Below are 47213 nucleotides of genomic sequence, written 5' to 3'. Positions count from 1 at the left end.
CGGGGCGGCCCGTGCCGGCATATGATAACAAGGTGACACTCGACTTTTCTCGCCCTGGTAAACCCACTGATAACCCATTTATTGACGGGGCTGCCCGCGCAGTCATTTAATGGGAGTTTTCGGGATGAGTGTTTAAACGCGCACTGGTTTTTGTCATTGGAAGACGCTCGAGAAAAAATTGAAGCTTGGCGACAGGAATATAACTCATACCGCCCGCACAGTTCGTTAGGAAACCTGACGCCTGACGAGGTGGGAAAGGGGAAGAAAATTAAAGAAAAAGAAAGCCTGATTTTCTAGTTTTGGCTGTCCAAGATTTAGGTCAAGGTCACAGGCGGCTTAATTCCAGTCAAAACTGGCGCATATAACGGGGTAAGGACAGATCGTGCTTGAGAGGCCGAGTTGGCGACAGGCTTTACTGATGCCTTCTTTCTTCAAAAGCTGGAGTGCTTCGAGTTTTTCGGCTAGATTCCAGGCTCGTTTTTGCTTGTTCATAATCCCGTAAAAGTAAAACTTCGCTTACGGAAATTATGTCCAGTAAATTAGGGGGTTGAGAGGCCTTCACAAATTATACGTATTACCCCTCAACTTATGGATATCCTAGGTGATCAATTAAAATGAATTTATAGCCCCCTTGGCATACTTAACTTAATACATTGAATATTTTATGGTTAATTGCGTCATTATATATTTTTATTAATTGACTAAAGTTATCATCTGGACTGTATAACTCATCATAAGTAGCCCGGGCGTTTATATACAAATCAAAACGTTGTTGAATTATATAATAATGTAGCTTTTCGATGAATTCCTCCTTATTGTCTTGCTTAAATGTATGACCATTATATCCATTTTTTACAATTTCATTAATATTATTAATATTGGTAGCAATTACCGGAGTACCAGAAGAGAAAGCCTCTAAAATAGTCATAGGGAGCCCTTCATACCAAATAGAGGGGAACAATAGAGCTGTGCATATCTTCATACGCTCTCTAATATACGAAGCGTCCCGTCTACCGCTATAAACAATATTTGGATGATTTTGGCACATATGCAACACACTTTGAAGTAAGGGGCCGTCTCCGATAATTTCTAATTGTAAGTTAGTTTTGCTAAAAGCATCTAAAAGGAAGTCTATTCCCTTTTCTTTACTTAACCTTCCAACAAATAAAAAAAACTTCTCTCTAGGAATATTAAAATCATATCCATAATCCATTACAAAATTAGGCTTCACAGTCAACTTATCAGTAGGAATATTGAATGATGAAGAAACAAATTTATCTTTGGCAAATGAGGTGAGAAAAATATACTGATCCACATAGTTTCGCCAAGTGCCAATAATCTTATGGATAGCGATAAGAGAGGATAATTGAAAGGTTTTTAAATATGAATCCTGAAAGCATTTGTATTTTATACTATGATAGGCGAAAAATTTAGTAGTACATAATTCACAAATATTATTATTTCGTAATAAAGTTGCAGAAGGGCAAATAAGTCTGTAATTATGAATAGTCATAATTACAGGTATTTTATGTTTTTTTGCAATATAAAGTATTGAAGGTGAAGCAGAATAGAATAAATTATGTACATGGATAACGTCAGGTCGGTTATTAGAAAATAGATTGTCTAATTTTTTAGCTGACTTAAAATTATAAATTGTTGAAATTGGAGAAAATATTTTTCCTTTAAAACCAATAAACGTATCATTTGAAAAGTAGCATAATTCAACTTGAATTCCATTATTTTTTAAAAGATTAAATTCATTTTGAACCACAGTATCTTCTCCCCCTATGTGAGAATATTTGTTGTGAATTATTAATACTTTCATGGAGTCTTTATGAAATAATTTTTGCAGGGTTTCCTGCAATAACTGAATTACTCGGAAAATCTTTTACAACAACACTACCAGCACCAATTTTTACATTATCTCCAATGGAAATAGGCCCAATAATACAAACGTTTGAACCAATATCAACAAAATTTCCAATTTTGGGAGAAGCACTAAATGAGCCGTCTTGATATTGTTTATTACCAATAGTAGTATTATGCCTAATTATACAATTATTGCCGATTATGGCTCCATCATTGATTACAAGCGAATGTCCATGATACAAGGTAGTAAATTTACCCAATTTTAAATTCCATGGAATTTCAATACATAATATCCATTCAACAAAAAACCTATAAAAAATTAGGTAAGGAAAGAATATTATAAATAATATTCTTGATTTTCGAATATAAGTAGCTAATCTAAAAAGTAATAATACAAAGCGGCCTTTAGAGTTATTCTTATTTGCCTGCCAGTCTTGGAAAATAATACTAAAGAAATGCATATGAAGAACTTAATAAGGAGCAGAAATTTGTTTCGGAGAAGCCGCGACTTCAATATCATCATATACCTCGCTAACTACCTTTCTCCAAATTAATTGGTTTGCGCGCTCAAAAGCCTTCTCTTTCAACTTAAGATATAAAGTCTTATTAGTAGCGATTTCTAATAATTTCTCCATAATCAAATTGATAATTTCCTCTTGCGATTTTTTTTCAACTGAAATAATAGTGTCCATTTCGTTTCCAATTATTAAAGGAGGACCTCCTAAATTTAAACAAACGACTGGAAGCCCAAAACTTAATGCTTCAAAAACTACAGTTCCACTACTATCATGTAAGCTAGGAAATAGAAAAATTTTGCTATTAAGGTAGTAGGTGCTAATACTAGTATGGTCAATCCAAGAGATCCATTCAATATTATATTCAGGGATTTGGAGTGAGTTGGCCAATTTTATGAGTTTATCTCTATAATTGCCGCTGCCAATTAAAATGAATTTAGCATCAGGTTCAGATTTAATTAATAAATAGAATGCTTTTAAAGCTAAATGAATACCTTTCCAATGTAGAAACCTACCCATGTACAAAATTTGAAACCTTTCTGTGGTGGTACTGCAAATATTGTCAGAATGAGTTTTAGTAACACCGATATCATGAGCAGTTCTAATTTTATAAGAAAATTTTTTCGAAATAAATTTAGTCGTCTCTGGTGTTTTTACATAAATTCTCCATGAATAGGCATACATTAAATTTAATAAAGGGCTATATTTCGCAGTTATATTTGAAAAATATCTTAATACTTCAAATACTATAGATTTAAAATCTAACTCTTTTATTATCGGCCAAGGGGCTAATTCTCCTCCACCAACAGGTCCAATTATAAATTTAGTATTTAATAACCACAAAAAACTACAATGCCTAAAGACCCCAAAAGTTATATGGTGTATTATGTCAAATTTATAGATTTTGTGTTTTTTATATGAGATGGGTAACACGAAAAGTTGCCATAAAATGTAGTAAAGGTGTACGCCTAAAAATTTCTTTAAATGTAATACAGGTTTAGGTAGGTCATAATAAATAAAGTTAACATTAGAGCCTAATTGAATACCATATTTCTCAATATTCTCTTTGTTATTCCTTCTGGTTAAAACCCAAACTAGATGACCACGTTCAGCTATTTGTACAATCCAATTCCAACCAATACCGGGCTCAGAACCTTTATTAGGTTCACAGGCGTATGCAGAAACTAAAATGTTTAATTTATGTTGCATTGTTCAAGAAGAGAGTTGTATTTGAGTAAAATTTTTGTGTATTCTAAATGATTTCCCATTTGCTTTATTCGCCATTCAATATATTTGTTTAAATATATCTCCCAATTTATAATACCAAATTCTTTAAAATATTTTATTATCCAATATTTATTTTTGACCAATAACGTAGAGGCACTAATTGTAGGATTTAGTAAAAAATTTGATTGGAATATAAAAGTAAATAGATCATATCCAAGAGGTAAGTACGATGCCATTTCCCAGTCAATTATTTTAAGAGACGAACTGTCTAATAAAATATTCCATGGACAAAAATCGCCATGACTAAATACATACTTTATATCTGCTTTATTACTATTATTTGTATTAATATTTAGTTTATTTATTTTTAATAATAGATTATATATGTTAATATCAAAATCGTTATTTAAAAGTTTTTCTCCGGAAATGTAAGAGCTCATATACCAACAATACTCATCAGATATTGAATAGTTAATTATTTTAGGGTAAATATTGTCAGGGGGAAGTTGTGATAGAGTATTAACTTCATTTCGCAATAATATATTTCCCCTTTTTGTTTTTGAATATTTGATAAAAAAGTATCTATTAATATCATGCGAATAAACTACCGCAGTAGACTTTTGGTCAGGTCCAGAAGTACCGGTATTTTGAATGAAATCTAAATCTGATTGAATGCCGGTTATTTTGTAAATCTCTTTTAATGGAATAGGCAAGTCATCTTCATAAGCTCTTGATATGCTTCTGAAAATCGAAAAATTGTTCCAAACTTTCCAGGTTATTCTTGCAAAGAAATTATAAGGGACGCACATATTAGCTAACTTGCTATTTTTGTGCGCTTCCTTTGAGAAAAAATATTGCTTTCGCCAAAAAGGGAAGTATAGGTATAATTGTTTATGAGACATTTTATTTTATTGATCTTCTAAGACGTTGATTATACCTTCTGATTAATTCATTAATTAAGTTAGTTCGCAATTGATCGGTAACGCCCTTTAAAGTACCAATATTATCTATTTGAACAGAGTTCTTAAGCTTTTTAGATAGTAGTCTATATGCAATTCTCTGTCGGTCTGTTTCTTCAAAAGAGACCTCAGATTTTCGTTTTTGAATTATATCGGTAGGGGCATCAACGAATATCCAAAGATCAGGTTGTGGAATTAATCTGCCAATAAAATTGGCTAACCATAAACTTCCATTATGCCTATATCTTTTAGGATCGACCAATATATCATGATAGTATCTATCAAATATTATTAATGAAGATTTTATTTTTAATGGATAAGCAGTAGTCCAATAATAAATATTATACTCTATGAGTAGATATATAACCTTTAAATTAGATAGAAAACTCGATCTTGGAGCCTGGCCTTGCGGGTTATTGATATTACTACTATTACTATTACTATTACTATTACTATGTCTTGGTTTTAAGTGAAAATAATCTGATCTTCTAAAGGCGATAGCATAATTTTTTTTAACAAAGTCGATAAGAGTTGATTTTCCTGATCCATCTGGACCAAGAAAGCCAATCATTAATCCTGTTGGATGTAATATTCTTTTAATTTCTCGAAATTTATTTAAAGTAAAGTCTAATATAGACCTATTAAATAATAAGTTCTTCTTTAAATACTCGATTTCTGTTACTAATTTATATTCATTGTTATTGTTAAATGCCTGACAAATAATGTTTACGGTCTCTTTGGGAAAATATTGGTTAAGTAAAGGTAGTATTTCACTTTTAGAGCTGTTCCATAAGATTTTAAGATAATCTATATTTTCTTTTGTCAAAGCTTGCTTATCTATTCTCTTTATGAAATAATAAATAAATGCAATAGAGTCGTTACATTTATAAAATATTTCTTCTTTATTATTAGTATGATTTACTTTTCTTTTATCTAATAATTGCTCCGACTTTATTATTAAGAAACCGTTACGGTAATAATCCGAACATATATCAGGATTCATTATAATATTTGAACCACCATTCTTTGTTGAGCAAATAAAAAACTTTGCTGTTATTTCATGTTGTAAATATCCTAAAATGTCAACGTTATTCTCACATGCAAAATCTTGCATGTGTTTTTCTATTTTTTTAAAGTCATTTTTTGATACTGCTAAATCAATATCACTATCTATTTTATGTGGAAAATTTGTTGTATCGCCAAGAAGCACATACGGGATATGTTTCTTGTTAAAGAATGAAATTAAAGAAAAGAAGAATGCTTTCTTATCCATAAGTTTTTTACTCTAGGGTTTTTTGTTTGTATGTAAGATTGTTATTGCCAGGAAAAAGATACTATGACAAAAAGGTTTTACGGCATTAGCGAAGGATGATTCAAATGAACCATGAAAAATTATGCTAAAAATTATTAATAGTGTTCCTACTATCAATAAATTTTCTTTTTTTAACACTGCTTTGATCAACTGAAATACTGAGGCTAGAATAACGCTGATAATAAAACCACCTCCAAAAAGTCCTCTTGATAGTAAAAGTTCTAAAAAGATGTTATGTGGATGAGCTGGCAACCAATATGAAAATAGCATATTCTTTTCAAAATAACTTTTTATTGGTTTAAAAGGCCCTATACCAAACCAAATATTATCTAAAATTCCTTCAATCGATTGCTTATATATAATAGTCCTATCTAGCCAAGTTCCAGAGAACTGAATACTTTGTGCACTTATACTATTTATTAATATTGGTATTAATATTATAAATAAGAATGCCATTGGTATCCGTATTTTGTAATTTAATCTCCAGATTGTGTAAATAAAAAGGATTGTTATGAATGTAAGACTTCCACTTGAGCTTTTAGTGGCTATTAATAAAGCTATTGAAAAAAATATACTAATAAATCCAATACTCTTTTTTAAACGCTTTAGCTTTAAAAGAATGAACGTAGAGATTATATAGGATATACAACCTAAAGCGAATGTATTTGGGTGTATAAATGCCCCTCCTAATCTTATTCCTCTATCTTCACCAACATTAAATGCAACTGAAGGACTTGTGGCTGCTACAATTGTGAAAATTATAAGTAATAAATGAAATACATATCTTAATGATTCGTAAAATATTATAATAACTCCTTCTTTAGAATATGTATTCCGTATTTTTGATATGCATATTCCAATTAACAATAGATTTAAACTTAATTCAAAAAATCTAAACCAGGAAATTAAATCATCCACCTTATTTATCCCTAATGCAATCAATGTTATTAGAATAAATGAAAGATTAAATTTTGAGTTTAATAAATTAATTATAACGCTCTTTATTCCTAGCCTTAATAAATAAATATTTAAAAATAAGAGATTTAAAGTGACCCAGATAAATCTTATTATATTCGTGATACTAAATATGTCTAAGCTATTCATTCCGGTAATATCTGACTCGTCTAAGCCAAATATTGGAAATAGACCTACTAGTAAGCCCAATTTATATATCTTTGGGCTGCTTAATTGTCCCAGATACAATTTTGGGTTTGTATTATTTAAATCTCCAAAATATGGTGCTCCCACGATCATAATTTTATATGATTTGGCTCTTGTATTCTAATTTTTTGATGCCAGAGTAAAAGGATGAGCACTGTATTAGTAATTATGATACTTATTATTGCTCCCTTCTCTTTATACAGTAGTGATAAAGGCCCTCCAATTAATACTGTAATAATTCCACCAATTAAGAAAGCCTTGCTGAATGCGTGAGGCATATCTTTTGCTCTTAAATAACTTGTATATATATTTATCTGTGAAGACAATATTGGAATTATACCAAGTAGTAAAAATAGCGTTTTGTCAAATGTATACCTTCCAGCATATAGTGAATAGCCTATCCTTTCTCCATATATAAATAATATTAACCAATATAAAAGGCTAATACTCATTATATACATGGAAATTATTTTAAAATTTTTATTAATTGTGTTGTTTTTAATATATCTCACAAAATTTGGTATTATTAAACTTGTTATTGCGGCATTGAAATGTAGAATCGGCATTAGTAAATTCATTAATGCTTTTAATGATCCTACTGCTGATAAATCTCCACTAATTGGTATTATAAAATTATAAACATTTGCTGGTATCCATGCCGAGATACTTGCTAATAAGGCCCATTTTCCATAATTATAATGTTTGGTTGTGACTTCTATGTTATTCAATGAATCATTTGTCGTTCTGTATATTGGTAGTTGCCTTTTTATGAAATTGCTAGCTATTAAGCTGCTTGCACCCATCAATGATAGAGATATAAAAGGAGTTACTATTATATAATGCTTTGACGTTGTAATTGTAATTAAAAAAATGGCCATATATATAATGCCACCTATAGCCGCTAAATGTGGAATATTTAAAATATAGCAAATTTTTCTATATATCCATAAATGTAATATGCATGGACCAGATAGGGCTAATCCTAAAAGACTTTCGGCTATTATCTGTTCATTTATATTGTAGTAATATATTGTTGGTATTAATAATAGAATTGAAGTTGTGATTGTCCATAACCAATGCTTTCTCTCAATAAGTTCTTTATATGAATGCAAATTTTGCTGATAAGTTCCTGATCCATATACTGTCATTGGTTCTGAGATAAATGCAGTATGAATTGCCCCAATAAATAAGAATGTTGAATATGCTATCGAAAAGCCACCATAGCTTTCATTATTCATCCACCTTGCTAATAGAATACCTACAAAGAAATTGGATCCTGCAAACAACCCTTGATCTAATACTGCCCAAAACCCTTTTTTTAACGTTGATTTTGGTAAGAATTTGGCTGCCTTTTCTATTAAAGGGTTTTGGATCATTTTATTTACCACGCATTTTTGTCACCCTTTATCATTTTTTCTACTGTCCACCAGCAGATTTTAACATCTAGGGAGAGGGATGAGTACTTCGTATACCAGATGTCATAGCGAATCCGATGTCGCATCTGATTGAGTTCGGAGGTTTCACCCCGTAACCCTTTTGCCTGGGCCAGGCCGGTTATACCGGGTTTGGCTTTGAACCGTTGCCGGTATTCCGGTATCAAGGGTAAGTACTGAACATCCAGTGGAATAGGGTGAGGACGGGGGCCAACAATACTCATGTGCCCGGCGATAACATTCAGCACTTGAGGAAGTTCGTCCAAATTTGTTCTGCGTAAGATCCTCCCAATACGGGTAATTCGTCTATCGTTCTGGGTGGCCTGCTTGAATGAAGCGTTTTTTTGATATTTCATCGTCCGGAACTTCAAACAGGGAAATGGACGACCATTTCGGCCAGATCGGAGTTGAACAAATAAAATAGGCCCTCGTGATTCAAGTCTTATTAAAAGTCCGATTATTGGGATAAGCCATGACAGAATAAAAAGGGTAACCAGAAGAGAAACTGAAATATCGAAGGCCCGCTTTACCACTGGTTGCTGCTTACCCGATGTTGTCTCGCTAGCAACGTAGTACGAGGAGTCGGGTTGTAACAAGTCAATCATAACGTTTCCTAGTTGAGTAAGTACTGTTTTGGGAATGGGCCACCAACCGAGCCTAAAATCTCGGTTAGTAATCCATTAAAAAATGCCTGAAAGACGGTGAAGTGTTCTTAGCTGCCCGGAAGCAAACGTTTCAGCAGGGATTTTTTCTTTTCAGTATCCTGTTCGTAGTAACCGCCGGAACCATAGCCATAGCCGTACCCATATCCGTAGCCGTAGCCGTAGCTACCACTCTCATTAATTGAGTTCAGAATCAGGCTCAATTTCCGGAAACGTTGCTCTTTATACATGAGGTCCACCATTTTCATGTGTTGTTTCGGGGTTACATCATGGCGCACCACGTACATGGTTGCATCCGTTTTATCGGCTAGAATCTGAGCATCCGTCACCAAGCCAATCGGCGGGGAGTCGACAATAATATATTGGAAGCGTTCACGCAGTTGCTGGAACATTTCATCTACCTTATCACTGACCAAAAGCTCGGCCGGATTCGGAGGAATGGGGCCACTTGTAAGGATATAGTAGTTACTCATACCCGGAACCGGCTGTAGAATTTCGTCCAGTGTTACCTGACCTACCAGGAAGTTGCTGAGTCCAACGGTGTTCGGCATGTCGAGCATGGAATGAAGCTTCGGCCGGCGTAAGTCCATTTCCAGAATGACCGTCGGACGGTCGATGAGCGCCAGGCTGGCTCCCAGGTTCAACGAAATGAACGACTTGCCTTCTCCACTGATGCTGGAGGTAAATAGAATTGCGAGACTTTCGTTGTTCGAGCGCAGGAATTGCAGGTTGGTCCGTAAGGCGCGAACTTGCTCGGCAACGATGGATCGGCTGCTGGAGGTAACCACCAAGGGAAATTTATGCTTGGCATACGAAATTTCCCCGACAATGGGTGTGCTGGTCAATTCCTCAATGTCCGTCCGTTTGCCAATACGGTTATTGAGCATGTCTCGCGTTGCAAAAACGCCAATTGGAATCAACAGACCAAAGGCTCCAAATAACAAGAAAATAAGCGGTTTTTTCGGTTTGATGGGCTTGCTGGTGCTTCTGGCCCGGTCGATAGTCCGGCTATCCGCAATCGTTGAGGCATACGATAGGGCCGTTTCCTCGCGCTTGGATAATAGATAGGTATACAGGTTATTCTTAATAGCCTGCTGACGGGTAATGTCCAGCAGCGCCCGTTCCTTGCGGGGAACCGACCGGATCATCGATTCGAACCTGTTGTTATGGGCGATCAACTTTTGACGGGTACCGGTCAAAATATTCTTCATGGTTTGAATATTATCGCGGATATTCGTTTTGGTGGACTGGATCTGATCGTCAAGAGAACGCAAGAGCGGGTTATTTTCGGAGGTAGTCTTTACCAGCGTTTCGCGTTGAAGTTCCAGTTCCGACACTTTTGTAATAAGGCCTAAAAGAGTCGGATCAGTCAGCCCCAACGTTGAAGGAGCAGCGCCCTGCTCTCCTGCTTTACTACGAATATACCGTTCCACATCTTCCAGGGCTCCTAACTGAATGTTCACCTGGCTCAACTGGGCGTCATTTTGCTGAACACTTTGCAGGAAAATCTGGGATTCGGCGCTAATATCAGTAATCCCTTGCGCCGATTTATAGCTTTCAACATCCTTTTCGACGGTGGCTAGTTCTCCCGAAATCAATTGGAGTCGATCTTCGATAAAGTCAAGCGTATTAGCGGCTACCTGGTTTTTGTCCTTTAGGGCGGCATCATTATACTCCTCAATGATTTTATCCAGAATATTACGCCCTTTTTCCGGAACTGCGGTTTCCAGGCTCAGTACCAATACTGTTGATTGTTTACTGGTCGCTTCGACTTTCAGGTTCTCCACGTAACTCTGAATAACTTCCTGTTTGGGCGCTACGCGAACAATAACGGGCACCGTATCAAGCTTAGCGGTTTTCTTCGGAAAAACCCGAATTCGTCCATACTCCGTATTCAGGCTTTGATTGACAGGATAGGTTTTTTCACCGATTTTGACCGTTGTCGGGTTTACGAAGCTAATTGTAAGAGGTGCTTCATAGAGGAGAGCATTGGAGCGCTCTACCACCAGTTGGAAGGGAGAATTTTTATAAATCTCCCGCTCACCTACCGGCGTATCGTGGAGGTAAGTAACATCCAATGCCAGGGCATCGTTTACTTTCTCCATGATGGTGTAGGACTTCAGAATCTCGATCTCGTTTTCGACAACCTTCGAATCGGTGAAGAGGTCCATCTCTTTCATGATGTTGTCGGCCGAAATCCCTTTTTTCTCATCCTTGATCAAAATACTGCTTTGTACTTTGTAGATGGGAACCTGGTACTGCAAATAGGCGTACCCGATGGCCAGCATAACAACGAGCGAGAGCAGAAACCATTTCCAGTTTTTTAGATACCGGAAGAGGATCAGCCGCAGGTCAGGCTCTTTTTCCTCCTGCTGGTGGTAGACATACGGAGTCGTAATCATAACGTTGTTGAGTAAAATAGGTACTTATTGCTTGGCAACCGGGTCGCCTGGTAATGCTTTGTTAACGGCGGATAATAACCGCTATCAGGGATAGGGCACCGATAATAGACGGCAGAATTGTGTAAAAACGGTCGGCGTAGGCCAAACGGGCTTTACCCGGTTCCACATAAATGACGTCATTGGGATGCAGGTAATAATAGGGCGATTTGAACAGGTCACGTTGATTCATGTTAACCCGACCAAATTCCCGCTTCCCGTTGTTCTCCCGGATAATCATGACATTATCCCGGCGACCATAAATAGTAATATCCCCCGCTAAACTGAGCGCTTCCGTAACCGTCATTTGTTCATTGGGTACGCTGAACATCGACGGCCGGGCTACTTCACCCAGCACTGATACTTTAAAATTTAAAAACCGTACGGCGACGGTTGGCTCCTTCAAATATTGTTTCAACTTCTCCTGAAGCATCTCCTGGGCCCCGGCTGATGTTAACCCCAAGACTTTTATTTTCCCTACTAATGGCAGTTGAATATTACCGTCCTGATCGACCAGATAGCCAACGACTGTTGTTACGGGAACCTGGCCATTAACTGTTTGAAACGTGGGTATGCGTTCGATGCCGGAATATGGATTAAAAAAACTACTGGCTTCCGGATTCAGGCTATTGACATTAATCGATAATAGATCTTTAGGCTGGATGGTGGGTACGTACCGGTTTTTAATCTCTTCGGGTACCAGGGTGCTATCCGGTACCGGGCTTTGAAAGTAAGTGATCTGTTTTTGCGAGATGCAGGATGAGAAACCAATAACGATTAGACAGAATGCAAACCAATTCAAATTCTTCATGTGTTGAGCTGTTGGATAGAAAAAATTAAGTACTTCCTGTATTTACCGGATTGCCCGACAGAAATGGCCCCAAACCAGCGGCTGAGCTTCCTTAAAATCGACCCGGAAGTCTATTTTTGTACGATACGCCTAGAAAACAGCAGAAATAATTTCTCGTATTTTTCGCTGTATAATCCACACAACAAATACCGTATCCTAAATTTTTGACGCCTGATTTTAGGAATTGCAAAAATATTTTCTCATTTTTCGGCACCGAATTAGTTATCAGACTTTTGGGCGACTTTTTTACGGTCTGCCGCCTGTATGACTACTCATTCGTTGGTTTCGGAATTTGAATTTCTTTTTGCATTACTTAGTCAGTTTAACCAGGTTTTTACTCTCTATCTCTTGTTCTTTATTTGCCATGCGTAAGTATGAATTGACCGACTCACAATGGGAGAAGCTAAAGGATATGATGCCCTCCAACAATCGGCCCGGTCGTCCGTGGCGTTCCCATCGCCAATCCATCAACGGTATCCTCTGGATTCTGAATTCCGGTGCTCCCTGGCGGGACCTGCCCGAACGGTACGGCTCCTGGAAAACCATTTATGATCGTTTTCGTCGCTGGCAACGTGATGGCACTTTGACCAAGATTCTGACACTTTTGCAACTGAATTTCCCTGCGGTGACAGCCGCCGAAACGTATTCCCCGGTTACTGCCGAGCAAAACCTGTCAACGGTTAGTTAATCAATTGCTTAGTGTTGGTCAATGACCGTGAAATTTCTCCTGTTTCACTTCCGTTGGAAACAAACATACCTACCAGATGAACGAGCAAGTATGGGAGTCAGATGAGTAGACAGAGATCGAATCACTTCAGTACATGAAGCGTAAATCAAAAAGGTAAACGAAAATCACGTACTGGATTTTGACCGTTTTACCTTCTAGACTTCTGAATTACCAGTCAGCATTTTCCCATGCTCAATGATGGGGGCTTTGTCTGAATTCTTAGTCAAATATAAGTTAAATTGTTATAAAACAAGAGTTCCGGCCGAAAAATAAATCCTAGATAGGATTTTTATTATTTAACCGTCATAAAATTAAACATTTTCAGGGACTGAACTTGTTCTTAATAGTTATTTAACAGACAGCAATCTTTACGTCTTGTCTGCTAGCTGGTGGCAAAAGTTGTGCCAGTAGTTTTTTATTCAATTCTATTGTTAGTTTAGTGCAATAAAAAAGTCGGATCTGAACAGTAGTTCCTTGATCCGACTCCGGGTTGTAGAAAACAAGTAAAATCGCGTAATTACTATCCTGAAAGTCAGGCAATAATTTGTTTCGAAAGTAGATCGAGATACATCTCCGTGCCCAGCACATCTTCGGGTGTCTCGATGGCACCCAACTGGAGCAGAAAGTCGCGCAAGTCAGGAGAAATTTCGTAAGTAATGTACAAACGGCGATCGAAAAGAACCGGGGCGTCTTCCAGATCACAGATCGAATAGCGATCCTGATTGAAGGCCACTCTTTTTTTAGGCCGATGACGTGGCGATGCGTACGTGTCGGCCTTTTGTTCTAATTCACGCTGGTCGAGGAACTTGTGAATGTAATTCCAGCCTTCCCATTGTTCCGGGTATTTATTCAGATAGTGCCAGAATACATCATAGAGCCGCTGAAGACTGTGTTGACAATACGTATCGCGGTCACTATCAGTTTCGGGAACAATGGGATCAAGGAATGACAGGACGTTATTCAAGTTGCGTTCCCTGTAGCCAATCACCGGAACAATGGGGGTTTTGGTTACATACGAAAGGAAACCAACTCCCTTGCGGGCCCAGACGTTCTGGTTACCAAAACGGACCTGGACTTCTTTATCCTCCTGTCGGTTTAGCCCAGTCGTGCTGGTAACACCGTCAATAAAGATAACCAGGGACGTGCCAGCTTTCAATTCACGGATGACCTGCAGTGTCGACGACGGCTGTTCGGCATCCAGCATTTGAAAGGAGTTGGTTAGGTTGTGCTTTTTCTGAAGTCCCTTGATGGTTGCCCAGATGTCATTACCTTGTTCCTGGTAAGTGCCTTTGCTGACCATTAAGGCCACATCGACGCCGTTCCGGTAGAGGTAAGTTGCCATCAGGCGGTAAGAGCCCAAATGGAACGTACAGTAAATGTGGGGTCGCTTGCTCTGAATCAGGCTTTTGACAGGGCCTTGAGCCTGAATCAGATCGTTAGCGGTTAGAAATTGCTGATCGAACGTGGTATACACCTGTTGCAGCAGCAGTTTCTGGAAGAGGGCCTCGTGCTTTTCAACCGGAATCTCGGGCAGAATATTCTGGACACTCGCCGAGAACGTAGTGAACTTAAAGAGGTATCCTTTTTCTTTCCGAAGATCCAGTGACTCGAACTGCTGGCGACAGCGGCTCAACTCTCGCTGGTATTGATGCACGAAGTTGCTCATAATACAATAAAGAGTATGTTAGGAAAGCGCTAATTGATCAGCAGCGCTGGGTTGCAAACCGTGGAATGAGGGCCACCAGTCGCAGCAAACCTGATCATCTTTGCCAGCTTTTACCAAATGAGCGTTGTCATTCGTTTCGTTTTTGGCGATTACATTCAGGTTGATTGAAGCTGAGTTCAATAATTGTTTAGCGGAGCTGATAACAAAGTTCTTTTTCATGACGATAGATGATGTTAAAATGATAATTGTCTGTCATCAATCGTTCGTTTTTGCCTAGGAGTATTACTGCCGATTGATTGATACAAAATTACCGGCCAGGGACAGGCAAAAGAATGGAGACTTTTGTCTAAAATATTATGCAGCTTTAGTAACTAATTACTATTAATTGTTAGTAATTTAGCACAGTTCAAGAAGTGGATGCTTGATTTGAGTAGCAATGACTGAAGTATCGCTAAATCTGAAATTCATTAGAAGGCCCTTCAAGAGTCTAAGTATAATGCTGTTGGCGGTATTTACGTTTGAAGCATTCAGTTGGCTGTATACTTTCGAAAAAAAACTGCTTAAAGTCAAAGAATATGGTGGTGTATTCGGTTATATCTGGATTTTATTCCGGGGGGGAATCCTGCCGGAATTCTCTACCCTGATTATTCTCCTCATGCTTCTGAATATTTACCACGAAGCCTGCCGGATGAAACGACTGGAACTAATCCCCAAAAGCATCCTTAATTACGAGGTAAAGGTTCTGCCCGTTATGCTGCTGGCTTTCTTTCTCTTCAATCCAGTGACACAAACGGTCCGTTACCTGCTGGTCGAATTCCCGAATTATGATCTTGAACTCTACCTTGAGAATTATATCCAGGGAACCTATACCATCAAATATTACTTCGTCTACCTGATTCCAGTGCTGATTATGGGGTATGGCGCCGTTAATGGGTCGCTCCTGGCTGATATCCTGGAACAACGCCGACAACGAAAGCGGACAACCGAGACGGCCGACCCCTACCAGACACTCACCCCCCAGGCTGGTGCCTACCTGACGCACCTGAAAGGCAAAAACAGTTTCGGCGAAACCATCATTGCCGTGCAGGATTGCTACTGGTTTGAAACCGAAGACCGGAATTACTACGCCATTCACCCATCCGGACGGTTTTCAATTACCAAAACAATGGATAAACTGGAAGCCGAACTGAGCCCGGAACTCTTTTTCCGAACCAAACGCAACTGCATTATCAACCTCAGCTTCGTAGCGAGTTACTCCTACTGGGAGAATGGTAAATACAGTATCCGGATGCAAACCCCCAACAACGACGAGACGGATATGCCCCGGGCTCGGTTGCAGGAATTCAAAAACCGGCTTGTCCGCTTCTCGGCGCAGGAAGTCGAATACACTCCGCCCAAAAGCGAAATTTTGTAAATACTTACGAGAGAATTCAACCTTCCGCGTGTATTTACTTCAGAATAATTATTCAAAGGTAATCCTTTACGGAAATTCCATAACGCGCCAGGTTCCGACAACTTCCTAATTCCAGTTTCTGGGCAATGTTCATTTTATGGTTGGCGAGGGTTCGGTAACTGATGTGCAACTGATCCGCAATCTCGTGCCCCGTTGTCCCCTGGGCTACCAAGCGCAAAATTTCCAGCTCCCTGCTCGTCAGCCGATTAAGCTGCTGCTTCGTTTCATCAGACATTACATTCATCCCGTAGTTTTTTAGCAGGAGTAAAAAACCGGGACTGTAGTAATAACCACCGTTGCTGATGGTCTGAAAACATTTATATAATTCGTCAAAACTATCGTTGGCGTACAGAAAGCCGTAAAAGCCCTGTTGCATGGCATTGGCTACGAGCTTCAGGTCCGGTTTGCTCGTATACAAAATGAATTTCGTCCGCTGGTTATCCGTACGAGCCTGCTGGACAATATCAACACTGCGTCGCCCGGAAATTTCCGACTCCAGAATAACACATTGCGGCTGTTTCACCCGAATCTGCTGGAGTGTATCTTCCATTTCAATGGCCCTCCCTACTACATTGTACCCTTGCTGCTTCAATAATTGGCAAAGCATTTCGCAGGTAAACAATTCCGCCTGAGCCACTAGAATAGAAAAGTCTTTTCGTCGCAAGCTGAACGAAGGAGGAGACGATTCCGGTTTTGAATTTCTATTGTTCATATTAAGTGATGGTAGCTCAGCCTTTCGAAGCTACAAGTTAATGGACCAAATTAATTCGTTGAGCTTTTCGAAATCAATACTTTTCTGCGTGAAATAACCAAAATTGGAAATGAGCCGGTTCACTTCTATAGGGATTTTGGCACCATTGATAGGACGCTGGAACTGACAGAGAAAATCGAATGCTAGATACAGTAAAATTGGTTATTTCACGCGGAAAAGTGGTTATTCCGTACGAAATGACTTTTTTACTTGTATTTGATGACGTAGTTTTCACTTGTAATTCGAGGGAATCTGTAGAAAACAAGAAACTGAAACTATTAAATTAATAACAATGCGGAACGTTAAGAATTTAACTCCACAGCAGGTCGAGCAACTCCGTCAAACGATTCGTGAGAGCCAGAACAACGTCCTGAAAAAACGTTGTCAGTGTGTACTGTATAGTTACTACGGCTTGACGGTAAGCGAACTGATGGAAATGTTCGATGTCGATCGTCGCAGTATCTACAACTGGATGAATCGTTGGCAGGAAGACGGTGTTCAGGGCTTACAGGATAAACCGGGTCGCGGTTTAAAACCGAAGCTGAATCCCGAGAACCAGCAACATGTTGAAAAAGTTATGAAAGCGATGCTGACGTATCCCAAAGAACCGCGGCAAGTATTGCAACAAATCAACCACCAGTTGCCGAAGCCTGTCAGTCAGGATACCCTACGTCGCTTTGTAAAGAAAATATCGAGAATGGACAGCATGGCTGCCTGACCCTCAGTCTATAAAGAAAATGAGTAACCTGCAGCGGAGGCTTTTCTCCAGACGCGCTGTAAGTTACTCATTTTCATATTAAGATATGACTGTGCCCAGCAATCGGCTGATTTCCATGTCCACTTTTTTGAAGTGCATATACTCCAGCATTAACCGGTCGCTTTCGGCCGGGTCCGTTGCCTGACTAATTTGCTGCTTAATTTCCCGCATCTGCTGTTCAGCGACCAGTTTTTTCAGGCGAAGAATGTTGGAAAAAGCGGCATCCGCGAGTTTGTCTACTTCCGTCGGTACGTAAATCTCGTGCTTCTGCCAGTTTTCACTAAGTTGATGGCGGACGGTTACCAGTCCGATGGCCCGATGCTGAAAATCCGGATTCCGATGCCGCAGAAAATAATCCGCCGTCCGGATTTCCTGGGCCAGAAAACCTTCCCGGATCTCCGTCAGCATTTCGTTAAAAACCGGGGTCACAAATTCCATCGAGCCTAACTCACTGAGCATGTAATGACAAACCGAAATGTCAGGCTCCAGTTCGTGCGCCCCGTAGTTGATCAGCAACCGAATGCATTCTTCTTCCTGATTGGCGAGGGGAGAGGGCTTCTGCGAAGAACGGGACTCGATAACCCGGTTCTCCGCCGGTGCCGTTTCAACCGGAAAATCGGTCAGAATACCCGCTACTTCGTCGGGCATGGATGAGGGGCCCGACGCTCTGTTTGATGAGGCCGGGCGGTCCGGTTGGGGCCTGAGCTGCTGTTTCTGCTGGTTGAGGACCATCCGGTTGCTTTCCGAAATCAGCGTTTGCTCATCGACCTGCAACTGGCGGGCGGTTTTCTGAAAAAATACCTGCCGCTTGATCGGATCGGGAATTTTCGAAATGCTCTGAATGATTTCGGTGATAATTTCGGCCCGTTTGAAGGGATTATCGCCCGCGTCTTTCAGCAGTATGCCGGTTTTGAACGAAATAAAATCGTTGGCGTTTTTCGAGAGGTAATTCCGAAAGGCTTCCGCTCCCACTTTCCGGACGTAACTATCGGGGTCGTCGCCGTCGGGGAAGGTCGCTACACTCACATTGAGGCCCTCTTCCAGCACCATGTCGAGCCCGCGCAGAGCGGCTTTGATCCCGGCCGCATCGCCGTCGTAAAGAATGGTGACGTTCTGGGTGAAGCGACTGATTAAACGGATCTGTTCGATCGTTAGCGAGGTGCCCGACGAAGCAACCACGTTTTTGATCCCGGCCTGGTGGAGCGAAATCACATCCGTATAGCCTTCCGTCAGGTAACAGATATCATCTTGCCGGATGGCGTTCTTCGCCTGAAAAATACCGTATAAAACCTGGCTTTTGTGGTAAACCTCCGTCTCGGGCGAGTTGAGGTATTTGGGCTGATTTTTATCCGCTTTCAGAATCCGAGCGCCGAACGCAATGACCCGCCCCGACACATTATGAATGGGAAAGATCACCCGGCCCCGAAACCGGTCGTAGGTTTTGCCGCCCTCCTTCGCTACAATCAAACCCGCTTTCTCCAGTAATTCCGCGCGATACCCCCGCTTGCCCGCTTCCTGCAGGAGAGCATCCCACTGATCGGGGCTAAAGCCCAGCTCGAAAGCCTGAACGGTATTGTCCAGAAAACCGCGTTCCCGGAAATAACTCAGGCCAATGCTCTGCCCTTCATCGGTGGTTAGCAGATGTTTGTGATAGTAATCTTTGGCGAAGTTGAGAACAATAAACAGACTTTCCCGCTCATTCTGTTTGATCAGCTCGTCGGGTGTCAACTGTTCTTCGGCCACCTCGATACCGTACTTCTTCGCCAGGTGGCGCAGCGCTTCCGGATACCCGATGTTTTCAATATCCATCACAAACCGCACGGGATCCCCCGCCTTTCCGCAGCCGAAGCATTTGTAAATCTGCCGGGCAGGGGAGACGTTGAACGACGGCGTTTTTTCGTTATGAAACGGACAACAGGCAATCCAGTTCTGGCCCCGCTTTTTGAGCGAGACATAATCGCTGATGACGTCGATGATATCCGCCGATTGACGGATGCGGTCGATGGTTTCCTCGGGAATGCGCATACACCAAAGGTACAGAACTCCGCCCGGTTTTGGCAACGTTTTTGTTAGGATGAGTTCCGGAAGGGGCGCTGTTATCCGGTTCCTTCCTATTGTCATGATCCATTTCCTTCCTTCACAATCGTCCGGCTTACTCCCCTCAAAATTGCTTGCAAAAGCAATTAATGGTGCGCTTGCTTTTGTCTTGTTGATAAACCTGCTTAGCTGTACTAAAAATCAGCAGGACCAAACCGTATCACCGCAGTCCAAAACGGCGGACCAGTTTCCGGCGGAAGTTGCTTTGCAATGGTCGGGATTTCAATTATACCTGATCCAGAACTCCACCGGTTTTACGCCCCCCGTCGCGTCGCGGGCGCTGGGCTACGGGGGACTGGCGCTGTACGAAGCAGTCGTACCGGGACTGCCCATGCATCAGTCACTGGCCGGGCAGTTGAACGGGTTGTTGGTTTTGCCCAAAATTGACGAAAAAGCGGTTTATCACTGGCCGGCTTCGGCCAATGCCGCCGAAGCCCAGATCTTACGAAACCTGTACGCCAACACCAGCGATGCCAATAAAGCGAAAATTGATTCCCTCGAAAACCGCTTCCTGGCCGGTTTCAAAACCGAGTCGGTGGCCGAGGACGTTCTGGCAAGATCCGCAGCGTTTGGTAAACAGATTGCCGACGCCATTTTTGAATGGTCGAGAACCGACGGTGGGCATGAGGGCTATAACCGCAACTTTCCGGCGGATTACAAACTGCCGATTTTCAACGGGTCATGGCAACCAACGGAAAATGGCCGGAAAATTCCCATGCAACCCTATTGGGGCAAAAACCGGACGTTTGTTGCGAAAAATGCAACGATGCCGATTCTGAAACCGTTAGCGGTTTCTGCCGACGTTAAATCCCAGTATTTTGCGCAGTATCTGGAGGTCTATACCAAAAACAAGTCGCTGACGCAGACTGAAAAAGAAATTTCGATCTGGTGGGCCGACGATCCGAGCGACACGTTTACCCCGCCCGGACATTCCTACAACATCGCCCGCATTGCCATCCAGACGGCACAGGCAGATTTGGGTAAAGCCGCCGAAACGCTCGCCCGTACAGGAATTGCCGTGGCCGATGCGTTTACGATCTGCTGGAAATGTAAATACCTCTTCAACAACGAACGACCGTATACTTTCGTCCGTCGGGCGATCGATCCGGCCTGGATTCCATTCTGGCCCGCTCCGCCGTTTCCGGGGTATTCATCCGGCCATTCCACCCAGTCGGCGGCTGCCGCCCTGGTTTTGGCCGCCGTTTACGGGGAAACGTTTGCCTTCACGGACGACTCACACGTAAAACGGGTTCGGGATCAAAAGCGAAACACTGATTTTAAGACACGAAGCTTTAAATCGTTCTGGGAAGCCGCCGAAGAGTCGGCCTATTCCCGCTACCTGGGCGGGATTCACACGCGGCAAGACAATGAGATCGGCCTAAGCACCGGGAAAACCATTGGGCAAAACGTGAACGGATTGAACTGGAAGAAATGAATTAAGAGTGAAGAGTTAAGAATTGGCTGACGTATTTGTTTTAACTCGCGTCAGCCAATTCTTAACTCTTCACTCTTAATTCTTAACTCTAATAAGCCCTTACGCCTTTGCCTTCCATGAAGTTGACGAAGGATTTGTTCACCACTTTGTTTCCACCCGGAGTAGGATAGTTACCGGTGAAATACCAGTCGCCCGAATGATTGGGGCAGGCTTTGCGGAGATTGTCAACCGTCTGGAAAAGCACCGCCACGTCGGCCTTCAGATCCTTCGGAGTCACAATATCCGCTACTTTATTCGAAATCTGATCATGGGTAAACGGATCATACAATGCCTTGACGTAATTGGTGGTGGCGGCATTACCCGATTCGATCGCGGCCACGCACTGGGCGTAAATTTCGTCGATGCGGTTTTCCAATCCGCTTTCTTTCAGCAACTGCAGCACGGCCCGGAAAGCCACAAACTCCTTCATCTTCGACATGTCGATTCCGTAGCAATCGGGGAAGCGAATCTGGGGAGCCGACGAAACGATAATGATTTTTTTCGGGCCCAACCGGTCGAGCATTTTCAGAATGCTTTTTTCCAGCGTCGTTCCCCGGACGATCGAATCATCAATAACGACCACATTATCAATGCCTTTCCGGATTACTTCGAAAGTCGTATCGTACACATGCGAAACCATCTCATCCCGCTGCGTATCATCGGTAATGAAGGTTCGTAGCTTCACATCCTTCGAAACCAGTTTCTCGATGCGGGGACGGAACGACAATAAACGGTCGAGATCCTGCTCAAACAGGATCCCTTCCATGATGGCGCGCTTGCGTTGTTTGGCCAGGTATTCTTCCAGCCCTTCCACCATACCGAAGAAGGCGGTTTCAGCCGTGTTGGGAATGTAGGAGAAAACCGTATTCTCCAGATCGTAGTCGATTTCCTGTAAGATCTGTGGAATCAGCAGCTTGCCGAGCATTTTACGCTCGTTGTAAATATCCGGATCAGAGGCACGGGAGAAATAAATCCGTTCGAAGCTGCACGAGCGTTTTTCGATGGGCTTGATGAATTCATATTCGTCGTACTCTCCGTACTTATCGATAATCAGCGCATGGCCGGGCTTTACTTCCTGAATCTGGTCATACTCGACGTTAAAGGCGGTTTTGATCGCCGGTTTTTCGGAAGCTACAACCACCACTTCGTCGTCGGCGTAGTAATAAGCCGGGCGGATACCAGCCGGGTCACGGGCCACAAACGACGCACCGAAACCGGTCATGCCGACCATGGCGTACCCACCGTCAAAATCCCGGCAGGAGCGGTGCAGAACCCGCTGCAGGTCCATGTTGTCTTCGATGATGTCCGACAAATCCGGGTTTTCGTAAATGCCCTTGAACCGGTCGAAGACGCGCTGGTTTTCTTCGTCCAGAAAATGGCCGATTTTCTCCATAACGGTCACCGTATCGACCTCATCCTTCGGGTGTTGGCCCAACGAAACCAGTTTCTTGAACAGGTCATCGACGTTGGTCATGTTGAAGTTCCCGGCGATAACGAGGTTCCGGCTGCGCCAGTTGTTTTGCCGCAGCATCGGATGGCAGTTTTCGATTTCGTTGGCCCCGTGTGTTCCGTACCGAAGGTGACCCATCAAAACTTCACCCGTAAACGCCAGGTTTTCCTGGAGCCAACGGGCGTCGCGGGCCTTTTCCTTGTTGTTCTTAAGGGCTTTGCGGAATTTTTTGTTGATCTTCTGGAAGATATCAGCAACCGGTTGGCTGGCTACCGAGCGGTAGCGGCTGATGTAGCGATGGCCCGGCGGTACGTCGATTTTGATGTTGGCAACCCCGGCACCGTCCTGGCCCCGGTTTACCTGTTTTTCCATCAGCAGGTACAATTTGTTGATGCCGTATAAATGAGTGCCATACTTATCAATATAATGTTGGTATGGCTTGCGGAGCCGAATCAGGGCAATACCGCACTCGTGCTTTATGGCGTCGCTCATGCCTGGTGTTTTAGTTGTTATGAAGGTAACTCCCGAAGCGTGCTTTTCGTTCAGTTGAAGTTAAGGCAAAGTTACGAAAAGGACAATGCCAATGAATTACCGTTAACAAGACTTTTTTAAGGGATCGCTAAATAATCAGGCAAACTATAATTTTCTAAATTATTTTAGGATTATTGCAAGAAGTTCGGGTATGAATGGATAGGTTATAATCAGCGTTTTATATAGGGGTTAACAGACATTGTAGTTAAAAAATAACGGACTTTTGATAATCAGTATTTGTAAAGTACAATGATTGGGTTTAATATTGGACACTATTAGTATCATATTACGCTATATTATTGATATTTTAAAAACTCTGGCCTATATGCAAAAAATGTACTTCTCCTTTTTTTATTCTCCACCCTCCAATCGTAGCTACTAAGCATTATAGGCAGTAGATTTTCGGCTTTGGCGCAAAAGTCGGATGGTTTTTACGGTTGTGCTTCTTATGGTGTCGGTGAGGTAATCACCAGATTTCATCGGGTTTGTAGTAGCAACGGCATTGGTCAAGACAAACTTTGTTTGTCCTGACTGTTCTTCATGGTGCATTCCAGTTTGTTCATATTCATTACTTCTTTTGTCCGTATTTATGAAAAAATTTACTTCTGACATCTATTCCAATCATTCGCGCAGATTTTCCTCTCTGCTGAAAGGTACGCTGGGCGTTCTGCTGCTTCTGCTGGGCATAACGCCGGGCCTTTTTGCCCAGATTACGGTCGGCCCTTCAGGGGACCACGCAACTATTCAGGCGGCAATCACGGCAGCACCCGTCGGGGCAACCATCACAGTAGCAGCGGGCAAGTACAATGAAAATATTACTATTAACAAGAGCCTGGCCATTACGGGCGCCGGCCGAACCAGTACGACTATTGTGGGGCAGGGAAGTGCAGAGGCTACCGTGTTCATCAATGGTACGATGAGTGACGTTTCGGTGAGCGGTTTTACCATCATTGGGTTCGACGATAACAATCCGGGTTCTGAGGATGGGGCGGTTTTTCTTCGGGGAGATCTTAGCTCCATTTCCATTACCAACAACGAAATCGTTGCAAACGGAGACCTGGGATTTGCTACCACCTACAATAATCCCGTAAATGGTTTAGTCATAAGCGGCAATATCTTCTCGGGGAAAACCTTTGTTGGAGATAACCCCGGGGTGATTGTTTCTCCGAATACCCAATTTAATACGCCCAACGTCGCCCGCTCCCTGGTTTTTTTGAATGGCAGAACTGCGGGACAGAGAGTATCCAACCTGACATTTACGGATAACCAGATAACCGGTATTGCAGGAACGTCAGTGGCGGGGAATGTGGCCGTCAATATTGAGGCTGAAACCGCTACGGTGAAGGGAAATACGTTTGCTGCTGAAACTGGAGGGCCGGACTCAAGACCGGCTCTGCGGTTACGGGGAACGGGCATCAGCGCAAGCTGTAATACCTTTGCGGCAACATCATGCACAAACTGTACTTATATCCAGTGGGATATGGACCTGAATCCGCTGGTGGGGGCGACGCCGAATACGGTGGCTGGGGTGGCTTCGCAGAACACATTCCCGGCGGATGCTTCGTATATTAGTTCGGTTTCGGGGCCAACGGCTATTTTTATATCGGCTTCTCAGGCGCAATTGGTTCCGCCGGGTACGCAAACCGTCCTGCCCGCTGTTTTCACGGTTTCACCAGCCAGCCAGACCCTCAATGCCGGAGAGACGGCTTCGCTGACGGCAGTCGGCTGCGATGGCGGGACGGTTTCCTGGAATACGGGCGCAACGGGCGCTTCCTTCACGACCCCGGCTGTAACCGCTACGACAACCTATACGGCTACCTGTACGCCCGCGGGTGCCGGCTGTTCGTTTACGGCCACGGCCACGGTGGAGGTTCCAACCGTAACGGGGAGCTTCGAGGGCTTTATGCAAACCGTTAACTGCAGCAATTTGACAGGCTGGGTGTGGGATCGGAATAAGCCCAATGTACCGCTGCAGGTCGGTTTGTATGAAGGCAATAATCTGGTGCTTATTGTCGATGCCAATAATTTCCGTCAGGATTTGCTGACGGCTAAAAAAGGGAATGGAATTCATGCCTACAACGTTCCGACTCCCGAATCGCTGAAGGATGGCGCCACGCACGTACTGTCGGCTCGGGTATTGAACAGTACCTATCAGTTGAAAGACTCACCCAAGGTGCTGAGTTGTGGCGTACCGAATCCGGCACCGGTGGCTCCGTCAGTAGCCCCGCTGGCGGCAACGGTGGACGTCGCTTACACCTCCAGTGCCCTGCCCGCCTTTACCGATTCGGAACCGCTGACCTACGGATTGACCGGTTTACCCGCCAATCTGAGCTTTAACGAAACCACTCGGGTTATCAGCGGTACACCCCTGACCGCCGGAACATTTGTTTTGAACTATACCGCTAAAGACGGCACCAGCACCAGCGCAACGAGCGTGACCCTGGTGGTAAGCGGTACGCCTTCTTCTACTCCTGTGACCGGTAATTTTGAAGGGTTCCTGCAAACGGTTAATTGCGATATTATTACGGGATGGGTTTATAATAAGAACCAGCCCAATGCGCCAATTACGGTAGAGATTTTCGAAGGAGGTGCCAGCTTCGCCATTGTAGAAGCCAGCAATTTCCGGCAGGACCTGAAAAACGCCGGGAAAGGCAATGGGTATCACGCCTTCAGCATTCCGACACCGGTGGGTTTAAAAACCAATACCAACCGGGTCGTTGGGGCGCGGGTTTTAAACTCCACCTATAACCTGAAAGACTCACCCAAGGCGCTTAAATGTCCGGCCCCGTCGGGCCGTGTGTCGGCTCCCTCGGCAGAGAGCAATGGGTTGAAAGTGACGGTATTGGGTAACCCGATTGGAGAACAGGTTGATGTCGAAGTGCGGGGTGCCGAAACCCGGGCATTGCGGTTCCAGATCAGCGATGCACAGGGACGGGTCGTTATCGAGCGGGCTGTACAGGCCGCCGGAGCGGTAGAACACCAAACGTTCCGACTGGGCAATCAGCCATCGGGCCTGCTCTTCCTGCAAGTAAGCACGCCCGGCCAGAGCCGTACGCTCAAATTGCTGAAACCTTAATTGATTACAGAAAGTGACAAAACCGCCCGTCCTGACGCGTCAGGACGGGCGGTTTTGTTATTGGCCGGCTCAATGGGCGACTTGGTCGCCAAACGCCCGGAAACAAGGGGCGCTGTATTGCCCGACTCATTACGGCCCGTTTCGCTTTTAGCCACTTGACTGAGACAGGGGAGCCTAAACCAACTTTATAAACCCTGAATCCAGCGCAGGACCCAGTTGGGCTGGAAGAAAAGAAACAGCACGGGCACCGTTAGCACAGTCGCTAAAATGAGTTGTGGCCGGTTCAGTTTTTTGTCTGGCAAAGCTGTTGCTGGCGCTGGTCGGAAGTACAACAGGAAAGGAATACGGAGGTAATAAAACAGCGAGACAACGGCGTTCAGCAAACCAATTCCGAACAGGGCCAGTAACCAGGGATTGCCGTTGGCCTGGTGGGCTTCGAGGAGGGAAGAAAAAGCCAGGAACTTGGCCGTAAAACCGACCGTCGGCGGGAGGCCTGTCAACGCAATCATAACCACCGTCAACGCAGCGCCAAGAAGCGGTTGCTGATTGCCTAATCCGCTGAAATCCTGCATGGTTAATTCCTTGTTCTCCTGCCGGGCCAGCAGATCGGTGAGCAGGAAGGCGGCCATGTTGATGAAGACGTAAGTGGCCACGTAAAAAGTAGCCGCTTCGAACCCCGTTTCGTTGAAAGCAATAACCCCTACCAGCAGAAAACCGGCATGAGCAATGGAGGAGTACGCCAGCATTCGTTTGGCGTTTGTTTGCCAGAGCGCCGAGAGGTTGCCGAGGGTGATACTGGCAATGGAAATAACCGCCAGGGGTGTCTGGAAATTGGCCGGTAAAGCCGTTAGGATACGCATCAGGACGAGCAACGCAGCGGCTTTGGGAGCCACCGAAAAAAAGGCGACAATGGGGGTTGGAGCTGCTTCGTAGGCATCTGGCGTCCAGACGTGAAACGGCACCAGCGACAGTTTAAAGAACAGACCGGCCAGTGTCAGAAAACCGGCAATATAAATAACCAGCGAATCATTCCGCGTCAGTTCGTTCAGGGAGTCGGTTAGCGAAAGCGTTCCGAGCAGTCCATAGAGCAACGACATGCCATACAGCATAATGGCCGAGCTGATGGCACCAAAGAGCAGGTATTTCAGGCCCCCCTCGGAGGCTTTGCGGTCGGCGGAAAGCGCCGTCAATAAATAGGAGCTGATGGATACCAGTTCAATGCTGAGGTAAATGGTCAGCAGATTGACCGACATCGTCATCAGATACAGCCCGAGAAGCAGTGCAAGCAGAATCGGCAGCCAGTCGAGCGGCAGCGTGTCCTGCGGCCGCCGGACCAGCCAGGCGTGAAGGATGGCAAAAAAAGCGGCCAGGGTAACGACCAGTTTATAAAAAACCGCCTGATTATCAAGCAAAAGGACGGTGTTGAACAAAAAGCCTTTTTCCAGGGTCCACTGGTCAAGCAGCAGTAGCCCGACGCCGACAACGCTCATAACGGAGAGACTGTATTGAATGACCCGGTTTTTCGTAACGGCAGCGGCATTCGGCCCCGAACCCAAATAGCCGGTTTTGGCAGGGGGGCTGAAGACTAAATCTGTCAGGACAACCAGGACAATTGCAGCGATGAGCGCCAGCTCCGGCCAGAAACCGGCTAAACTTCGGATACTATCATTCAGTTGATCAATGAGTTGCAAGGCGCAGACAAATAGGCGGATTTTGATGGCGGTAAAGGTACAAAAAAAGCGTACTGGTTTTAGGATTGGTTCGTTATCTTGTCGTGTGAAGACCGTTCCGGATTTCGAATCCTACGATAAATGATGCTCTACTGATGAAAACCATGCTGATCTCGGGCCTGTTGCTGCTGGGCCTGACCACCCTCACCTACGCGCAGGGGGTCTTTCTGACGGATGTAAATGGTCAGGTAATCCGGGCCAACAAGTACGTAGACGTGCAGGGCTCTCCGTATTTGAATGATGCCTGGAAAGATGGGACCGTAACGACCGCCAACAGCAAGTTATATCCGAATCTGAAAGTGCGGTACGATGTGTATGCCGGCGAACTTGAGTATTCGCAGAACAACCAGACGTACCGGTTGAGTCCGGCAACCCTGAAAGAGTTCCGGATCATGGATGCTTCCGAAATGATTTTCCGGAACGGTTTTGCCGCCGTGAACAACAATACGTCCACGACATTCTACCAGGTTTTGGTCGACGGTCCTACGAAGCTGCTCAAGCAATACAAGGTGAATATGACGGAAAACAAACCGTTCAATTCGGCCACAGTGACGAAAGAATTTCAGAAACAGGAATACTATTTCATTGCCAGACCGGATGGTTCCGTTCAGAAGATTCAGAAAAGCAAGAAATCGGTGCTGGCGGCCTTGGCCGATCAGAAAGACCAACTCGAGAAACTCATCAAGGAGCAGGCTCTGAACCTGAACGACGAAAGCAGTCTGGTTGCGTTGCTGGAACGTTATAATGCGAAATAGACGATTGTCGATGGGCTATCGTCTATTTAAATCCCCATCCGGTGTGATCTGTTTTTCATAAGCGTGCAGCTGAACGGGTTGCCTGGTTTTGCGCAGGCACATGTTGAGGCATTCGACCAGGAGCGAGAAGGCAATTGCGAAGTTTTGGTATGGAGCCAATTTCGCTGTTGAAGATCACGATTTCTGCCAAATCAGCGCCTTCGGTAATGAGCATGAAACCGGTCATGATCAGGAAGGCCCGACCGAGCCGCTGGATACTGGGATGTTGTTAACAAACTTACCAACGAAACCGGTAAAAACAGCCTGATCAGCACGGATAAGCCAACAGCCACGATCATGATAGTTACTGCCGAATGATAAGAGGTTGCAAGCCTTTTTGACCGGTAAAATAATTGTCTGATTACCCCATAACAGCTATAGAGAATTGCTTATAGACATACAGGCAAGAGTATTGGAAATTGAGTAGACACTGCTGTTATTTATCGGACAAAATGTGAAAATATTTTTGCGGTTTTAAGTAGTGTTTTTTTTCTGCACTCACATCGTTTCCGGGATGAAATGGTAGTCTAACCAATTGTTTATCTGTTCTTTGGTTTACATATGTGCGTTATATCTTTCGGGAATAATAATGGTAAAAACCGGGCATTAAAAGACAGAAAATTACTTGATGTATAGCCATGCAAATAAAAATGGTAAATTATTTCTGCCGCCACATAATAAATTTAGAGTTTAGTATTTGTTAGATAAATAGGCTTTCGTGTAGTTTTGTTGTTGAGTTGACAAGTTTAATGAGTTAACTACGCGTGTGTAAAGCTTCGTTTTTCTGACTGTTTTTGCCTCTTCAGCGGGAAAACTATCCTACTCAACGACCACAAAATCACTTCTTTGGATGGTATAAGGTAGCGTGAAATACTTGAGTATTTTTACGAGTCAAAAGCAGTTTTGAAATCTGGAAGGTAAAGGCTGGTCGTTTATCCAGCATTTCTGAAAATGACATGCCGGTGAACCATTGGAATTGGGTCTGATACGGATGGATACTGTGATGGGCGTAATATTTCTCCATACTGAACTGATAATGAGCAGTATATCGCTGTCCTGGTCCGGCAGTTTATAAGGGTTGTTTTATTGAGTTACTAAGGCTGGTGCTTATGAAGTCGTCGAATATGTACACTTATCCGATGTATCCGCAGGGGGAAATTAGTCCGGCGGATTCGAAGGGCGCATTACGGGGCTATGTTAAACACTGGAAATGGTTTCTCATCTCGCTGGTCGCGATGCTCGTGGCCGGTTTTGTCTTTATCTGGTTTACCGAACCCATTTACCGGATTCAGGCCAGTTTGCTGGTGAAGGATGAACCGAAAAATACGACGGACAACGCGGTTCTGAAAGACATGCCTCTCTACGGTCAGCCGAAAGTCGTCGAGAATGAAATCGAAATCCTGAGGTCGAACACACTGATGAAGAAAGTGGTCGATTCGCTCCGGCTGAATATTCGCTTTTTCCGCAGTACTCCGTTTGGTAAACGGGAAATTTACGAAGAAGCACCCATCCGGATCGTTCTGATCGAACCCACGGCCAATCTCTACCGGGCCGACATTCAGGTGAGCATCATCAGCCCAACGACGGTGCGGTTGAACGATTGGGTGTATCCGGCAAACCAGGTTATCAACACGCCCTTTGGCCGGTTGCAAATTTTCATTAAACAACCCGTGGTGTACTCCAACGAACCGGTGGTCGTCCAGATTATGACCTACCCCCAGGCGATTCGGTATTACCAGAGCAAACTCTCCGTCGAACCCAGCGGCAAAGCCTCGACGGTGGTGGTGCTGACGCTGGAGGATGCCGTCCCAAGTAAAGGGGAAGCCATTCTGAACCAGATTATAACCAATTACAATTCGGCGGCAACCGACGAGAAAAACCGGGCGGTGACGCACGCCATGCGGTTCGTTCAGACGCGTCTCAAACTGGTTTCCGACGAACTGGCGGCTCTCGAGAAGACAATCGAGTCGTATAAAGCCGAAAATGGCATTTCGGATATGGGGGCCAATGCGCAGGCCCTGCTGACTACGTTACAGAACAACGATGCCCAACTCAATCAGGTGGCAATTCAGCTCAGCACACTGGGCGATATTGAACGGTTTGTCCGGGGAACGAGCGCCAACCGTGGAACCCCGCCCGCCACTGCCCGGTTCAGCGACCCGAATTTAACGTCGCTCATCCACAAACTGACCGACCTCGACCAGCAACGAAACCAGGTGGTGCGGACCTCGCCCGATGCCAGTCCGTTGCTTAAGTCACTCGATGATCAGATCAATGCCACGAAAGGCGGTATTGTTCAGTCCGTTGCGACCCTTCGGCGGGTGCTGACGAGTACGCGCAGCCGGTTGATAGCCGCTAACAAACGGTATGAAGACCAGATTCGGATCATACCGGGCAAGGAGCGCGCTTTGATGAATATTACCCGCCAGCAGGCCAGCAAGAACAATCTGTATGCGTACCTGCAACAGAAGCAGGAAGAAATGACAATTTCACTGGCGTCGGTAAGCGCCAACAGTCAGGTCATCGATACGGCCAGTGCCAGCTCGGAGCCGATCAAACCCGTTAAACTGTTGATTCTCTCCCTCTTCGGTCTTGTCGGTCTGATTATTCCGGTGATCATTATTCGGTTCAAGAAATTCTTTAACGAACGGGTTTCGAGCCGGGTCGAAATCAACGAAGCCACCAAAACGCCAGTTATTGGGGAAATCTCCTATGTCCGGCACGAATTTCCGGTTATTGTCAACGGTCGCAAACGGTCGGTGGCGGCTGAACAAATTCGGGCTTTGCGCACCAACCTCCAGTTTCTGCGGGAAAAAGCCAGCGACAACCAGGTCGTTTTGTTTACTTCCAGTTTGAGTGGGGAGGGCAAATCATTCCTGTCGCTGAATGTGGCCGTCAGCATGGCGCTGGTGGGCCGCCCGACTGTGCTGGTCGACATGGACTTGCGCCGTCCGAAACTGCATAAAGCTCTGAACATGCTTAATTTTCGGGGCAGCAGCAGTTATCTGTCGGGCGAAGCTACGCTGGATGATATACTGCAACAGGTACCCGGTTTTGATAATCTGTATATCATTTCCTGCGGTCCGATTCCGCTGAATCCGTCGGAATTGCTGAGTGGTCCGCGGCTGGACGAACTGGTGGGGGAACTGCGGGCGCGCTTCGATAACATCGTCATTGATTCTCCGCCGATTGGATTGGTGACCGACGCCCAGTTGATTGGCCCGTTTGCCGATGTTACGATCTATGCCGTTCGGCACAATATTACAAACCGGAGTTACCTCAAACTCGTTGATGCCCTGTATCAGGATAAGCGGTTCCCGCAACTGAACATTGTGCTGAATTCCGTTAAAAACCGCTTTTCGTACGATTACCGGTATTACTATTACCGAAGTTCAGGGAATGATAAACCCAATCTGCTTCGGAAATACCTGCTCCATTGAGCCTTTCAACCGTGAAATTGCTGAAAAAAAAGATGTTTTAATGAAAGTCCCACAGTAACCTTGTAAATGCCCTCCTGTAGCCTTTTCCGCCATGATAACAGCAGAACGTATTCCGATGGTTGATCTGAAAAGCCAGTATAAGCGGCTGAAACCTGAGATTGACGAAGCGATTCAGCAGTGTCTCGAAACGGCCGATTACATCAATAATGCCTTCGTGCGGGAGTTTCAACGGAATCTGGCGGCTTTTTTATGGGCAAACCGGGTCGTTGCCTGCGCCAGCGGCACCGATGCGCTGCAAATTGCGTTGCTGGGCCTGGGCCTGAAACCGGGCGACGAAGTGATTGTCCCGGCGTTTACCCACGCGGCAACGGTCGAGGCCATTGCGTTGCTGGGGCTGACACCGGTATGGGCCGATGTGGATGCCCACACCTTTTTGCTGACGGCAGAAACCGCCGGAAAAGTGCTGACCTCCCGGGCCAAAGCCATCGTGCCGGTACACCTGTTTGGCCAGTGCGCCGACATGGAACCGTTGCTGCAATTGGCCGCCAGCCACGGTTTGGCGGTGATTGAAGATGTGGCGCAGGCGCTGGGCAGTGAGTACGAGTTTGGAAGTGGGGCCGTCGAGTCGGCCGGAACGATGGGAACGGTTGGTTGTACGTCATTCTTTCCGTCGAGTAACCTCGGCTGTTACGGCGACGGCGGAGCCCTTATGACCAACGACATTGACCTGGCGGAGCGTTTTCAGATGATTGCCAACCACGGACAGCGCAAACGATACATTCACGAAGTGGTCGGGATGAACTCGCGGCTCGATCCACTGCAAGCCGCCGTTCTGACGGTCAAGCTTCGGCATTTGAACGAATTTAACCGCCAGCGTCAGACGGCAGCAGCCCGCTACGATTATTTGTTAAAGGATGTTCCGGGCCTTCAGACGCCGGTTTCCAGGGAGTCGTCCGCGCACGTCTATAACCAGTATACCCTGATCGTGCCGGCGGGTGTTCGGGATTCCCTGCGGGCCCACCTGTATTTGAATGGAATTCCGTCGGCGGTGTATTATCCGGTCCCGCTGCATCTCCAGCCCGCTTACTACAGCGATCGGTTCCCGCAGGGAAGCTTACCGGTTTCCGAACGCTTGAGTCAGCAGGTGCTTTCCCTCCCGATTCATACGGAAATGGACGCCCAGCAACAGAAGCAAATCGCCACGTTGGTGAGCGATTTTATGCTTGCTAAAAAAGGATTCTAAGTGGGGCGTTGGCGTAATTGATAATGATTCGGAATGGAATTCGGGCTTGAATTCGATCGATAGCAGTGCAACGAAGAAATGGAAGCAAAAACCAGTTCCTGGAAATTTAAAGCAATCGATGAACATCAGCGGTGCAGCCGGTGTGTATTGGATACGACGGTTTCCGATATCTGGTTTGATGCCGCCGGGGTTTGTAAATATTGCTATATCCACGATGAAATGGAGCGGCTTCACCCCCTCGAAAACATGGAGGAGGCACTCGGGAAGATTGTTAAAAAGATCAGGAAGGCGGGCCGGAACAAATCATACGACTGCATTGTGGGCGTCAGCGGGGGGCGGGATAGCATTTATACCTTGTATTTAGCCCGGAAACTCGGGCTTCGGCCGCTGGCGGTTTATTTTGACAATGGCTGGAATACCGAGACTGCGGTTTCGAACATCCGGAAAGCGACGGATCTGCTGCGGGTGGATCTGCATACGGTGACGGCCGACCCCGACGAATTCAGGGATTTGCAACGGGCTTTTCTGAGAGCCTCGGTTCCCGATGCCGACATCCCGACGGTCTACGCCATCCATTCGGTCCTGTACGAAAAGGCCGCTAAAGAAAACATTCGCTATATTCTGCACGGCCATTCGTTCCGGACAGAAGGTACCTCACCCATTAGCTGGACTTACATGGATGGCCGGTATATCAAAGACATTCACCAGAAATTTGGCAGTGGCGTAATCCGCAGTTTCAAGATCCTGACGCTGCCGTGGCTGCTTTACTGTGTTTTTGTTAAGCGGATCAAGGAAGTTCGGTTACTGGAATACATCGAGTACAATAAGAAAAAAGTTGATGAAGTACTGAAGCACGATCTGGATTGGGTATATTACGGTGGACATCACCATAAAAACCTGTATACCAATTTTTTTCAGTCCTTTTTGCTGCCCGAAAAGTTCAATATTGACAAACGGAAAACCGAACTTTCGGCCCTGGTTCGCTCCGGGCAGATAACCCGGGAAGCCGCGATTACTGAACTGGAGGCCGGGTCGTACCGCTACGAGCGTTCGGTGGTCATGTACGCGATTGCCAAACTGGGCCTGTCGCTGGAAGAGTGGGAACACGTGTATTACCGCGCCCCCCGTTCGCACAAGGAGTTTCGGACGTATTTGCCACTGATCCGGCTCCTCCGGCTGCCCATCTGGGTGGCCTGTAAGTTGCGGATTTTACCGTACATTCTGTACCTGAAATACGCGAGTCCGTAAAACGGAACTTGGCTGCGGAACCGGAACTGGAAGCGGTTGTAAGGATCAGGTAGCCGGTTGGGAAGCTAGTTGTTGGGCGCCTTAAAGGACTTGAAAACTTCGGCAATCCGTCGGCGGGCCACTTGCAAAACCGTACCGTCGGTCAGCGTAATTTCGACCTGGTAAGTGGAAATCCGGTGAAGGCGCGAAATATGGCTGGGATTGACGAGGGCACCACGACTGATACGAATGAACTGGGGAAGCAGTTTTTGCCAACGAACCAGCGTGCGGGCGGTCATCAGGTTCGGGGCATTGATTCGGTGCAACAGGCTGTAATTACTATTGCCCTCCAGCCAAAGCAGCTCGGAGAGCGGTAATGGGACTTTATAACCCCGAAGTTGTACAGAACCGGTTTGCTGCTGCCTCATGCAGGAGTCGTCAAGTGTTGCGCGACATTGTGAAGGAATGAACGGACCTGGCGCGGCTGAGTGGTAAGCTCACACCGTTCGGCCTGTAAAAATTCATCAAGCATGGACTTGTCAGTCGCGGTTGCGATGCGTTGAATCCGACCACTCTGCCGAGCCCACAAGCTGTACCCATAAATGGCGTTGGGACATTCTTCCAGAACGGCAAAACCGTACGGCGTCAATTCGCCGGCCGGCTGGTGCCAGAGAACAAACCAACGGGCTTTGGCCATAATTTGGGGTAATGAAAGCCGCTGCTCTTCCCAGGCCCGGAAGCGGGTGAGAAGAGAATCAAATGGGATTGGTGACGCATCCGGCTCGGTAGAGGGAGCGGCCGGGTGCGTGGGTTCGAAAAGTTCAGTATAACTGCGGTGGCGTTGAGTAAACCAGAAAGACATTTTCGGGCAGGGGATAACTCACGTGTCATGCCACCTTGAAATGATCCCGGAAGATCACCCAGATGAATAGAAACTTGTGAGGAAATTAGGTTCAGATGTTTTCATCCAATTTCAATGCCATTTTGTGTGGTTTATCGTACTATTCATAAAGTTTTGTCAAAAAATATAAATTTCAAGGTGTGACCTGCCGGAAATGAGTACCGCATAATCACTCTGTCGTTTTTAGTACAGAATCGGGGCCTTTGGCACAGTAATTGTCAAATTGGGCCGCCAACGTAAACAATTATACGGTAATGGGACCAGATAACGGGTTTTCCGGCCGGTAACGGGAGCGCATCGACGGAGCTGCCAGACAAGCACCGGCCCGTATCGTTTTTCCGCTAACCGGGAATCCATTGACCGGCAGGCTGATCGGCACCCACTCGGTTCGATGAAGTCACCAGCAACTTTTCAAACGGAGTACCGCATGAATTGTGGGTTTTTTAACCCCAAAAAAGATAAAATTTGGTTTGGCGATGATCCACCGTCTCTTCTTCCTGCTTTTGCTGCTGTCGGGCACTTTGGGCACTTCCCGAACCGCTACGGCCCAGCCTTACCTATTCAATGTGAGCCCTTCGGCCCAACCCGGGGAGGCTGTCAGTTTGCAGGGGAGTTTTGGGGGAACGGCTAAAATCTACGGGCTGAAAACGACGACCAATACGCCGATTACCCTGCCGGTTCTGGTGCAGAGTGCTAACCACGCCATCGTTAAGATCCCGGACCGGACGGGCCTGGATATGTACCAGTTATGGGTCGAAGACCAGGGCCGGAAAAGCCCGGCGGTTTTTGTCAATCGGGCTGTTGGCATGCATTTCGATTCGCCCGAAGGCAGTCCGGGCGGCTCGCTGCGCATCTTTGGCCGCAATCTGTTATTACCCGGAACGACTCCCCGTGTGCGGCTGGTTGCGCCGAACTCGACGACAGCCCACGAAGCGGTTATCGATGTCGCGCATAGCGATGCGTTTCAGCTGCGGTTAACCCTGCCAACCAGTATTCAGCCGGGAGTTGTTTACACCGTTCTGGTAACCAATGGGTTGGGCGGGGTGACCGGTGAAACGCCCATGGATCTTTCACTGACCGCTACGGTTTCCGGTACGGACTATTTCGAACTGAGCGTGGGTTGGGCGGCTAAACTGGATTTCTTCCGGAACATCTATAACGTCAAAACCGATCCCCGGTTACCGGTGAAAGCCGTCGGCGATGGCCTAGCCAACGATCAGCCCGCATTGCAACAGGCCATTGACCGGGCCGCTGCCGATGGGGGCGGTATTGTGTATCTGCCCGCCGGAAATTACAAATTGCTGAGTTCATACTTCGAATACCTGCGGATGCGCAACCGGGTGGTGATTCAGGGGGCGGGCAAAGACCAGACCTTCATCAAATTCGGGTATGAACCCCAAACGGCCCACCTGGGGCTGGATTGGCCGGTGGTCACCCGGCAGGCCGGGCTGGCGGATTTGTCGTTGCTGAACATCGACGCGACTGGCAGCAGCCTGCTCAACAGCAGCCGGGGCCAGGGAACCGAGATTTTTCTGCAACGCGTGCGGTTCGATCTGAACCGGAGTGACTGGCTGTGGCTGGCCAATAGCGACAAAGTGGTCATTGCCAATTCCGAAATCAACCAGGGCGTGGATGCAAATTTCAATTACCATGGGCCGTTGCAGATGAACGGGTGCCGCAATTTTGTCATTCGGGGTAACACCTTCAACTATGCCGTCGATGGCCTGAGTCTGAACGATACGCACGAAGGTATTTTCGAAGATAATGAGGTATACCGCGATGGATCAGCCCGTTACCCGACGACAACGATTCACCACGTCCTGATTGTCAATTTTGCGCGGAATCTGGCCGTAGTGGGTAATGTGTTCAAAGTGATTAATGGTCCGGCTCAGAATAGCAACGATGGCGAAACGATCATCAGCGAAGGGGGCGGTCCTGACCGCATCGATGAGGAAACCGGCACCGTAACGGGGGCAACGGCCACCACGTTGCAGGACCAGAGCAAGAACTGGGGCAGTTTTCGCCGTCAGCCCGTGGTGGCCATTGTCAGCGGAAAGGGGATGGGGCAGTGGCGCCGGATCACCAGCCGAAGCGGGAACACACTGCAACTGGACCGGGCCTGGGACGTGATTCCGGGGGTAGGGAGCCATTACGCCATTTTCAACTGGAGTGCGGAGAACTGGCTGGTGCAGGGCAACCGCCTGGAAGGAAACCGGCGGGGGATTACGCTGTATCACGCAGCCTGCAATCAGATGGCGTTGATCAAAAATGACTTGTATAACAGCGGTTCGATTGACCTGACGCCGGTTCAGCAACTGTACAATGGCCGGCAGCAGTTTATCCCGATGTATAACAACCAGATCATCGGTAATTCGGTGTCGAATATGGACGGCAGCAATGGCGTCTTCATTGGCGCGCACACGGTGCAACACGGTCAGGAACAGACCTTTGGTACGTCGGTGATTGGGCTGGAAGTGCGGGGCAATACGGTGCGGGCGGGGATTCCGAACATTCCGGCCGTAGTGGATGCGGAATTTCCCGAAGGCTATCTGAATTACGTGGAGTATCACCAGCGGGGTTTTTATCAGGATGAGCAAATCCCGGTGCTGCTGGGGACGATTTTTGAGAATAATACTGCCATCAACTGCGACAATGCCCTGTATCTCAATACGGGTTCGTACAATACGCTGGTTTGCAATCTGGTCCTGGAAAATTCGGCCAATGCGGTCAGGGATGATCATCTGGAACGCGCCAGTCACGCTTCCGTTGCCACAAGCTCCTGCCTGATTGATGGCAATGAACAACCTGAATTCAGTGTGAACATCTATCCCAATCCGGTGACTACCGAACTCCACGTGCAATTGTCGTCGACAGGAGCCCGTATTCAACTCTATTCGATTTTGGGGGCTCTTTTGCAGGAAACGCGGACGACTACTAACGAAGCCCGTCTGGATGTGCAGCGATTGCCCATCGGGCCGTATCTGTTGCAGGTCCGGACCGACGGGGGCGATACGGTAAGTAAGTGTTTTATAAAGATGTAAATTGCTGATGGAGTGGTCTTTATCGTTCGAAGCCTCGGCCTGCATGACTAGTCAGGACAAAGAACCGCAGCTCCTGATCGCGTCAGCTCCGTTGGGTGATGGCTGGCCCGAACCCATGGCCCGGTTTTACCAGGAACAGGTACCCGCATCGTTGCACCCCCGATTGAATGCCTACCGAAACTGGCAGGATCGGCAGCGTTCCATCATCGGGCGGTTATTGCTGGCAAAGGCGTTGCAGCAGTACGGTTTTCCGGACCAGGCCGGGGAGCAGATCAAAATCGGGCCGTACGGAAAACCGTATGCCGACTTCGGTTTTCAGTTTAATATTGCCCACTCGGCCAGCCGAATTGTTTGCGTGGCTAGCCGGACGGTTAAGGTGGGCGTGGATATCGAGCAAATCAGGACGATTGACTTTTCTGATTTTGAATCGGTTATGTCGCCGGCGCAATGGCAGCAGATTTTAAACTCCTCCGATTCGCTCCTGGCGTTCTGGCGGTTTTGGACCGTCAAAGAAGCAATTGCCAAAGCCGATGGCCGCGGGCTGGGATTGCCGTTGGATACCATTTCGGTAGAATCATCCGTAGCCAAACTGGAGCAAAACCGCTGGTACGTTACCGAACTACACCGCTGGGACGGCTATTGTGGCTATGTTGCTGGTAGCCAGTTAATACGTCCCGATTGTATTCGCTTCACTGATTACCAGTTTGGGTAGGTTCCTTTCCTGCGGTTGGATGTAACCTGAACGTGATGTTCCCCACGACGTCGTAAGGAGTAGGAGATGGCAACCGCGCCTGCGCTAGCTGGCGGATAGACCAGGTCGGATAATGGCCCAGAACTGGGAACGGCAATGGCTGCCAGTGAGCCGGTAGTTTGGTGCCCTGTTGTGGCTTCAGGTGCTGCAAGCCGATCTGGCCAAATCGTAAAATTGCGAAGGCGAATGGAACCAGCGGGGGTTTTAGGCCTTTCAGTCCCACCGAAACCGGTGCTCCCAAAACGCCGTAAAGACCACCTTTGGTTATTCTTGACTGGCTACACCGGCTGTTTTCTTGCAAAAAGGGGCTTTAGAGCGGTCAAGATCAGGATATTCCGGGTTTGGAGATCCGGTTTTTTTCCCGGCGAAACTGATTAACTAAACTACGTATGTTCATTACTGGACAGGAATGTTACTATTCTAGGGGTTAATGTGCCTTAAATGTTAAATTTTCGCTGTCTGACAATCAGTTTGACGCCATATAATAAAATAAAGAAATCTGCAAGAAGTGAAATATAATGTTTTTTTGTCTGTTAAATCACCCCATTGGGAGGGAAAGCAGAAAGCGAGTGCAATTGCATATACAATTTATGGTTGCCAACATATAGGTTAGATTTACTTAATAGCTAGTACAATTTTTAGAAATTATAGGCCGGTAAAAATTTGAGTAGCTAAGACGCCTTGTTTAGGCTTTAAATACCAGGCTCGAAAACGGCAAATGAGTATTTGGAATCCTCATATAGGTGTCTGATAAAGGAGCTAGAATTAATACTTATACTATTTGCAGAATTAAATTCTATTTTCCCATTCTCCCGATAAGTACTATTTTTGTTTCATATTCACCCCATTTGAGAGCGTTTACAGCCATTAAAGTGATTAATTAGTAGGCCAAAAAGCACTTTTTATAATTTTACTCCAATCTTCCATATAAAATGTTTTCAGTTTTTATTCTAAGTATTTATACTCAAACAAATTAAAAACTGATTAAAGGATTACAGGAATAGAATTATCAGAATGAGTGAAACCGGCGATGGTAGTCAGAAATTACAGAATCAACATCATTAACTTATTGAAGTGACAGTATGAATCTACGTATTCTGTACGCTCGGCGGGGCTTTTGGTTTGCTGTTTTTTGTGTTAGCCTGACGGGTTGTATTTCCAGTAAAGAACTTGTACTTTATCAGAAAAGCAAGAACGGCAAAGACGCAATTGCGGTTGCTCCGAAATATATTCCAACGATTAAAGCGGGAGATATTCTTTCGGTTCAGGTGGGTAGTCTGAGCCAGGAAGCTGCGGCTCTTTTTAACCCCTATGCAACGATCAATGCCATGGGGGCTATCCAAAATTCTTCCACGAATCCGCTGCCTTCGGTAACCGGTTACCAGGTGAACGAAGAAGGTCAGATTGAATTGCCACTGATCGGCAAAGTCATTGTGCAAGGGCTAACCAACACCCAGGCTGCCAGGCAAATCCGGCAAAAACTTCTCGGTTATCTGAAGGAACCAACCGTCAATGTCCGCAATCTCAGCTTCCAGATTTCCGTCACCGGGGAGGTGAGCCGGCCATCGCTCTTCACCATTACGAACGAACACATTACCTTACCCGAAGCCCTGGGGCTGGCGGGCGATATTACCATTTACGGCCAGCGGAAGAATATCCTGGTTATTCGGGAAGAAAACGAGCAGCGGACGTTCAACCACATTGATTTAACAAAACGGGACGTCTTTCAGTCGCCCTACTATTACCTCCATCCGAACGATATTATCTATGTCGAACCGGGCAAAGCCCGAATCGCCAATGCAGACCGGACGTATCTGCTGATTCCCATTATTCTCAGTGCCCTTTCTGTCATTGCCATTATTGTAACTCGGTGAAACTATGGCCCATACCTCATACACGCCCTACCAGGCTTATGAAATAACACCGCAGCCCAATTTACGGTCTAGTCTTCTGCGCTATCTACGGTTTTGGCCGTGGTTTTTGGCGTCTATTGTCATTACGCTTGGATCGGCATATGCGTATCTGTTGTACCAGGCGCCGGTATACCGGATTCATGCCAGCCTGCTCATCAAGGATGATAAGAAGGGGCTGGCTTCGGAAAGCCTGATGAAGGAGCTTCATCTGTTTAACAAGAACGTAAGCATCGACGACCAGATCGAGATTCTGACGTCCTATACCCTGATGGATCGGGTGGTAACTAGTTTGGGGCTTGATATTCAGTATTTTACTCCGACATCTACCTATAGAAAAGAGATTTACGCCGAGTCGCCGGTGCGACTGATTATTGAAAAAGCCAATCCCAGTCTCTACGAAACCGAACTGAATCTGACCTTCGTGGATAACAAGACGGTTCTGGTCAACGGCAACTCGTATCCCTTTAATCAAACCATTAAAACCCCGTACGGTTCGCTACGGCTTTTTCCCACCAAAACGCTGACCGCCAGCGTGCCACCGACGATCATCGTGGTTAATACGCATTCGCGGGCCGTCAACAGTTATTTATCCAAACTCAGTGTCGAACCGGCGGCCAAGGAATCGAATGTGCTGGAACTGAGCATGGAAGATACTGTGCCGGATAAAGCCGAAGCGGTGTTGAATCAGTTGGTGAATGCCTACAGCAAGGAAGCGATTTTCGACAAAAACAAGGACGCCATGAACATGCTTAGCTTTATTGAAGAGCGGCTGAGCCTGATTGCCGGTGAATTGTCGAAGGTGGAAGAAGAAGTCGAAACGTATAAATCGACGCAGGGCATTACGGATCTGAGCGCTCAGGCTCAGACATTCCTGATGACGGTGAAAGAAAACGATGCCCAGTTGAACGAGGTCGATATGCGCCTGAGCGGGCTGGCCGATATTGAGCGTTACATTGCAAAACAGGGGGGCGATAAAAGCCTGGCACCCGCCACCATCGGGCTCAATGACCCGACTCTGACCAGCCTGCTGACCAAAGTCTCAGAGCTTGAATTAAAGCAGGATGAAATGTCGCGGATTATGTCGAGCAATAGTCCGATGCTGCAATCGATTGAAAGCCAGATTAAAACGATCAAAGGGAGCATCAGCGAAAATATTCAGAACATGCGGCAGCAGCTAACCAGCAGCCGGGCCCATCTGGTCGCCAACAACCGGCGGCTGGAAAGCATGATTCGGACTGTACCGGGCAAGGAGCGTACACTGCTCGACATTACCCGGCAGCAGGCCATTAAGAACGGTTTGTATACTTACTTACTGCAGAAACGCGAAGAAACCGCCTTATCGGCCGCTTCGACCGTGTCCGATAGCCGGATTGTCGACGTAGCCCGGACGGACGAAAGTCCGGTTGCGCCGGTTAGAAGCACGATCTTCCTGATTTTTGGCTGCATTGGTTTACTGCTCCCTATCGGTTTTATTGAAGTCCGCGATGCCTTCAACGACAAGGTGATGCGACGGTCGGACGTAGAAGAAGTGACCCAGGCGCCTATTCTGGGCGAGATTGTAAAAGGAAACCGGGTCACTTCGGATAACCTGGTTTTTAAGCCGCGACTGCGATCAGTTATGGGAGAGCAGATTCGGGCCCTGCGCACTAATTTGCATTTTCTGCGGAATGAATCGAAACAAAGCCAGGTTCTACTGTTCACTTCCTGTATCAGCGGGGAAGGCAAGTCGTTTCTGTCGCTTAACCTCGGGGCCAGTATGGCCATGGGCGATCGAAAAACCGTGATTCTGGAAATGGATTTACGGAAACCGCAGTTGCACAAATACCTGCACATTGAAAATCAGTTGGGTATTAGTGATTACCTGACGGAGGAGGCAACGATCGACGAGTTGCTGCGGCCCATCATGGGCTATGAAAACTATTACATCATTACGGCGGGGCCGCTCCTGTCGAACCCGGCAGAATTGCTCCTCAATTCACCCCGACTGGAGCAGTTTTTTGGGGAGTTACGGGAGCGTTTCGACTACATTCTGGTCGACTCACCGCCGGTCGGACTGGTCACGGATTCGCAGTTGCTGGCACCCTTTGCCGATGTGACCCTGTTCATGGTGCGCCATGACCATACCCCGAAAAATAACCTGAAAATGGTGGATGCCCTCTTTAAAGAACAGCGATTCCAGAACCTGAGTATTGTTCTGAATGCCATCGGTGAAGGAGAAGCACATTACTATAATTATAGTTATGGTGAGTACTATGGGAGCCCCTATAGTAAGCGAAATCTGAAACTGAGCAGAAAAGTGTTGTGAAACGTACCGGGCCGGATGACTTCGGTTGCCAGCCAGAGTCGACATAAAGAAGATGAACGTGTATTCTATGAACCGATTTTAAAGCATCGTTTTCATTCAAAACATTAGAATTAGTAGCCCTATATGCTAAGCCTTAACTCGCAATACCAGACGCTTTATGTGTATGCAGAGGAGAATAAGCTGCGTAACTATTCCACCAAAAGGTATTTAGGAAAGCGGGTATTTGATATCTGTATAAGCTTGTTGGTTATTTTCTGCATTTTGGTGTGGCTCATTCCGCTGATTGGCCTTCTGATCCGGCTGGGTTCATCCGGGCCGGTTTTGTTCATTCAGAAGCGGACGGGTTACCGGGGTAATCCATTCAATTGTTTGAAATTCAGGACAATGACACATAACCCCAAGGCTGCTTTTAAGCAGGCAACGAAGGATGACGAACGGGTCACGGCCATTGGGCGGTTTCTGCGGAAAACCAACCTGGACGAGATGCCCCAGTTTATTAATGTGCTCATTGGGGATATGAGCATCGTTGGCCCACGCCCCCATGCCGTTCAGCACAGTGCCATGTACTGGAATACGATGCCGGAATATCGGAAACGCTACCGGGTGAAACCCGGCATTACGGGGCTGGCTCAGATCAACGGATACCGGGGAGAAATTGATCACTTGATGAAAATGCGTCATCGGGTGCGATACGACCGGTTTTATAATCGGAAAAAATCGATCTGGTTCGATCTCTGGATTTGCTGGATGACGCTGAAAGCAATGGTCGGTGACAACGAAAACGCCTGGTAACGGGACTGAAATAAATACCGGTTTTTAACCAATCCAGAAGGAAATATAGATCATCCACAGAACACAACACACCATCTTTAGTAACTCTCTCCGGCTGATAGTAAAAGTTGATTTACCACAAAAATGGGTAACGACTTAATCAGCAAAGCTCAACACATAACGTAAGCTTTTAAGTAACGTTAGGTTCTCAATGGGACTGAAAGGGCGGAGCCGTGAAAAGAAATTTTAAAAACCCATAAAACGAGGCCCTTTATAGGAAGTTGCGTCTTTTAATGGTGTCGGATTTAAGTTGTATAAAATGGTATGAAACGAATTAGAATAGGTGTTCTTGCGGGCCTTGGTATTTTACTTCTGGTCGAATTAATCGGTCGGCATTATGGCTTGACCACCTATCCGCTGTATGACGCCAGCGCTGAATTCGAGTACGTATTAAAGCCCAACCAGCGCGTAACTATTTACCGGAACCGGTTTGAAACCAACACGTTTTCGATGCGCAGCAAGCCCGTCAGTTCCGGGGATTCAACGGTAGTCTTATTACTCGGGGATTCGGTTGTTAATGGTGGGAATGCGGTCGATCAGGACAGTCTGGCGAGTTCCCTGCTGGAGGAGGAGTTGTTCCTGAAATATGGTAAAAAAATCCGGGTTTTAAACATCAGCGATAAAACCTGGTCACCTGATAATGTGGTGGCTTATCTGAAAAAATTTGGTTTGTTTCAGGCCGATATGTTGCTGCTGGTAGCCAACAGTGGCGATGCCTTTGATCCGATGACCTTCCGGCCAGTTGTTGGGGTTGCACCGACGCACCCGGCCGAAAATCACTTGTTTGCCTGGCAATCGCTCTGGGATAAAATGGCACCGATGCTTATGGAGAAAATAGCGGTTAAACCCGAAATTGTTCCGCTGGTTGAAAAAAAAGAACCGTTTGTTAAGGGGTTTTCAGACTTAGACAGTCTGGCGCATCGCTTACAAATTCCGCTTTCGCTGTATTTACACCGTACGCAGTCGGAATTGCGAGCCCATACGCTGGATGAGGGGGGCGTTGCGATCGTCGATTTCTGCAAACGGAAACAGATTCCCTTTACAATCAATACTTTCCAGTCCGATTTTTTTATTGATGATATTCATTTGAATCATAAGGGGCAGCGGGCGTTGGCAAAGGATTTATTGCCAATTATTTGCCAGGGGTTAAAATTATAAATAGCGTATCAAGTTGTACGGGCCGGTTTTCGTAAAATAACCGGCTCGGAATGCCGTCCTACAATCAGCCGCTACGAAAAGTAAACTTTCAGGTAGCGTACAAACATGTCAACAACAAAACGATTACTATCCGGTACCGCAGCATCATGGGCAGGCATTGGCGTAACGCTGCTGACGCAGATCGCCCTGGTGCCCATTTTTCTGACGTATTGGGATTTAAAAGTCTACGGGATCTGGATTGCCATTCAGGCTTTATTAAACGCACTAAATACCTTAGATCGTGGCTATACCGATTTTCTGGAATATGAGTTTTTAAAATTGGGCATACCGAATAAACATCAGATTAGCTACTTATTATGGTCGGGTATTGCCGTAGTATTGATCATTAGCGTCATCGAAACGGTTTTACTCTTTGGCGCAAGTTTTTATTTCAATATCGGGGTGTTGTTAAAAGATGGCGATATTGAAAGTCCGCGCTTACTGTATGAAACCCGGTGGTCGTTGATGATTCAATGGATTGTGTGGATAATGGCTAACATCAACGGTCTGCTTTCTCGCTCATTAAGTGCATTTGGCTATTTTCCACGCATGGGCTGGTGGAACGTCTTGCTTTCGATCGTAAATTCAATGGTTTCCGTAGGAATTGTGATGGCAGGCGGAGGACTTCTGGATGCGAACATTGGCATTCTTATTGCCTCGTCTCTATTCTTATTGATTCAATTTATCGATATTAAAAAACTGCTGACTAAAGTTGGTATTACCGCCGATCGGTATTCGATAAAAGAAGGTTTTAATTGTTACATTACTTCCTTTGGGTTATCAGCCCGTTATTTTTTGGAAAACTTCCGGCAGCAGGGTATCCGGCTCATTATTTTACCGTTCCTGGGTGTTAAAGGATTAACGACATTCTCCACCACACGCACAGTGGCAAACGTATCACAACAGGGGTTGTTGACGATTACGCACCCCCTGCTACCCGAATTGATGCGGTTTTTGCAGGAACGAGATCAGGATAAAATGGAGGCTTCGTTCGGGACCGTCTGGCTGGTTTTGCTGTGCATTTTGTCGCCGGGGGTTGTCATTCTGCAAATCATTGCCCCCTACTTTTTTGCCATCTGGACAAAAGGTCAAATTGAGTTTAGTAACCCATTGTTCGCAACCTTGTCCATTGGCGTTTTGTTTTTTGCCCTGGCGCAGCCGGCTATGGCGGTCATTGTCGGTAATAACCAACTAAAGAAACAAATTATATTGTCCGTTATATCGGCACTTATTGTCATTGTTGTGATGGCAATAACGATTCCTTATCTGGGACTTTTGGGGGCCGGAATTGCGTTGCTTATTGCCGAAATTGTAGCGGCCTTTGGTTTTATCAGTTTTGCCAGTACCTGGCTGCCAAGAAGCGGGCTTGTCTGGCCGGTAAAAGTTTTTAGAATCGCACTGCTTTCCGTTTTAATCACCTTTGCCGGTATTC

Annotated in this window: 34 protein-coding genes and 1 pseudogene (1 of these 35 cut by a window edge); 17 read left to right on the top strand and 18 right to left on the bottom strand. The window is 45.9% G+C overall.

What is annotated here, in order from left to right; translation table 11 throughout:
• Nucleotides 1-297: pseudogene (locus ACFPMF_RS24830) on the top strand (integrase core domain-containing protein); the annotation flags it as partial.
• 343 nt (nt 298-640) lie between these two features.
• On the opposite strand, the gene ACFPMF_RS24825 reads toward ACFPMF_RS24830, so the two are convergent.
• From ACFPMF_RS24825 to ACFPMF_RS24780, 10 genes are all read right to left on the bottom strand, one after another.
• Nucleotides 641-1825, bottom strand: coding sequence for a glycosyltransferase family 4 protein (locus ACFPMF_RS24825; RefSeq protein WP_379850222.1), 1185 nt, complete (start codon nt 1823-1825; stop codon nt 641-643).
• Between the two features lie 7 nt (nt 1826-1832).
• On the bottom strand, nt 1833-2330 hold the full coding sequence (locus ACFPMF_RS24820) for a serine acetyltransferase (RefSeq protein ID WP_379850220.1): 498 nt from the start codon (nt 2328-2330) through the stop codon (nt 1833-1835).
• Between the two features lie 9 nt (nt 2331-2339).
• Complete coding sequence (locus tag ACFPMF_RS24815) at nt 2340-3593, bottom strand: glycosyltransferase (protein WP_379850218.1); 1254 nt, start codon at nt 3591-3593, stop codon at nt 2340-2342.
• The gene (locus tag ACFPMF_RS24810; protein WP_379850216.1) at nt 3578-4513 is read right to left on the bottom strand and encodes a phosphotransferase; all 936 of its coding nucleotides are present in this window, start codon (nt 4511-4513) and stop codon (nt 3578-3580) included. The genes ACFPMF_RS24815 and ACFPMF_RS24810 overlap by 16 nt, the downstream gene beginning before the upstream one ends.
• A 1-nt stretch (nt 4514) precedes the next feature.
• On the bottom strand, nt 4515-5843 hold the full coding sequence (locus tag ACFPMF_RS24805; protein WP_379850214.1) for a hypothetical protein: 1329 nt from the start codon (nt 5841-5843) through the stop codon (nt 4515-4517).
• Nucleotides 5844-5855: 12 nt separating this feature from the next.
• The gene (locus tag ACFPMF_RS24800; protein WP_379850212.1) at nt 5856-7130 is read right to left on the bottom strand and encodes an O-antigen ligase family protein; all 1275 of its coding nucleotides are present in this window, start codon (nt 7128-7130) and stop codon (nt 5856-5858) included.
• A 2-nt stretch (nt 7131-7132) separates the two neighbouring features.
• The gene (locus ACFPMF_RS24795) at nt 7133-8419 is read right to left on the bottom strand and encodes an MATE family efflux transporter (RefSeq protein ID WP_379850210.1); all 1287 of its coding nucleotides are present in this window, start codon (nt 8417-8419) and stop codon (nt 7133-7135) included.
• A 5-nt stretch (nt 8420-8424) separates the two neighbouring features.
• Nucleotides 8425-9081, bottom strand: coding sequence for a sugar transferase (locus ACFPMF_RS24790; protein WP_379850208.1), 657 nt, complete (start codon nt 9079-9081; stop codon nt 8425-8427).
• A 107-nt stretch (nt 9082-9188) separates the two neighbouring features.
• A complete protein-coding gene (locus ACFPMF_RS24785; RefSeq protein ID WP_379850206.1) occupies nt 9189-11540 on the bottom strand; it encodes a GumC family protein in 2352 nt (783 codons plus the stop codon).
• Nucleotides 11541-11601: 61 nt separating this feature from the next.
• On the bottom strand, nt 11602-12387 hold the full coding sequence (locus tag ACFPMF_RS24780; RefSeq protein WP_379850204.1) for a polysaccharide biosynthesis/export family protein: 786 nt from the start codon (nt 12385-12387) through the stop codon (nt 11602-11604).
• A 403-nt stretch (nt 12388-12790) separates the two neighbouring features.
• Between ACFPMF_RS24780 and ACFPMF_RS24775 the strand changes: the two genes are divergently transcribed.
• Nucleotides 12791-13114 carry a transposase gene (locus ACFPMF_RS24775; protein WP_379850202.1) on the top strand — a complete coding sequence of 108 codons (324 nt, stop codon included), beginning with the start codon at nt 12791-12793 and terminating at the stop codon, nt 13112-13114.
• Between the two features lie 571 nt (nt 13115-13685).
• On the opposite strand, the gene ACFPMF_RS24770 is transcribed toward ACFPMF_RS24775, so the two are convergent.
• Complete coding sequence (locus ACFPMF_RS24770; protein ID WP_379850200.1) at nt 13686-14819, bottom strand: lysophospholipid acyltransferase family protein; 1134 nt, start codon at nt 14817-14819, stop codon at nt 13686-13688.
• A gap of 18 nt (nt 14820-14837) precedes the next feature.
• Nucleotides 14838-15038: a hypothetical protein gene (locus ACFPMF_RS24765; protein WP_379850198.1), complete on the bottom strand. Its 201-nt coding sequence runs from the start codon at nt 15036-15038 to the stop codon at nt 14838-14840.
• Nucleotides 15039-15474: 436 nt separating this feature from the next.
• Here ACFPMF_RS24765 and ACFPMF_RS24760 point away from each other — a divergent pair, with 436 nt between their 5' ends.
• A complete protein-coding gene (locus tag ACFPMF_RS24760; protein ID WP_379850196.1) occupies nt 15475-16233 on the top strand; it encodes a LytTR family DNA-binding domain-containing protein in 759 nt (252 codons plus the stop codon).
• A 52-nt stretch (nt 16234-16285) separates the two neighbouring features.
• Here the strand turns inward: ACFPMF_RS24760 and ACFPMF_RS24755 are convergent, their stop codons facing one another.
• Nucleotides 16286-16984: a response regulator transcription factor gene (locus ACFPMF_RS24755; protein WP_379850194.1), complete on the bottom strand. Its 699-nt coding sequence runs from the start codon at nt 16982-16984 to the stop codon at nt 16286-16288.
• Nucleotides 16985-17315: 331 nt separating this feature from the next.
• Between ACFPMF_RS24755 and ACFPMF_RS24750 the strand changes: the two genes are divergently transcribed.
• Nucleotides 17316-17741, top strand: coding sequence for a helix-turn-helix domain-containing protein (locus ACFPMF_RS24750; protein WP_379850192.1), 426 nt, complete (start codon nt 17316-17318; stop codon nt 17739-17741).
• A gap of 78 nt (nt 17742-17819) precedes the next feature.
• Here ACFPMF_RS24750 and dnaG read toward each other — a convergent pair whose 3' ends face one another.
• A complete protein-coding gene (gene dnaG, locus ACFPMF_RS24745; RefSeq protein ID WP_379850190.1) occupies nt 17820-19805 on the bottom strand; it encodes a DNA primase in 1986 nt (661 codons plus the stop codon).
• Between the two features lie 184 nt (nt 19806-19989).
• On the opposite strand from dnaG, the gene ACFPMF_RS24740 reads away from it, so the two are divergent.
• Nucleotides 19990-21312 (top strand): vanadium-dependent haloperoxidase, encoded by a 1323-nt coding sequence (locus ACFPMF_RS24740; RefSeq protein WP_379850188.1) that lies wholly within the window; start codon nt 19990-19992, stop codon nt 21310-21312.
• An 88-nt stretch (nt 21313-21400) separates the two neighbouring features.
• On the opposite strand, the gene ACFPMF_RS24735 is transcribed toward ACFPMF_RS24740, so the two are convergent.
• Complete coding sequence (locus ACFPMF_RS24735) at nt 21401-23293, bottom strand: amidophosphoribosyltransferase (RefSeq protein WP_379850186.1); 1893 nt, start codon at nt 23291-23293, stop codon at nt 21401-21403.
• A 628-nt stretch (nt 23294-23921) separates the two neighbouring features.
• Here ACFPMF_RS24735 and ACFPMF_RS24730 point away from each other — a divergent pair.
• Nucleotides 23922-26408, top strand: a complete 2487-nt coding sequence (locus tag ACFPMF_RS24730; protein WP_379850184.1) for a putative Ig domain-containing protein — start codon at nt 23922-23924, stop codon at nt 26406-26408.
• A gap of 185 nt (nt 26409-26593) precedes the next feature.
• Here ACFPMF_RS24730 and ACFPMF_RS24725 read toward each other — a convergent pair whose 3' ends face one another.
• Entirely contained in the window at nt 26594-28099 is a 1506-nt protein-coding gene (locus ACFPMF_RS24725) for an NADH-quinone oxidoreductase subunit N (protein ID WP_379850182.1), read from the bottom strand.
• 134 nt (nt 28100-28233) lie between these two features.
• On the opposite strand from ACFPMF_RS24725, the gene ACFPMF_RS24720 reads away from it, so the two are divergent.
• The 4 genes from ACFPMF_RS24720 to ACFPMF_RS24705 all read left to right on the top strand — a co-directional run bounded on the left by ACFPMF_RS24720 (nt 28234) and on the right by ACFPMF_RS24705 (nt 34863).
• A complete protein-coding gene (locus ACFPMF_RS24720; RefSeq protein WP_379850180.1) occupies nt 28234-28893 on the top strand; it encodes a hypothetical protein in 660 nt (219 codons plus the stop codon).
• A gap of 1148 nt (nt 28894-30041) precedes the next feature.
• The gene (locus ACFPMF_RS24715; protein ID WP_379850178.1) at nt 30042-32372 is read left to right on the top strand and encodes a GumC family protein; all 2331 of its coding nucleotides are present in this window, start codon (nt 30042-30044) and stop codon (nt 32370-32372) included.
• 91 nt (nt 32373-32463) lie between these two features.
• The gene (locus ACFPMF_RS24710; RefSeq protein WP_379850176.1) at nt 32464-33615 is read left to right on the top strand and encodes a DegT/DnrJ/EryC1/StrS family aminotransferase; all 1152 of its coding nucleotides are present in this window, start codon (nt 32464-32466) and stop codon (nt 33613-33615) included.
• Nucleotides 33616-33693: 78 nt separating this feature from the next.
• Nucleotides 33694-34863: an N-acetyl sugar amidotransferase gene (locus tag ACFPMF_RS24705; RefSeq protein ID WP_379850174.1), complete on the top strand. Its 1170-nt coding sequence runs from the start codon at nt 33694-33696 to the stop codon at nt 34861-34863.
• A gap of 65 nt (nt 34864-34928) precedes the next feature.
• On the opposite strand, the gene ACFPMF_RS24700 is transcribed toward ACFPMF_RS24705, so the two are convergent.
• On the bottom strand, nt 34929-35270 hold the full coding sequence (locus ACFPMF_RS24700; protein WP_379850172.1) for a LytTR family DNA-binding domain-containing protein: 342 nt from the start codon (nt 35268-35270) through the stop codon (nt 34929-34931).
• Complete coding sequence (locus tag ACFPMF_RS24695; RefSeq protein ID WP_379850170.1) at nt 35267-35704, bottom strand: hypothetical protein; 438 nt, start codon at nt 35702-35704, stop codon at nt 35267-35269. The genes ACFPMF_RS24700 and ACFPMF_RS24695 overlap by 4 nt, the downstream gene beginning before the upstream one ends.
• Nucleotides 35705-36219: 515 nt before the next feature.
• On the opposite strand from ACFPMF_RS24695, the gene ACFPMF_RS24690 reads away from it, so the two are divergent.
• From ACFPMF_RS24690 to ACFPMF_RS24660, 7 genes are all read left to right on the top strand, one after another.
• Nucleotides 36220-38784: a T9SS type A sorting domain-containing protein gene (locus ACFPMF_RS24690; protein WP_379850168.1), complete on the top strand. Its 2565-nt coding sequence runs from the start codon at nt 36220-36222 to the stop codon at nt 38782-38784.
• A 7-nt stretch (nt 38785-38791) separates the two neighbouring features.
• Entirely contained in the window at nt 38792-39496 is a 705-nt protein-coding gene (locus ACFPMF_RS24685) for a 4'-phosphopantetheinyl transferase family protein (protein WP_379850167.1), read from the top strand.
• 1121 nt (nt 39497-40617) lie between these two features.
• Complete coding sequence (locus ACFPMF_RS24680; protein ID WP_379850165.1) at nt 40618-41409, top strand: polysaccharide biosynthesis/export family protein; 792 nt, start codon at nt 40618-40620, stop codon at nt 41407-41409.
• 4 nt (nt 41410-41413) lie between these two features.
• The gene (locus ACFPMF_RS24675; protein ID WP_379850163.1) at nt 41414-43753 is read left to right on the top strand and encodes a GumC family protein; all 2340 of its coding nucleotides are present in this window, start codon (nt 41414-41416) and stop codon (nt 43751-43753) included.
• Between the two features lie 123 nt (nt 43754-43876).
• A complete protein-coding gene (locus ACFPMF_RS24670; RefSeq protein ID WP_379850161.1) occupies nt 43877-44545 on the top strand; it encodes a sugar transferase in 669 nt (222 codons plus the stop codon).
• Nucleotides 44546-44848: 303 nt separating this feature from the next.
• Nucleotides 44849-45742, top strand: coding sequence for a hypothetical protein (locus tag ACFPMF_RS24665; RefSeq protein WP_379850159.1), 894 nt, complete (start codon nt 44849-44851; stop codon nt 45740-45742).
• 105 nt (nt 45743-45847) lie between these two features.
• On the top strand, nt 45848-47213 hold the 5' portion of the coding sequence (locus tag ACFPMF_RS24660; protein WP_379850157.1) for a lipopolysaccharide biosynthesis protein. 164 nt of this gene lie beyond the right edge of the window; only the first 1366 of its 1530 coding nucleotides appear in the window; the start codon lies at nt 45848-45850; the stop codon falls past the right edge of the window.

Origin of the sequence: Larkinella bovis (genome assembly GCF_042655385.1) — a bacterium.
GTDB lineage: Bacteria > Bacteroidota > Bacteroidia > Cytophagales > Spirosomataceae > Larkinella > Larkinella bovis.
Note: the sequence above shows the minus strand (reverse complement) of the source record. Positions and strands in the feature narration are given on the sequence as shown.

Bases quoted from the DNA above. Each gene is read 5' to 3' on its own strand.
- ACFPMF_RS24825 (WP_379850222.1), bottom strand. From the start codon at position 1,825: ATGAAAGTATTAATAATTCACAACAAATATTCTCACATAGGGGGAGAA.
- ACFPMF_RS24820 (WP_379850220.1), bottom strand. From the start codon at position 2,330: ATGCATTTCTTTAGTATTATTTTCCAAGACTGGCAGGCAAATAAGAAT.
- ACFPMF_RS24815 (WP_379850218.1), bottom strand. From the start codon at position 3,593: ATGCAACATAAATTAAACATTTTAGTTTCTGCATACGCCTGTGAACCT.
- ACFPMF_RS24810 (WP_379850216.1), bottom strand. From the start codon at position 4,513: ATGTCTCATAAACAATTATACCTATACTTCCCTTTTTGGCGAAAGCAA.
- ACFPMF_RS24805 (WP_379850214.1), bottom strand. From the start codon at position 5,843: ATGGATAAGAAAGCATTCTTCTTTTCTTTAATTTCATTCTTTAACAAG.
- ACFPMF_RS24795 (WP_379850210.1), bottom strand. From the start codon at position 8,419: ATGATCCAAAACCCTTTAATAGAAAAGGCAGCCAAATTCTTACCAAAA.
- ACFPMF_RS24790 (WP_379850208.1), bottom strand. From the start codon at position 9,081: ATGATTGACTTGTTACAACCCGACTCCTCGTACTACGTTGCTAGCGAG.
- ACFPMF_RS24785 (WP_379850206.1), bottom strand. From the start codon at position 11,540: ATGATTACGACTCCGTATGTCTACCACCAGCAGGAGGAAAAAGAGCCT.
- ACFPMF_RS24780 (WP_379850204.1), bottom strand. From the start codon at position 12,387: ATGAAGAATTTGAATTGGTTTGCATTCTGTCTAATCGTTATTGGTTTC.
- ACFPMF_RS24775 (WP_379850202.1), top strand. From the start codon at position 12,791: ATGCGTAAGTATGAATTGACCGACTCACAATGGGAGAAGCTAAAGGAT.
- ACFPMF_RS24770 (WP_379850200.1), bottom strand. From the start codon at position 14,819: ATGAGCAACTTCGTGCATCAATACCAGCGAGAGTTGAGCCGCTGTCGC.
- ACFPMF_RS24765 (WP_379850198.1), bottom strand. From the start codon at position 15,038: ATGAAAAAGAACTTTGTTATCAGCTCCGCTAAACAATTATTGAACTCA.
- ACFPMF_RS24760 (WP_379850196.1), top strand. From the start codon at position 15,475: ATGCTTCTGAATATTTACCACGAAGCCTGCCGGATGAAACGACTGGAA.
- ACFPMF_RS24755 (WP_379850194.1), bottom strand. From the start codon at position 16,984: ATGAACAATAGAAATTCAAAACCGGAATCGTCTCCTCCTTCGTTCAGC.
- ACFPMF_RS24750 (WP_379850192.1), top strand. From the start codon at position 17,316: ATGCGGAACGTTAAGAATTTAACTCCACAGCAGGTCGAGCAACTCCGT.
- dnaG (WP_379850190.1), bottom strand. From the start codon at position 19,805: ATGCGCATTCCCGAGGAAACCATCGACCGCATCCGTCAATCGGCGGAT.
- ACFPMF_RS24735 (WP_379850186.1), bottom strand. From the start codon at position 23,293: ATGAGCGACGCCATAAAGCACGAGTGCGGTATTGCCCTGATTCGGCTC.
- ACFPMF_RS24730 (WP_379850184.1), top strand. From the start codon at position 23,922: ATGAAAAAATTTACTTCTGACATCTATTCCAATCATTCGCGCAGATTT.
- ACFPMF_RS24720 (WP_379850180.1), top strand. From the start codon at position 28,234: ATGAAAACCATGCTGATCTCGGGCCTGTTGCTGCTGGGCCTGACCACC.
- ACFPMF_RS24715 (WP_379850178.1), top strand. From the start codon at position 30,042: ATGAAGTCGTCGAATATGTACACTTATCCGATGTATCCGCAGGGGGAA.
- ACFPMF_RS24710 (WP_379850176.1), top strand. From the start codon at position 32,464: ATGATAACAGCAGAACGTATTCCGATGGTTGATCTGAAAAGCCAGTAT.
- ACFPMF_RS24705 (WP_379850174.1), top strand. From the start codon at position 33,694: ATGGAAGCAAAAACCAGTTCCTGGAAATTTAAAGCAATCGATGAACAT.
- ACFPMF_RS24700 (WP_379850172.1), bottom strand. From the start codon at position 35,270: ATGAGGCAGCAGCAAACCGGTTCTGTACAACTTCGGGGTTATAAAGTC.
- ACFPMF_RS24695 (WP_379850170.1), bottom strand. From the start codon at position 35,704: ATGTCTTTCTGGTTTACTCAACGCCACCGCAGTTATACTGAACTTTTC.
- ACFPMF_RS24690 (WP_379850168.1), top strand. From the start codon at position 36,220: ATGATCCACCGTCTCTTCTTCCTGCTTTTGCTGCTGTCGGGCACTTTG.
- ACFPMF_RS24685 (WP_379850167.1), top strand. From the start codon at position 38,792: ATGGAGTGGTCTTTATCGTTCGAAGCCTCGGCCTGCATGACTAGTCAG.
- ACFPMF_RS24680 (WP_379850165.1), top strand. From the start codon at position 40,618: ATGAATCTACGTATTCTGTACGCTCGGCGGGGCTTTTGGTTTGCTGTT.
- ACFPMF_RS24675 (WP_379850163.1), top strand. From the start codon at position 41,414: ATGGCCCATACCTCATACACGCCCTACCAGGCTTATGAAATAACACCG.
- ACFPMF_RS24670 (WP_379850161.1), top strand. From the start codon at position 43,877: ATGCTAAGCCTTAACTCGCAATACCAGACGCTTTATGTGTATGCAGAG.
- ACFPMF_RS24665 (WP_379850159.1), top strand. From the start codon at position 44,849: ATGAAACGAATTAGAATAGGTGTTCTTGCGGGCCTTGGTATTTTACTT.